The 57,671-nt window shown below is 43.3% G+C and carries 48 protein-coding genes, 1 tRNA gene and 5 pseudogenes (1 of these 54 running past the window's edge); 20 read left to right on the top strand and 34 right to left on the bottom strand.

Annotated elements, in window-relative coordinates:
- The 4 genes and pseudogenes from R7E29_RS21690 to R7E29_RS23115 form a co-directional block, all read right to left on the bottom strand.
- On the bottom strand, positions 1-645 hold the 5' portion of the coding sequence (locus tag R7E29_RS21690; RefSeq protein ID WP_054576788.1) for a DMT family transporter. Its footprint begins 234 nt before the window's first position; 645 of the gene's 879 nt are visible here — the first part of the coding sequence; its start codon is at positions 643-645; its stop codon lies beyond the left edge, outside the window.
- Between the two features lie 391 nt (positions 646-1,036).
- Positions 1,037-1,441 (bottom strand): methyl-accepting chemotaxis protein, encoded by a 405-nt coding sequence (locus R7E29_RS23125; RefSeq protein WP_372082083.1) that lies wholly within the window; start codon positions 1,439-1,441, stop codon positions 1,037-1,039.
- 129 nt (positions 1,442-1,570) lie between these two features.
- Positions 1,571-2,257, bottom strand: a pseudogene (locus R7E29_RS23120) (PAS domain-containing protein); the annotation flags it as partial.
- Between the two features lie 507 nt (positions 2,258-2,764).
- The gene (locus tag R7E29_RS23115) at positions 2,765-2,959 is read right to left on the bottom strand and encodes a hypothetical protein (RefSeq protein ID WP_146106997.1); all 195 of its coding nucleotides are present in this window, start codon (positions 2,957-2,959) and stop codon (positions 2,765-2,767) included.
- A 174-nt stretch (positions 2,960-3,133) separates the two neighbouring features.
- Between R7E29_RS23115 and R7E29_RS21675 the strand changes: the two genes are divergently transcribed.
- Entirely contained in the window at positions 3,134-3,574 is a 441-nt protein-coding gene (locus tag R7E29_RS21675) for a phosphate-starvation-inducible PsiE family protein (protein ID WP_005375731.1), read from the top strand.
- A gap of 420 nt (positions 3,575-3,994) precedes the next feature.
- Here the strand turns inward: R7E29_RS21675 and R7E29_RS21670 are convergent, their stop codons facing one another.
- Both R7E29_RS21670 and R7E29_RS21665 read right to left on the bottom strand, forming a co-directional pair.
- On the bottom strand, positions 3,995-4,603 hold the full coding sequence (locus tag R7E29_RS21670) for a MarC family protein (RefSeq protein WP_054576790.1): 609 nt from the start codon (positions 4,601-4,603) through the stop codon (positions 3,995-3,997).
- Between the two features lie 279 nt (positions 4,604-4,882).
- Positions 4,883-5,308 (bottom strand): TraR/DksA C4-type zinc finger protein, encoded by a 426-nt coding sequence (locus R7E29_RS21665; RefSeq protein WP_017635733.1) that lies wholly within the window; start codon positions 5,306-5,308, stop codon positions 4,883-4,885.
- Positions 5,309-5,498: 190 nt separating this feature from the next.
- Here R7E29_RS21665 and zigA point away from each other — a divergent pair, with 190 nt between their 5' ends.
- The gene (zigA, locus tag R7E29_RS21660) at positions 5,499-6,698 is read left to right on the top strand and encodes a zinc metallochaperone GTPase ZigA (protein ID WP_005375723.1); all 1,200 of its coding nucleotides are present in this window, start codon (positions 5,499-5,501) and stop codon (positions 6,696-6,698) included.
- A gap of 147 nt (positions 6,699-6,845) precedes the next feature.
- Here the strand turns inward: zigA and R7E29_RS21655 are convergent, their stop codons facing one another.
- The gene (locus tag R7E29_RS21655) at positions 6,846-8,060 is read right to left on the bottom strand and encodes a CobW family GTP-binding protein (protein WP_054576791.1); all 1,215 of its coding nucleotides are present in this window, start codon (positions 8,058-8,060) and stop codon (positions 6,846-6,848) included.
- 523 nt (positions 8,061-8,583) lie between these two features.
- Positions 8,584-9,843: a peptidoglycan DD-metalloendopeptidase family protein gene (locus tag R7E29_RS21645; RefSeq protein ID WP_054576792.1), complete on the bottom strand. Its 1,260-nt coding sequence runs from the start codon at positions 9,841-9,843 to the stop codon at positions 8,584-8,586.
- Positions 9,844-9,990: 147 nt separating this feature from the next.
- On the opposite strand from R7E29_RS21645, the gene R7E29_RS21640 reads away from it, so the two are divergent.
- Positions 9,991-10,863, top strand: a complete 873-nt coding sequence (locus R7E29_RS21640) for an aspartoacylase (RefSeq protein WP_213906675.1) — start codon at positions 9,991-9,993, stop codon at positions 10,861-10,863.
- Positions 10,864-11,070: 207 nt separating this feature from the next.
- Here the strand turns inward: R7E29_RS21640 and R7E29_RS21635 are convergent, their stop codons facing one another.
- From R7E29_RS21635 to R7E29_RS21610, 6 genes are all read right to left on the bottom strand, one after another.
- Complete coding sequence (locus R7E29_RS21635; protein WP_021707804.1) at positions 11,071-12,084, bottom strand: CobW family GTP-binding protein; 1,014 nt, start codon at positions 12,082-12,084, stop codon at positions 11,071-11,073.
- The gene (locus R7E29_RS21630) at positions 12,074-12,634 is read right to left on the bottom strand and encodes a carbonate dehydratase (RefSeq protein ID WP_017821071.1); all 561 of its coding nucleotides are present in this window, start codon (positions 12,632-12,634) and stop codon (positions 12,074-12,076) included. Before R7E29_RS21630 ends, R7E29_RS21635 begins: the two co-directional genes overlap by 11 nt.
- A gap of 44 nt (positions 12,635-12,678) precedes the next feature.
- Entirely contained in the window at positions 12,679-14,013 is a 1,335-nt protein-coding gene (locus tag R7E29_RS21625) for a dihydroorotase (RefSeq protein WP_054576793.1), read from the bottom strand.
- Positions 14,014-14,095: 82 nt separating this feature from the next.
- Positions 14,096-14,566: a Fur family transcriptional regulator gene (locus R7E29_RS21620; RefSeq protein ID WP_017821073.1), complete on the bottom strand. Its 471-nt coding sequence runs from the start codon at positions 14,564-14,566 to the stop codon at positions 14,096-14,098.
- Positions 14,567-14,570: 4 nt separating this feature from the next.
- On the bottom strand, positions 14,571-15,239 hold the full coding sequence (locus R7E29_RS21615) for a DUF1826 domain-containing protein (protein WP_054576794.1): 669 nt from the start codon (positions 15,237-15,239) through the stop codon (positions 14,571-14,573).
- Between the two features lie 339 nt (positions 15,240-15,578).
- Positions 15,579-16,373, bottom strand: coding sequence for an AraC family transcriptional regulator (locus R7E29_RS21610; RefSeq protein WP_005375710.1), 795 nt, complete (start codon positions 16,371-16,373; stop codon positions 15,579-15,581).
- Between the two features lie 122 nt (positions 16,374-16,495).
- On the opposite strand from R7E29_RS21610, the gene R7E29_RS21605 reads away from it, so the two are divergent.
- Positions 16,496-17,302, top strand: a complete 807-nt coding sequence (locus tag R7E29_RS21605) for a sulfite exporter TauE/SafE family protein (protein ID WP_054576795.1) — start codon at positions 16,496-16,498, stop codon at positions 17,300-17,302.
- A gap of 119 nt (positions 17,303-17,421) precedes the next feature.
- Here the strand turns inward: R7E29_RS21605 and R7E29_RS21600 are convergent, their stop codons facing one another.
- The 4 genes from R7E29_RS21600 to R7E29_RS21585 all read right to left on the bottom strand — a co-directional run bounded on the left by R7E29_RS21600 (position 17,422) and on the right by R7E29_RS21585 (position 21,279).
- Positions 17,422-18,447, bottom strand: a complete 1,026-nt coding sequence (locus R7E29_RS21600) for an alpha/beta hydrolase family protein (RefSeq protein ID WP_149192209.1) — start codon at positions 18,445-18,447, stop codon at positions 17,422-17,424.
- 398 nt (positions 18,448-18,845) lie between these two features.
- Positions 18,846-19,148: a hypothetical protein gene (locus tag R7E29_RS21595; protein WP_005375707.1), complete on the bottom strand. Its 303-nt coding sequence runs from the start codon at positions 19,146-19,148 to the stop codon at positions 18,846-18,848.
- Between the two features lie 205 nt (positions 19,149-19,353).
- Positions 19,354-20,292 (bottom strand): alpha/beta hydrolase, encoded by a 939-nt coding sequence (locus R7E29_RS21590; RefSeq protein ID WP_213906674.1) that lies wholly within the window; start codon positions 20,290-20,292, stop codon positions 19,354-19,356.
- A gap of 72 nt (positions 20,293-20,364) precedes the next feature.
- Complete coding sequence (locus tag R7E29_RS21585) at positions 20,365-21,279, bottom strand: alpha/beta hydrolase (RefSeq protein WP_017821078.1); 915 nt, start codon at positions 21,277-21,279, stop codon at positions 20,365-20,367.
- A 128-nt stretch (positions 21,280-21,407) separates the two neighbouring features.
- Here R7E29_RS21585 and R7E29_RS21580 point away from each other — a divergent pair, with 128 nt between their 5' ends.
- On the top strand, positions 21,408-22,337 hold the full coding sequence (locus R7E29_RS21580; RefSeq protein ID WP_017821079.1) for a LysR family transcriptional regulator: 930 nt from the start codon (positions 21,408-21,410) through the stop codon (positions 22,335-22,337).
- A gap of 69 nt (positions 22,338-22,406) precedes the next feature.
- On the opposite strand, the gene R7E29_RS21575 is transcribed toward R7E29_RS21580, so the two are convergent.
- Positions 22,407-23,600 (bottom strand): acetate/propionate family kinase, encoded by a 1,194-nt coding sequence (locus R7E29_RS21575; RefSeq protein WP_017821080.1) that lies wholly within the window; start codon positions 23,598-23,600, stop codon positions 22,407-22,409.
- A 468-nt stretch (positions 23,601-24,068) separates the two neighbouring features.
- Between R7E29_RS21575 and R7E29_RS23110 the strand changes: the two genes are divergently transcribed.
- Both R7E29_RS23110 and R7E29_RS23105 read left to right on the top strand, forming a co-directional pair.
- Complete coding sequence (locus tag R7E29_RS23110) at positions 24,069-24,299, top strand: hypothetical protein (RefSeq protein ID WP_224721257.1); 231 nt, start codon at positions 24,069-24,071, stop codon at positions 24,297-24,299.
- Between the two features lie 71 nt (positions 24,300-24,370).
- A pseudogene (locus tag R7E29_RS23105) lies at positions 24,371-24,614 on the top strand (EAL domain-containing protein); the annotation flags it as partial.
- Between the two features lie 72 nt (positions 24,615-24,686).
- Here R7E29_RS23105 and R7E29_RS21565 read toward each other — a convergent pair.
- A complete protein-coding gene (locus R7E29_RS21565; RefSeq protein ID WP_005375680.1) occupies positions 24,687-26,618 on the bottom strand; it encodes a DEAD/DEAH box helicase in 1,932 nt (643 codons plus the stop codon).
- A 413-nt stretch (positions 26,619-27,031) separates the two neighbouring features.
- Between R7E29_RS21565 and rnb the strand changes: the two genes are divergently transcribed.
- Both rnb and R7E29_RS21555 read left to right on the top strand, forming a co-directional pair.
- Positions 27,032-29,035, top strand: a complete 2,004-nt coding sequence (rnb, locus tag R7E29_RS21560; RefSeq protein ID WP_017635749.1) for an exoribonuclease II — start codon at positions 27,032-27,034, stop codon at positions 29,033-29,035.
- A 71-nt stretch (positions 29,036-29,106) separates the two neighbouring features.
- Positions 29,107-29,916: a helix-turn-helix transcriptional regulator gene (locus R7E29_RS21555; protein WP_053307810.1), complete on the top strand. Its 810-nt coding sequence runs from the start codon at positions 29,107-29,109 to the stop codon at positions 29,914-29,916.
- Positions 29,917-29,949: 33 nt separating this feature from the next.
- Here the strand turns inward: R7E29_RS21555 and R7E29_RS21550 are convergent, their stop codons facing one another.
- Positions 29,950-30,303 carry a DUF3024 domain-containing protein gene (locus tag R7E29_RS21550; protein ID WP_017635751.1) on the bottom strand — a complete coding sequence of 118 codons (354 nt, stop codon included), beginning with the start codon at positions 30,301-30,303 and terminating at the stop codon, positions 29,950-29,952.
- Between the two features lie 266 nt (positions 30,304-30,569).
- Here R7E29_RS21550 and R7E29_RS21545 point away from each other — a divergent pair, with 266 nt between their 5' ends.
- Entirely contained in the window at positions 30,570-31,394 is an 825-nt protein-coding gene (locus R7E29_RS21545; protein ID WP_158155297.1) for a phosphate ABC transporter substrate-binding protein, read from the top strand.
- A 63-nt stretch (positions 31,395-31,457) separates the two neighbouring features.
- On the opposite strand, the gene R7E29_RS21540 is transcribed toward R7E29_RS21545, so the two are convergent.
- On the bottom strand, positions 31,458-32,138 hold the full coding sequence (locus tag R7E29_RS21540; RefSeq protein ID WP_005386198.1) for a MaoC family dehydratase: 681 nt from the start codon (positions 32,136-32,138) through the stop codon (positions 31,458-31,460).
- Between the two features lie 329 nt (positions 32,139-32,467).
- On the opposite strand from R7E29_RS21540, the gene R7E29_RS21535 reads away from it, so the two are divergent.
- A tRNA-Ser gene (locus R7E29_RS21535) sits at positions 32,468-32,558 on the top strand.
- A gap of 160 nt (positions 32,559-32,718) precedes the next feature.
- Here the strand turns inward: R7E29_RS21535 and R7E29_RS21530 are convergent.
- A complete protein-coding gene (locus R7E29_RS21530) occupies positions 32,719-34,269 on the bottom strand; it encodes a PAS domain-containing methyl-accepting chemotaxis protein (protein WP_033907145.1) in 1,551 nt (516 codons plus the stop codon).
- A gap of 285 nt (positions 34,270-34,554) precedes the next feature.
- Between R7E29_RS21530 and modF the strand changes: the two genes are divergently transcribed.
- Complete coding sequence (gene modF, locus R7E29_RS21525; RefSeq protein ID WP_054576801.1) at positions 34,555-36,009, top strand: molybdate ABC transporter ATP-binding protein ModF; 1,455 nt, start codon at positions 34,555-34,557, stop codon at positions 36,007-36,009.
- Here the strand turns inward: modF and R7E29_RS21520 are convergent.
- A complete protein-coding gene (locus tag R7E29_RS21520) occupies positions 35,997-37,469 on the bottom strand; it encodes an EAL domain-containing protein (protein WP_053303738.1) in 1,473 nt (490 codons plus the stop codon). The genes modF and R7E29_RS21520 overlap by 13 nt on opposite strands.
- 348 nt (positions 37,470-37,817) lie before the next feature.
- Here R7E29_RS21520 and R7E29_RS21515 point away from each other — a divergent pair, with 348 nt between their 5' ends.
- The 3 genes from R7E29_RS21515 (at position 37,818) to R7E29_RS21505 (ending at position 42,731) form a co-directional block, all read left to right on the top strand.
- Complete coding sequence (locus R7E29_RS21515) at positions 37,818-38,552, top strand: IclR family transcriptional regulator (RefSeq protein ID WP_005386192.1); 735 nt, start codon at positions 37,818-37,820, stop codon at positions 38,550-38,552.
- A 6-nt stretch (positions 38,553-38,558) separates the two neighbouring features.
- The gene (locus R7E29_RS21510) at positions 38,559-39,398 is read left to right on the top strand and encodes an arginase family protein (RefSeq protein ID WP_025768977.1); all 840 of its coding nucleotides are present in this window, start codon (positions 38,559-38,561) and stop codon (positions 39,396-39,398) included.
- 306 nt (positions 39,399-39,704) lie between these two features.
- Positions 39,705-42,731 (top strand): DUF6701 domain-containing protein, encoded by a 3,027-nt coding sequence (locus tag R7E29_RS21505; RefSeq protein WP_053303740.1) that lies wholly within the window; start codon positions 39,705-39,707, stop codon positions 42,729-42,731.
- Between the two features lie 65 nt (positions 42,732-42,796).
- Here the strand turns inward: R7E29_RS21505 and R7E29_RS21500 are convergent, their stop codons facing one another.
- The 4 genes from R7E29_RS21500 to pcp all read right to left on the bottom strand — a co-directional run bounded on the left by R7E29_RS21500 (position 42,797) and on the right by pcp (position 46,410).
- Positions 42,797-44,089, bottom strand: a complete 1,293-nt coding sequence (locus tag R7E29_RS21500) for a DEAD/DEAH box helicase (RefSeq protein ID WP_005375652.1) — start codon at positions 44,087-44,089, stop codon at positions 42,797-42,799.
- 170 nt (positions 44,090-44,259) lie between these two features.
- The gene (locus R7E29_RS21495) at positions 44,260-45,246 is read right to left on the bottom strand and encodes a CobW family GTP-binding protein (RefSeq protein ID WP_054576802.1); all 987 of its coding nucleotides are present in this window, start codon (positions 45,244-45,246) and stop codon (positions 44,260-44,262) included.
- A 63-nt stretch (positions 45,247-45,309) separates the two neighbouring features.
- Positions 45,310-45,573 (bottom strand): hypothetical protein, encoded by a 264-nt coding sequence (locus tag R7E29_RS21490; protein WP_053303741.1) that lies wholly within the window; start codon positions 45,571-45,573, stop codon positions 45,310-45,312.
- A 198-nt stretch (positions 45,574-45,771) separates the two neighbouring features.
- Positions 45,772-46,410: a pyroglutamyl-peptidase I gene (pcp, locus tag R7E29_RS21485; protein ID WP_053303742.1), complete on the bottom strand. Its 639-nt coding sequence runs from the start codon at positions 46,408-46,410 to the stop codon at positions 45,772-45,774.
- 288 nt (positions 46,411-46,698) lie between these two features.
- Between pcp and R7E29_RS21480 the strand changes: the two genes are divergently transcribed.
- From R7E29_RS21480 to trpB, 4 genes and pseudogenes are all read left to right on the top strand, one after another.
- Entirely contained in the window at positions 46,699-46,947 is a 249-nt protein-coding gene (locus R7E29_RS21480) for a hypothetical protein (RefSeq protein WP_005375646.1), read from the top strand.
- A gap of 306 nt (positions 46,948-47,253) precedes the next feature.
- On the top strand, positions 47,254-47,466 hold the full coding sequence (locus R7E29_RS21475) for a cold-shock protein (protein WP_005375644.1): 213 nt from the start codon (positions 47,254-47,256) through the stop codon (positions 47,464-47,466).
- Positions 47,467-47,825: 359 nt separating this feature from the next.
- Positions 47,826-48,079 (top strand): annotated as a pseudogene (locus tag R7E29_RS21470) (S1 RNA-binding domain-containing protein); the annotation flags it as partial.
- Between the two features lie 447 nt (positions 48,080-48,526).
- Complete coding sequence (gene trpB / locus R7E29_RS21465) at positions 48,527-49,750, top strand: tryptophan synthase subunit beta (protein WP_005375643.1); 1,224 nt, start codon at positions 48,527-48,529, stop codon at positions 49,748-49,750.
- A 131-nt stretch (positions 49,751-49,881) separates the two neighbouring features.
- Here the strand turns inward: trpB and R7E29_RS21460 are convergent, their stop codons facing one another.
- Entirely contained in the window at positions 49,882-51,339 is a 1,458-nt protein-coding gene (locus R7E29_RS21460; RefSeq protein ID WP_054576803.1) for a DUF3360 domain-containing protein, read from the bottom strand.
- A gap of 418 nt (positions 51,340-51,757) precedes the next feature.
- Here R7E29_RS21460 and R7E29_RS21455 point away from each other — a divergent pair, with 418 nt between their 5' ends.
- Positions 51,758-52,174, top strand: coding sequence for a VF530 family DNA-binding protein (locus tag R7E29_RS21455; RefSeq protein WP_005375544.1), 417 nt, complete (start codon positions 51,758-51,760; stop codon positions 52,172-52,174).
- Between the two features lie 151 nt (positions 52,175-52,325).
- On the opposite strand, the pseudogene R7E29_RS21450 reads toward R7E29_RS21455, so the two are convergent.
- From R7E29_RS21450 to R7E29_RS21430, 5 genes and pseudogenes are all read right to left on the bottom strand, one after another.
- Positions 52,326-53,576: pseudogene (locus R7E29_RS21450) on the bottom strand (DEAD/DEAH box helicase).
- A gap of 545 nt (positions 53,577-54,121) precedes the next feature.
- On the bottom strand, positions 54,122-54,766 hold the full coding sequence (locus R7E29_RS21445; RefSeq protein ID WP_017635764.1) for a lysophospholipid acyltransferase family protein: 645 nt from the start codon (positions 54,764-54,766) through the stop codon (positions 54,122-54,124).
- A gap of 9 nt (positions 54,767-54,775) precedes the next feature.
- Positions 54,776-55,708 carry a phosphatidate cytidylyltransferase gene (locus R7E29_RS21440; protein ID WP_017635765.1) on the bottom strand — a complete coding sequence of 311 codons (933 nt, stop codon included), beginning with the start codon at positions 55,706-55,708 and terminating at the stop codon, positions 54,776-54,778.
- Entirely contained in the window at positions 55,701-56,468 is a 768-nt protein-coding gene (locus R7E29_RS21435) for a CDP-alcohol phosphatidyltransferase family protein (RefSeq protein WP_080996661.1), read from the bottom strand. Before R7E29_RS21435 ends, R7E29_RS21440 begins: the two co-directional genes overlap by 8 nt.
- 4 nt (positions 56,469-56,472) lie before the next feature.
- A pseudogene (locus R7E29_RS21430) lies at positions 56,473-57,323 on the bottom strand (hypothetical protein).
- Positions 57,324-57,671 lie beyond the last annotated feature (348 nt).

The raw sequence follows: 57,671 nt of genomic DNA, 5'->3' as shown, positions 1-57,671 counted from the left end.
ACTCAACGCAAACCACCACCAAATAGAGGAGTCCACCTCAGCCGGGAAAGATTCCATAAAAAATGAAACCAACAAACCTAAGCAACCTGCTGAAAAAAGTTGCACGCAAGTAAGCAGCAGCACAGGTAGTTTTTGAGAGTATTTGCTGTTCACATTAAAATGAAGCGCCAAAACCAGTGCTGCACCAAGAAACCACAATTGACTGGCCGATTGTTTCCAGCCACCAACTAAAGAAAGACAAGCAAGACCTAATACAGCGATAGGCAAAGAAAGCCAGAAAATTCGTTGTGGTCGTTGACGAAACATAACCCATGCAACAATCGGCACAAACAGCATGGAAAGGCTCATGATAAATGCGCCTTCCCCAAGAGTATCACTGATAGAAATAGCGTAAATCCATGTCATAACGGCACTGCCTAACAGGAGCCCGACACCACCAGCAGAAAGCACATCTTTTAAGTTTGCTTTCAGCAAAGGTCGGTAACATAGAGGCAGTAAGCTGAGCGAAGCGATAGTAAATCGCGCCCCAATAAAGCCAAAAGGTGGTAAACCCTGTATTGTTTCCTTAGAGAATATCCAGCCAAGTGCCGCGATCATCGTCGTCGCAACCAGAATAACCGTCGCTTTGCGTTCTGAGTTAAACATAAGTACTCACAAAATATGGAACACACAATAGCGCAGCAAGAGAGTTTTACTGCACTATTGTGTAAATTTGAAAGGGGTTTGTGTCGAGCGAAAAAGTGAAAGCCCGATCCTCTCCTGTATTGTTGTCACGCAGATTGAAGTTCTGCTGCTAGATACATTAAATGCAGGCAAAGTCTTAAGGCAAGCCTTTTCGCATACTAAATTACTTTAGCATTCTATACAGCAAGCAAACTGGCTAAAACCTGTACCAGGTGTCGAACTACCTCCCCTTCAAAACGCTTAACTTGACTGCGGCAGGAGTAGTATTGCGACTTCAGCGCTCCTCAATACAGGTTGAATAAGGCGAATTGCTTTTTACCCATCGCCCCGACAATGAAAACTTATTGATTAACTACAACGAGCGGTTAAATTGCTCCACGGCCTCTACAACACGGCTAGCGCCATCTTGTATTTCATTCATCACATTGCCTGCTTTTTCAGAGAGCTCTAGCGTATCTAGTGCTTCTTTTTGGCATTTAGCGATCAGCTTAACTGCGTTATCTGTTCGCTGTAGGTTTTCACTGACCATTGTGACAATTTCATCGGTGGTTGCATTGGTTCTTGTAGCAAGCTGTCTGACTTCATCAGCAACAACGGCAAAACCTCTACCATGCTCACCCGCACGAGCCGCTTCTATCGCCGCATTTAACGCCAATAAGTTAGTTTGGTCAGCGATACCACTGATGCTATTTACCAACTCGCTAATACGCGATGAGTGCGCTTTAAGCTCGTCAATCGCGGTGTTCGCTTGCTGCATTTGCTCGGAAAGTATCTGCATCTTTTCTAACGTTGAGCCTATAACCTCTTGCCCTTGCAGGGTTTGTGTTCCAGTTTCTTGCGAGATTTCATTCGCCAATTGCGCAGCCTGGGCCATTTTCTGTTCCTGCATCACCTGCTGGGTAATATCTGTCGCGAACTTAACGACCTTATAGAGCTCTCCTCTGTCGTTATGGATTGGGTTATATGAAGCCTCTAACCACACCTCTTCACCATAACGGTTAACTCGTTTGAATCGCTCTGATGAAAATTGCCCTTTTGCTAAACGTTGCCAAAACTCACGGTAAGCTTGAGAGCTCGACTCTTCCTGATCACAAAACATGCGATGATGCTTCCCTAGAATCTGATCAAGCGTATAACCCATTGTGTTTAGGAAATTATCGTTGGCTTTTAAAACATGGCCATCTAATGTGAACTCAATCACCGCCATAGAACGACTTAATGCATTTAGCATGTCCTCTTGCTCACGAGATGATTTGATCGTTCGCGTAAGTTCAGAAGCAAAAACAAAAAAGCTTTCTACTTCTCTGTGCTCATTTAAAACAGGCTGGATAATCGTTCTTAACCAGGCTTCCTCACCATTACCTTTCTGTACTTGCAATGCCCCATTCCAGAACACTTTATCTTGGACGGCTTTCTTCATTCGATGAAAGTGATCTGTATTGCGCGAATTTGACGGTACCAATTCAGTAATTGATTTCGTTAAGATCTCATCATCATGTAAGAAAAGTTCTTGCTGTAGCTTAGTATTTGCAGAAGTAATGATGCCTTTACTATCCAATGTTAAGCGGATCATCTCTTCATCTAAACTGGTTTGGATTTGCTGCAGGATTTGCAACTCCTGCTTTAATCGTTGATTTTCTTGTTGAAGCGACTTATTAAAAAACATGACTTTCTCTCATTTGACCGACCTTCGGATTAGTCAAAGGTTTATTATTTGTATACCGAATAAACTGCAAGCGGCAAAATCGTTTGGTTGCATATTCAAACGCGATTTCTATTTCTTATCAAAGGACCCCGCAGGGAATACGGCGATTTTTTCTCCAGTGTAACCTAAGCGCAGTATACTGAAATTTCTTCAGCGCCCAAGCTGTTTATATATTTATCAATATTAAAGCTCTTTATCGCCAATTTGAGGTTTGTATTTGTGGATATACTTATATGGAGAAGTGGTGTGTTCAGATCAATAAGCCTTTTCATTTAAAAAAAGGGCCTTGACTTAGTTCCAATAATTTTCGCCATTTTACCGCTTTTCCACCCGACTTTTGAGCGATTACCCACTCCTTATTCGCTTGTATTTCTATTAACAACGCACGGAGGAACCAGCAACAAGCGCATCGATTTGCCCAGTATCAATACGTTGTGGTATCCGCTCATTCAGTTTGCCGTGAAGGTGATGAATCACCACCTCACCAGTCGACTCGTCACGATCAGAAATGAGGCAATGAGGTAATGAGGTAATGAGGTAATGAGGTAATGAGGTAATAACGCATGACACCAGAGATTACATTATGTGTCCAACATTGTGCCCACTCCTAAGTTTCATAACTTCCTTCCCTCGGACGCTTCTATCTCTCACCACAGCAACTATGCTTTAAACGACATGTATTCAATTGTCTAGCTTCAACATATGAAGGTTAAGTGAACATAAACAAGCGAAGGAAACAGGGCCATGGAAGTCGATAAAAATGATAAGTTAACAAAAAAATTACAGATAGTGATTCATTGGTCTGTAAGAGTATTGTCGATAGTTATGTTGTTTGTAATCGTCATGGGTGTGATAGATGTTGCATGGACGATATATCAAAAACTTATCACGCCACCTAAACTCATTCTGACGATTTCAGATATGCTAGCCACTTTTGGTGCTTTTATGGCCGTTTTAATTGCTATTGAAATTTTCATCAATATAACTATTTACCTGAGAGAAAATGTTATTCATGTAAAAATCGTCATGGCCACCGCGCTGATGGCAATCTCCCGAAAGGTCATTATTATAGACTTTGAAACCTTGTCTCCAATGTACCTGATTGGAATTGCGGCTGTAGTTCTTAGTATGAGTCTTGGTTACTGGCTGATCCATAAACTGCCCAATAAGAGCCATACTGAATAAACTTCTCAGCCTCCCGACTTTTCAGATACTCTCACGGCATGAAAAAGTCTTGTCTTGGCACGTTGAAGCTAATAAATTCCTCCATGCTAGGCTCTATATACTGCGAGACTACAAGATTATAGAGTAGTGCCTAAGCGGAGAAATTATCGATATTGTTTTCTAGCAGCTAATCTTTGAGTATTGGCACAGCTCAATGGGGGCAAGTGTTGCTCCAGTTCCCCCATCTGATATATACCCTCAACATCTATGCATTTTACTTTCAACTTTTCCGTGGTCCTCTTAAACAAGGTCGTCACGAGTAGCCTGAAGGATTACATCCGGCTAGAAGTAACAGCCAGAAAAGTGATTGTCAGGTGGTCGGTCATCTCGCCGTAAAATTAGCTCTTAACGTATACCTTCAGCTCAGTTTGCGAAACAGCCTTAAAGGTCAAAGTAACTTTCAATCCCATTCAGAGTGTTGGTCGTGGCCACAGCGGCTAATATCAACCCCATGATCCGACTTACAGCACTAGCTCCTGTATTCCCAATAATCCTGTGTATGCCGCTGGCCATTAATAGCAAGATATAAACAACCAATAGTACCAGCAGCATCATAGCCACGGTCTGGACTTGCTCCCAAATATTAAACCGCACGTTCTCTGTGAGTAAAACGGCGGCTAATATTGCGCCAGGGCTAGCAATTGATGGAATGGCTAGAGGAAAAACTGCTGTATCATGATGACTATTGAGCGTTCTGATTTCTTCTGCTGGTTTACTCTCACCAAATATCATAGTCAAAGCAAACAAGAACAATACGATACCGCCCGAGATTTGAAACGCAGACAAGGGAATACGCATTGCTGTAAGTATGATTTCACCAGCAACAACAAAAAACAGTAGGATAGCAGCGGAGAATAGAGTCGCAAACAGAGCGACCTTACGCTTTGCCACTTCTTCATAGCTTTTTGTGGTTGCGATAAAAACGGGCACAGTACCTATGGGATCGATGACAGCAAAGAAAAAGATAAAAGTTGCCACAAAGTCAATCATGCTACTTCTCCAGTACCAATTTAGCTTTAAGGATAGAAGATCAGCTTGAAGTAGCAGAGAAAATGTTTGACGCTAACATAGCGAGAGCTCATTCAGAAAAACAAAAATGGTGCGTTATTTACAATACAGAACTTACTTCTATCCTATCGATAACTATTAATATCTCAAAGGTAATGACTACCATACCTAACGGTAGTCGCCATCGCTTTAGACTTCTCAGAGAACATCAAAAAAAACAAGTGAACGAGAAGAATATCGACGTCATAAGATAGTGAGGCTTTAGTGTTTATACCAGTGCTCTTTTGACTCCATTTGAGCTTTTACTTCTGCACTATATTCAGCAGTAGGTCGTGCCAATAACCTTGGAATGCCGATAGGTTCTCCGGACTCTAAACAATAGCCATACTCCCCTGTGCGCAAGCGAGCCAACGATTGTTGAATCTTAGGTAACAACTTTTGCTCTCTATCTATGATTCTTAATGCGATTGCAGATTGCTCCTCACTGGACGCCCTATCGCTTTCGTCACTGAATTCCATTGGCGCAATCATCTCTTCTTTCGCGCGTTCAATATGCGCTAACGTCGATTCATAAAGCTCAAATAATCGGTTTTCAAAAAATGCGAGCTGAGCTTCATTCATATAATCCGCCTCGGGCGCTGCAAGAATTTCTTCTTCTGTCATGACATGCTTTTTCTCTTCGTTCATAGAACCTCCACACCGAGATAAGAGTTCGCTCTCTAAATTCCGTACATCTGAATCTGTATAACTTAACGACGAATGAATGCGCCAATAAGGTGCAGTACTCGACACAGTCACAAACTGCTTGATGCCAGAGTTAAGATCACCGACTATATTAATTGTTATATTATAACATTACACTATAAAGAGCATGAGCATGAACACCCAGAAACTCCCTGTTACGGTTTTGTCCGGCTTTCTAGGCGCAGGAAAAACAACCGTTTTAAGTCATATTCTTAACAATAGACAAGGCAGAAAAGTGGCGGTCATCGTCAACGACATGAGCGAAGTCAACATCGACGCAGCGACCGTTCAGAATGAAGTTTCTCTCAACCACAGTGAAGAAAAGTTGGTTGAAATGAGTAACGGCTGCATCTGTTGTACCCTGCGTGAGGATCTACTTGAAGAAGTTACTAAACTCGCGCAAGAAGGCAGATTCGATTACTTAGTTATCGAGTCCACTGGCATCGCCGAGCCACTCCCCGTTGCAGAGACTTTTACTTTTGCCGATGAAAACGGGCTCTCACTTTCAGACGTTGCACGTTTAGACACCATGGTTACAGTAGTTGATGCGATTAACTTTCTGCGTGATTACGATGAAGCTAAGTTCTTAACAGAGACAGCCGAATCCTTAGGTGAAGACGATGAACGCAGCGTCGCCGACTTGCTCGTTGATCAAGTAGAGTTCGCTGACGTTATCTTGATAAGTAAAACCGACCTCGCTGAGAAATCAGAAATCGAAAGGCTTCTTGCTATTCTTAAAACTCTCAATACATCGGCCACTATTCTTCCTATCTCGAATGGTGAAGTAGAACTTGATGCGGTACTCGACACACAAAGCTTCAGTTTTGAAAAGGCACAACAAGCCCCAGGTTGGTTGAAGGAAATGCGAGGCGAGCACATACCTGAAACCGAAGAATACGGCATTTCCAGCTTTGCCTATCATGCGAGACGCCCTTTCCATCCAGAGAAGTTTTACGACTTCCTCCACAATGCGAAAGATTACGGCAAACTGATTCGTTCCAAAGGTTACTTTTGGCTAGCAACCAGACCAGAGTTTGTCGGCCAATGGAGCCAAGCGGGAGGCATCGCACGTTATGGTGTTGCGGGTATGTTTTGGAAAGCGATTCCGAAGGAGGAGTGGCCGACGGATCAAGATTACCTAGATGCTATAAACGACATTTGGCAAGAACCATACGGCGATATGCGACAAGAATTGGTGTTTATTGGTCAGGGATTAGAGCAAGAGAAATTGATTGCTCGTCTTAACGAATGCTTGTTAACAGAAGATGAGATGGAGCAAGGGCTCGACTATTGGTTATCTCTGGAAGACCCTTTCCCTGAATGGGAACAGTAAACGACTGAGATACAAAAAAGCCTCCCACCATTCGGGAGGCTTTTTAGTTACACTGAGCCAATTTTGTTATATAGAACCAACGCAGCAAGTCCGTCTTGGAACAAGCTGAGATTCAAGCATGCAGCGAGGGAATCCTCACCAGCGCATTCAAACCGTCTTCTTCTGGCTCAACTTAGCTATTTTCTTTGGCCAAGGATCTTCAAATGTTGCCCCTTGTTGCCATTGCTCCAATTCCCCTTCCGTTAAAAAGCAGTTTTCCAGCGCATCAATAAACGCATCGACTTCGTTTTCCTGCCCAATCACCGTTAAGCGACAACGACGATCACCAAAGCGGCTTTCAACACTGTCTATCTTATCTTGCAGGATTTGACGATGTTCCTCAGTGAAGTTTTGCGATTCGTCATTGATTACCGAAGCGCGCCAAAAGCCTGTAATTTCAAGCCCCACATTGCCGCTTGCTTGGCTCCAAAGCAGTGAAACATCGTCTCGAGTTGGAAACCAAAAGAACCCTTTACTGCGGAACACACCTTTAGTTAAATACTGGTGGCAGGTATTCCACAAACGCGCAGGATGAAAAGGTCGATCATCTTTGATCACTTTCGCGACAAGGCTTTGTTCGTCTTTATCAGAGAGATTCAACGGCTCATTCACCGTCTCACGAAGTTCTGCGATTAACTGCTCAACAAGGAAGAAATTGTAGTCTTGCTCACCTTTCAACATGCGGATATCCAAGTTTCCCCACGACGTTTTGATTATCTCGGTGTAAACGTTAAGCGGGTGAATCGCCTGCGCGATGTTGCGAACGGTATTGTCGTCCACTTTGTCCGTCTTGGTGAGCATGATACGGTTTGAGAACATGATTTGCTCTACCAACAAGTTTTCAACGCCGCGAACACCCTGCTGCACGTTCTCCTGCCACTTAGGGATTAAGGCAGAACCTTGTCGATAGTCATCTCGCAACCAAGTCGCATCCACCAACGTAATTACGTCTTTGAGTGCGAATTGTGCGTTACTTTTGAAGTACTCGACCAAAGGTAAAGGATGACTACTGCCCGACGTTTCAATCACAACCCATTCTGGCGATTTTTCTGCGCAGAGCTTTTTAAGGGCTTTATCGAGCTGCTTTACACCACTCAGGCTGCTGATGCTGTCTCCACTGATCGTAACAAAGTTGCCCTGCTCTTCACTCACCGCATCGGTATTTAAGATAAGCACGCCATCGACGTCTAACTCACTCATGTCATTAACAATAACGGACAGATCAATACCAGAAGAATCGGCTTGTTGAAGAATGTTGCGTAAAAACGTGGTTTTCCCGGACCCGAGAAACCCATGCAAAATGGTGACTGGAATTGATGGCATACTTTTGACCTACAAACTCTGGATGAACGCATGTTATAACATAACAACTTAGTGAGTTATAGAAAGAATCCAATTGCTGTCTTAGACGCAAAACTTAAGAATCGGTAAAGATCACAGGGGCTGATTTCTCAGAACTCTCCTTCGTTTCTCATCACGTTTCATCACCAGCAAAGGTCTGACTATTGATAAAAATAATAAGTGGTTACAAAACGACCATTGCTTTGTTTATAAAATTGGAGAAAGATGACAATACAGCGATTTATAGGAGGTGGTGTTATGACTTTAGTTCTTACCGTTCTTATTTTCCTAAGTTGTATTGCGATGCTCGCAATTGGTGTGATGTTTTCTCGTAGGCCGATCAAAGGCGGAGGTTGTTGCAAAGCGTCCGATGTTGCGGATGTGGACGCACGTAAAAGAAAAAATCGCAGTCATTATTCTTCTAGGAACACATATTGAGACTCACCTATTGCTCCAACCTCACAACACAAAATAGCATAACTGAGCCCTAACAAATTGTCGGGACTCAGTTTTTCGTTTCTACTAGATAATCAAACTCTGATACTCGCGCCAAAAATGAAGGTTTCTGGATGTTAGGAAGCGACTTCGCGATAGGTAAGTCGGCTTTCATTGCATCAACCGGACGATTACGAACTAAAACTTCAAAATGTAAATGTGGTCCGGTTGAACGACCAGTATTCCCAGAGAGGGCTATTTTTTGCCCACGCTTTATAACTTGACCTTTTTTAACCAAGATTTTATTCAAGTGTAGGTAACGAGTTTTGTACACACTGTTATGTTCAATCACTAAATAATTACCGGCATAAGGGTGCTTGCGGACCGCAATTACTTTTCCATCCCCAGTAGAATAAACTGGCGCACCGATTGGTGTCGCGAAATCCGTTCCGTTATGCGGGGTGACTCTTCCCGTCACTGGGTGTTTACGCTTAGGGTTAAACCCAGAGGTGATTCGGCGGTATGCCCTATCGACAGGATAACGGTTAAACGCTCGCTCCAAACTGTTACCAGCTCTATCATAGAACCGTCCATCCTCGGCTAGAAATGCAGCGACTTCGCCCTTCGCTAAGTTAAAAGAAATAGCCTTAATCTCACTATTGCCAGTTTTGTGTTCACCTAAATATTGCTGTTTCACTAATATATCGAAACGGTCACCGGCTCTAAGAGATCGCGCAAAATCAATCTTATCTTTCATCACCTGCGTAATATTTGCGACGTGGCCTGATGTCAATCCAACTCGATGTGCCGAGACTGAAAAACTCCCTTTGATTTCTCCCGAAAATAAGGTTTCACGCCATTCCCCTGAAATTTCCTGAAATTCGTAAGAGAAGGAGCCATCGTTTTCTCTAGTGTAGATAGCCTTCTCTACAAGGCTCATATGATAAATTAGTTGACTCAATTGCCCCATGTCATCCATCACTAATTCAAGCTCTTCTCCGGGCTGAATCATATCTAGCTGGAGGTGATCAAGATCAACTGAGAGAATTTGCTGCAAAATACCGTAAGGGAGACCCAATTGAGCGAAGATACCACTGAGCGTATCTCCCACTTTAACTATATAGTGTATTTGTTTAGGTTTAGGCAACGGAGTCAAACTGACATCTGAGGGAACCACTATCTTTGATGATGGAGGTGGTGACGAATCACTGCTTTGATTCAGTTGAACGCTGTGACTATCTTGATTTGGCTCATCCTCTGTAGGTAGAAGCAAAGCGACCGAAAAACAAAACACAGCAACGATTAAAGCAATAAATTTAAACTGACTCATGAGAAACTAAGTATCAATAACAATGATTGTTATGTTATAACATATCTAGGATTATTTTTACTCAGTTTAGTAAACGTTTATTCAGTTCACTGGATTGGCTAAGAGAAGACCAGTCATTCACCCCATTCTCTTTGAGAAGGCTCAATAATGAACACATTCAATTCAGCACTTATCGTTGCAGGAACACACGGAAACGAACTTTCTGGTATTTATTTACATAAACTAATCAAAGAAAAACGTTACTCTGTCAATAGATCAACCTTTTCAGCCTGCTCGATCATCGCAAACTCCGAAGCAGTAAAACACAACGTCCGATACATCGATACAGACTTAAATCGCGAGTTCTCAGCAATGAATAGCAATCATTGTCCTGATTTGCATGAAAGCAAGATTGCACATCAATTTATCGAGAAATATGCAAACCAAGAAAAACTGTTGATTGTTGACCTGCACAATACAACAAGCAATATGGGAGCGACGTTGATTTTGCTTTCTAACGATGTGTTTTATCGGAAACTGGGCGCGTACGTCAAACAACGAATGCCATCAGCACATGTCCTTTTCGAAGAGCGAAAAGAATGGCAAGAGCAACCTTACCTTTGTACTGCTGGGCAATATGGAATAATGATTGAGGTCGGGGCGCAAGCACATGGTGCGCTAGAGTACAGTACGTTGGAGTTGATGAAACAGATGCTTACCGCAGTATTGGACTATGTTGAAAAGCACAACCTCAACCAAATAGGCTTACTGAGCGATTATGAGGCGTTTTTTTACACCGAAGAAATCAGGGTTCCACTTGATCAAGAGGGTATGCGGCAAGCACTAGTACACCCTACTATTTGTGGCAGAGATTTTGAGGCGGTCAAACCAGGAGCACCTTTATTAGCGACTTTCGCTGGTTATGATATCCATTGGAATGGCAAAGGGGAAATTTACCCGCACTTTATCAATGAGAGCGCCTACAGTACCGCAAATATAGCAATGGCCCTCGCTAAAAAAAGACGTGTTTCTTCCATGTAACTTAAAGCAAGTAATTAGGCCACGTGTAACGTGGATACCTCACCCCATGAATAAAACTGTGCCTGAACCGCATAGGCAGAAAATACGGGTACTAACCCCACCCTAATACGGCAGCATAAGTGCCCTAAGCGCAGCTTTAAAAGAAACCCCACTAGAATTTTAAGGAGGTAAGACATTATGGTTAAAAGGAGAGTTTTCTCTTTTCTATCATGATGCCTTCTCCAAACATCGAAATAATCTATCTTCAAATTGGTCATCTAGACCGGAAGAGATCAGTTCTAGGCGGCTTTCTGAACACTCGTCTAGTTCAAACTCTGTGAGTCCATCTGATGTTAGATTGTAACCAAAAATACCGCTTCCCGTGATAAAAACCGCTTTCATTCGTTCGACCTTGAGGTCGAGCAGCAATAATCTCAGCTTTTGATGATCGAACACGTTTTCAGCGGATATACGCCAACCGATACTGTAGAAACCTTCCCCCTGATTGGTTGCTTTTAGAATGCCGCTCTCAGGCATAGGCAACTCAGGAACAAGTGACTTTTTCTCTCTTTCACGATAAAGAACAGAGGGCGTTTTTTGCACGTCAATACGAGTCGCTCCCTCACATTCATGAAAAGGGATAGCGCCATGTTCAGCGAAAATCACTTTTGTTTCCCGCAGACCGAGCTTTGCTATATAAGCCGTCAGCTTTTGCTCATCTTCATCTTGATAGAGATCGCGCTTATTACCTACCACTGTATCTGCGATAGTGATTTGCTGGTTAAACGTTTCATGCTCAGTGTACTTAGGATCCGATAGTTTACGTGCATCGACTAAAGTAATGTTTTTTTGCAAAGCGAGAATTTGACGATAATACTCGGTCGATAGCACTTGCAGTACTTCTTTAGGATGACCAAGGCCTGTAGGTTCAATCAACAATCGATCTGGCCTTGCTTCAGACAATAATTGATTTAAGGCGATTTGCATCGGAAGACCTGCTGCACAGCACATACATCCCCCGGGGACCTCTCGAATAAACACTTGGTCTTGTTGTTTTTTTTGGCCTTGTAACAAGCTGCCATCAATACCAACTTCGCCAAATTCATTGACCAATACAGCCCAACGTTCATGACTCGGTTTATGGGTCAATAAGTGCATTATTGCCGATGTTTTCCCCACCCCGAGAAAGCCAGTGATGATGTTAGTCGGCACTCGCGAAATCAGTGGCTTATTAAAGTTCATTGGCAATTCTCCGGTAGCCTTGGACTAGTTCATGGTTGGCAGAAACGACGGATTCGGAAAAAGCTGAATATTCTGGCGGCACTTTAGAGATACTCTCTAAATCAAAACCGACACCAATATTGGTCATCGGTGGTACATGGAAATAAGCGGGTAAATCGAGGCCATCGACGACACAGTTATGACGAATAACACACCTCTCACCGATGACGCTATTGAACACGACGGAGTTGAAGCCAATGAAAACATCATCACAAACCTGGCAAGGACCATGAATAATCGAACGATGAGCAATGGATGAGCGCTCACCAATGGTCACCGCAGCCCCTGCCTTAGAGTGAATTACGACACCATCTTGGATATTGGTGTCACGTTTGATGACGATAGCTTCCATGTCTCCATGGTTATTAACTTCGTCAGCTCGAATAACAGCATAGGGTCCAATAAAAACGTTATCCTCAATAATGACTTTGCCACAGATAATAGCGGTTGGATCGATAAAGGCTGTTGAGGACACCTGTGGCATATGGCCCGTTGGGTTTCTTCTTAACATAATGCTTCCAGTTTGTTTATGGCTCTTTTTTTACGGTCAGCGACTTAACGATTGAAGGATAAACGCATCGCTCCAGCTGGTTTATCGATGACTTTGTTATTGTCATAAACTAGCGCGCCATTGACCCAAGTCTTTTGAATTTGAGCTGAAAATTCATGTCCAGCAAAAGGCGACCAACCACAATGATATAAACTGTTTTCGTTGCTAACTCGTGTTGGGGTATGAGCATCAACCAACACCAAATCGGCGTAGTAACCTTCACGGATAAAACCTCGGCCTTGAATGCCATAGCGAATGGCCGGGTTGTGCGCAGTTTTTTCGACTACTTGAGTCAAACTCATATGACCTAAACGGACATGCTCGAAGAGAGTAAGTAACGCATGCTGAACTAACGGCAGTCCGGCTGGAGCCTGCTCGTAAGGCACTTGTTTTTCTTGCCAAGTGTGAGGAGCGTGGTCTGTTGCAATAATATCTATTTGCCCCGTATTTAACGCTTTTAACAACGCATCGCGGTCACTAGGAAACTTGATTGAAGGATTACATTTGATCAAATTACCAAGAGCGCCATAATCTTTGTTGCTGAACCAAAGATGGTGAACACAAGCCTCCGCGGTGATTGATTTATCTCGAATGTCTCCCTCGTCAAAAAGTGCTAGCTCCTTCGCCGTTGTGATGTGCAGCACATGCAGTTGGCTGTGATACTTTTTGGCAAGTTCTACCGCATAAGAAGATGAAGCGTAACAGGCCTCTTCGTCACGCAAAATGGGATGGTCTTCGATAGTGAAACCTGGCTTCTTAAGCCTTTGCTTTTGCTGGTTTTGTTTAATAACAGTCCCACTTTCACAATGAGTAACAATGAGTACTGGAGAGTCACGAAAAATTGACTCCAACGCTTGCGGATCTTCGACTAACAAATTTCCTGTTGATGCCCCCATAAATACTTTCACACCACAATGTTGTTTGGGGTTAAGTTGTTTAATCTGTTCAAGATTGTCTTCGGTTGCACCGAGGTAGAAAGAATAATTTGCAAACGAGCTTTCTTTAGCGAGAGCGAACTTGCGCTCTAACGAGTCAATAGTCGTTGTAGCCGGACTAACATTGGGCATTTCCATGTAGCTTGTAATACCGCCGGCTACCGCTGCCCGCGACTCGCTTGCAATTGTGCCTTTATGTGTCAGCCCAGGTTCTCGGAAATGCACTTGATCGTCAATCATGCCTGGCAGTAAATAAGCCCCTTTAGCATCAATTACAATATCTCCGTGTTGTACGGATATATTAGTAGCAATCTTGTCAATTCTTTGATCAACAATACGTAAATCTGTTTCGGTAATGGCTCCTTCGTTGACCACCCGAGCGTTTTTAATCAATGTTGCTGACACAATTCATTCTTTTAGATAATTTATAAATGTGGCCAATACTCGGTCACCTTGTGAAGCTATAAGGGGAGATCGTGTGTCTGCCTCATAGGGGGCGGTTTGCGCATTCATCGCAAACACAGGAAATCTCAAATTGTGGGCTAAGAACGGTGAAGCCTTCTTGTATGGCTTTCGCACATACGCTAGAAATAACATTGGCTTCAACCGCTATTTCACTAACCTTTCCACACTGAGAGCAAATCAAAAACTGTGGAACGCCATGCTCCTGATCGCACGCGATTTGAGAACAAACGACGTATTTACTAGATGTATTGAGCTTATGGACAAAGTGCTCTGCTTCAAGGAAATCGAGTATTCGATAAACCGACATCGCTTGAATGTTTTGAGAAAAGTTGTGATTGCAGTAGTCAACTAGTTCGTAGGCAGAAAGCGGCTTCTCCGCATATAGCAGTGAAGTCAGTATCAATTTCCGTTTAGTAGTGAGTTGTTTACCTCGCAGCAGGCAGATTTTCTCTACCTGCTTCATGACGTCATCTACCGTTTTGAGCTTTCTCATATCTCTAGATGAAATCCAATGTGAGTAGTAAGCGACGTTCATTGTCTGCAACATGTGGAGAGCGATGTATAAGTCCAGTGGCTTCATTGCCTTCCCAACCACTTCCTTTGAGCAGGGCAACATCGCCAGGCTGCATTCGTCGTATGGCACTTTCAGAGTCGTATAAGCCCGATAGGTGATCAGGTTGACCAAGACTACCGGCACCGAGTTTAGTGCGATCAATGGTATCGTTGGTTAACCATTCGGTCGCTCGGCCGGTATAAGTTATGACAAGTCTGCAAGGCACACGATCAAAGTGAAATTTCGGGCACATCGGGCTGTCTAGGCGAGTTAGTCTCAAACCTGCTTCTTTAACCTCAAACAAACAGCAGAACATATCGACGATTAAAGCAACATCTTCACTCAGCGCATCAGCACACGCATAGCCCTCTAACTTGCTTCGTACCCATTGTGCAGCATCATCTGGCGTGACACTTTGTACCAGTGCCAATCTAGGCTCCAGAGCCAGCATCAGATTAATGTCCTTCGTCAACTCTTTCGAGAGCGTTCGCTGCCATATGGCAATATTGTGCTCTGGTTTGTAGATGTCGCTAAGTATGTTCGCTGATGTCGATATCGCCAACGATGATGTTGTTTGGACACGAAGCGGGTTCTCAACTACATCAATGCTCATATATCTTCCTCCCAAGCGTTAAAAAGGTCAGGTAAAGGTTTTAATAACGTTGATTTTCTAGGGCTATGAGACCTAGTAATCGTTACGATTTCGCTCTAGTTCACGGACATATTGACACAGTCCCACCCCATGTAGAGTCAAGTCAGACAGCGCTTGTGAAGAAATCAACGTTTACTCTCTCTCAATAGGAGACTACTGGTTGTGAGATCAATTCTTTAAACAACAAATTGTAGAGCCCCAAACAAGGGAATGTTATAACATAACAGTTAATCTTTTCAATATTTACCTTTTTTGATTAAAGATAATTAGGGGAACATCATGAGCATGCGAGCACGGAAATTATATTCCGCGATTAGAAAAGTAACGCGTAGGTGAATCGCCATAGACCCGACGAAACATCGCGATAAAGTTGCTGGGCGTCGAATAACCCAAAGCATGTGCAACCGCTCCTACAGATTCCCCTCGAGCTATCATTTCTAATGAATGTATTAGCAGTACTTGTTGCCGCCATTCATTAAAACTCATGTTTAACTCACTTCGAATCAATCGTCTTAACGTCCGAGATGAGACTGCCCCAATATTGGCCCAATGCTCCACAGAATGTTTGCTGTTTGGGTCTATTAAAATTGCTTGAGTAACTTTTTGCAGTCTCGGATCTCTGGGCAGCGGGATGTGGAGTGACTCATGAGGGCTATTGACGATTTCATCGGATATTACGGCAAGAATACGTAAAGACTGTATGGATAGATCGTCTGTTTTGCTCCATATCGATGCTCTAACCGATAGGGCTTTCAACACATCGCTCATTTGGATAACACAAGGTCTCATTGGAAACCGCTCACAACTCTCTGGAGTAAACAGTAATGAACGACCTTTCAGAGAACCACAAAAATAAACACTGTGCATCGCACCCGGGGGGATCCAACCAGCTCGGTGAGGTGGTAGTATCCACGTTCCTTCATCGGTTTTGACCTGAATTAGCCCTTCATCTATACACAGTAACTGGCCTCGATGATGACTGTGCCAATTATGTGGCCGTTGATCCAAATGGTTGAAGTCGCTCCTTTCATGCTGCCACTCCTTAACGATCAGTGCGGCGCCATTTTTCCATTCGCTGTAATCAGAGTTTGTCACTTTATTTACTCAATTCCATTTTGGCCATTATTCATTATTTTCTGTCCTCTTAACGTTACCATAGCAAGTTAGCGTTCGAGTAACATTTTAGCAACGACCATTTTATCGAAGGCAGAACCATCATGAACGAACCTATCTTTATTATCTATTACATTACGGCAGGCTTGGGCATTGGCTTTCTCGCAGGACTCGTTGGTGTGGGTGGTGGTGGAATGGCCGTCCCTATTTTTGCGTTTCTATTTTCACTACAGGGAATAGCTGATACGGAAGTAGTGCATCTTGCGTTGGGGACATCAATGGCTTCGATGATTGTTACAACATTGGGCAGCATGCGCGCTCACTACAAAAAAGAGAATGTAGACTCGACAATGGTAGTAAAAATGTTGAGCGGAGTTCTAGTCGGAACATTTTGCGCCACATTCGTAGCATCGTATCTACGAGGCGTCTATCTGGCAGGCTTTTTCAGCGTATTCATGTTGTATGTTGCTTATAAGATGTTCCTCAACACTGAAAATGAGTACAACCCTAACCCACATGGGGCTATCGGTAATATCACTGTAGGCTCGGTGATTGGCTCTGTATCAGCACTTGTCTCTATAAGCGGTGCGGGGTTGATCATCCCCTATCTTGTCCAGCAAAATTTTGAGGTAAAACGTGCTATTGGTACCTCTGCTGCGATAGGTTTCCCTATCGCGCTGTCAGGAAGCCTCGGTTACATGTTAAACGGATGGGAAAATACAGATTGGAACAACTTAGTCTTAGGATACATATACCTTCCTGCAATGATCAGCTTCTCCATTAGTAGCTACTTAACTACTAGCCTCGGCGTGCGTTGTGCAGCGTATTTCCCAAATAAAGTTCTTAAGAAAATCGTTGGTATTTTGTGTGTTCTTCTAAGCTTTAAAATGCTGGGACAAGTACTTAATTAAGGCAAATAATACGGTCACTAGTACGTCTTGCAGTATGGTGGAGGGATAAGCCTGCACAAAACTTACTCCTCGCTTTGCTTACTCGAACAGACAATGTGTAAGAAAGTGTCACATTGTTGCTATTCTTGTGGCTTTGTTAGGCTAGTCAGAATTACATCCAAAATTTTCTGGTGATTGTCCTTTCTAGAAACCTCATCACGCTCCTGGCAAAGTGCTTCCTCCCCTTCTGATGCAAGAATTTTAATACCACGCTCAGTACATTCTGCGAACGCACTAAACTGACTCGCACTGGGGATCTCTTGAAATGTCACATTGGGAAGAGCAACAAATGATTCAGCTGGTGTCAGTGCGGGATGTAGCCGATCAGAGAGCGCCACCACGGTGATAGCATTGTTCATCAAGGCCAGAGTTTCAGGGACAAAGGTTTTCGTTAGCTCAGGGTTAATAACGACGACCGATTTCAGTTTGTTTTCAGACTGAAATCGGGGGATTTTTTTATCCGGGATGCTGGTAATATCAACGTTATTTTCACGTAACCAATGACAGTCTACATTGGTGGCGTTGTGACACGATGTTCGATATTTCTCCGGGCTTATTTGCGCTCCGGAGAGCATCAGCATAGATGTGCCGCCCAGAAAAAAGCCGACCCCCTGCACTTCATCAGTATCTACGCCTCCGGACAGTATCCCGGCCGAACTTAATTCGTTCAGTCCAAGCACCAAATCACTGGTTCTGAATGTGATTTCATCAACAGCCATTTCTGCATTGATTTCGTTCGGTGCAGGAGGCTTTGGTACCACAACGACATAACCTTGTTGCGCCAGGCTCGAGGCTATCCAACCACTGTGGGAAAACGCTGACCGTGTTCCGCCCTGCGACAAAAGCACAACGGGAAATTTTCCACTTGCTAAAGGGGCATCTAACTGCGTTTCGACTGATTTAAAAATGTTCCCCCTACCAAACGAGAAGTTGTTTTTTTCGTTCGTTGTGGGATACCAATAATAGACTTCCACAGGCTTGTCTCTGTCTTCACTGAATCCCGTTTTGATTGTTAGCGCAGAATGGTATTTCGGCTCATTCGTACTGGCGCTGGCACTGACACACAATGTAGCGAGTAGAAAAGACATTATTATTTTGGTTTTCATTTTTCCCTCAGCCGGCAAACACATTCTTCTGCACGGAATCTGAAGATAACGAGCAGAAGAATATCCATATATTTTGCGAAACATAGCAATTAAGCTATTCATAGTCGAGGTAACCCAAAGAAAATGATAGACCGCTCCAGCTAGAGCCTTTCTTTTCAATAATTTTCTGCGGATATCCACCATGCAGAAGTTTGTACTTTACTCATTGTAAACGACTAATCATTGCCTCTTAAGGCAACATTAGAAAACCAACCGTATTCACAATCCATAACTCCATAACTCATAGTTACACCGATGTATATCTAAGTGAGCCGAAGCTTCATTGCCCATCCAGTGCCCTTTGCATTTTTATAGCAAGGTAGCCAAGCACCATTTTATTACGGACCATTGCTGCGCGGCTAATGCTTTTGTTTTGTATCGTAACTGATTTGCTTACTGACGTTCTTTAGTTGCACTCCTACCTTATTAAATGCCTTTTGAATAGTTGTGGAAACATGCTGGCGGCCCTCTCCTTCAAAAAAATTAGCTCGATCTTGCTTCGTTTCGAATACGCAGACTATTTCTAAACTTTGTGGAAAAGAAGAGAATTTGACGGTATGAGTCACCCAAAGAAAGCCATCGTAGCCTTTTAGCGTATCTTCACAAACTTCGGTCAACACTTCTCTAATTAGATTCTCGACCTTCTTATCTGATTTGCGCATGAATTAAACTGCCTTCCTATCTAACGCCTTTAATTAGGTTTCAGTGTACATTGTCTTAAACAGTATTTGGCAGTGGTATTTAGTCAATAGCCTGTAGATGAAGTTATTCGCACGAAGATTTACCGACCTACTCGCTTCGAACTACATCTTACGCTGTTAAAAATAAGCGCTTTGCAACTCTACAAAACGCTTCTAACTTATTAGATTATTTTAAGTGTGTTTCAAGGAATGCAGAAACCTTGTCCATTGCAATGCCGACTGCTTCTGGATGGTCATACAGTTCATAGTGAGACCAGTTTTCCAAATTAACCAGCTGTCGGTCTTTTGATTGAACAGAGCGGCCATAAATTTCCTGCCCATCACGATAAGCACCAAACGCCCCGACTTTTTGCCCTACCACGGCCATAACAGGCTGAGTCAATAACGTTTCGGCAAATGCAAAGGCATCCCAGCTCAGTGTTTTCTGTGCATGTGAAAACAGCATACGAGTTGCACCACCTTCGGTTTGTCCACGTGATGTTTTGTAGTATTCAGTAGCTTCGAACACGTCTCGTTCTGTTAATCCATTTTCTTTTGCAAATTCAATATTTGGAGGAAGAAGTTCATCGATTTTCAGCTCTGAGCCGCGAGCTTCGGCTGTTCTCTGTGCAGCCATAGCTTCAAGATTGGCGATAGGGTCGTACATACTAAAGCCTTCACGGAACAAGCGGCCTAAGTTAACAGGCGTAATACCTACGACAGCTTTCAAGCGCTTTTCGGTTAGGGCTGAATTGATCATGTAACCACCACCGCCGCAGATACCGAGTCCACCAATTCTATTCTCATCGACATATGGTAAAGTTACTGCATAGTCGATAACGCGACTGATATCTTCAACACGTTGACTTGGGTCTTCTACGTAGTGAGGCAATCCTCCCGATTCTCCTTGGAAGCTCGCGTCAAATGCGATCACGACGTAACCTAACTCAGCAAGGGCTTTACCATAGACAGCGCTGGATGTTTGTTCTTTACAACTACCAAAAGGATGAACGCTTATCATTGTTGGGTAGCGTTTCGATTCATTGAAGCCTTCTGGAAATAAAATTAATGCAGACATATCCCAAGCCATATCAGCATTTCTAAAAGTGATTTTTTGCATATTCATAATCAATACCTTAAGAGTAAAAAGCCTTGAGAGCAGAAAGGCTCGAAGCAATTGAGCCTTTCATCGGGAATATTAAAGAGTGCGTTGGAAGAAAGATGCGAGTTGGGATACTGCGTCATCGACGTATTCGGCAACATCATAAAGCGACATATGGTTTGCACCATCAATGGCATACAAGGTTTTATCTGAACTCGCTGCACGTTCTATCAGGTCATCACTCATCCATTTGCTGCCTGCGTCACTACCAACGACAGCAAGAATTGGCTGAGTTAGGAATGCTTCCGCTTTGTGGTACGCATCGTAAGTAATGATCTGGTTTAAGTTACGAGTTAGAGCAAAACCCGGCGCATTTGGATGTTCACAACGTGGTGTGTGGTAATACTCCCAAGCTTCGCGTAGCTCTGCATTTGAGGCATCTTCTTCACGCATCGGAGCTAGAGGAATAGTCGCGAATTCTGTACCATTCGTGTCGGTTGTGCGAGCATTCGAACCAAATTCTAAGTAACCAACAGCGTCAGCATCGTTAACCGAATTATCCCAACCATTACGGAACATTTGGCCAATGTTTACGGCACTAACCATACCCAGTGCTTTGATTCGACGATCATTGATCGCTGCATTTGCACTATAGCCCGCACCAGCACAAATCCCCATTGCGCCAATTTTATCGTTATCGACGTACTCTAACGTTGTCAGATAGTCGACGACTGCGCTCACGTCTTCAGTACTCGTGTAAGGGTTTTCCATTTGGCGAGGCTCACCTGTACTTTCACCTTGATACGAACGGTCAAACGCAATGGCAATTATGCCGCTTTTTGCAAGTTTACTCGCATATAGGCCTGCGGTTTGCTCTTTTACGCCACCACCTGGGTGTGAAACAACAACCGCCGCATATTGTTTACTTGCATCAAAATCTGTAGGGAAGTTGATAACCGCTGAAATCTCAATACCTTGACCATTGAGATTTTTGAAAGTGACTTTAGACATAGCGACATTCTCCATTAGAGGTTAACTGTTCATCTCAGGCTGACCTAAGCTTCGATGTAATATTAGTCAACACACTGTTTCGGATAAATATCGTTTTATCTACATGACTGTTTAGTTATACTTAACAAATGAGAATAGAACCTTCTTTAATTTCATCACTGACGTGGTTTGCACATATTGCTCGCCATCGCAGTTTCACTAAAGCAGCCTTAGAAATGGGGGTAACCCGTGCTGCCTTATCACAACACCTAAAAGCGTTAGAACAACAGCTACAAGTTCGGTTAATTAATCGAACCACCAGAAGTATGTCGCTGACGGAAGAAGGCCAACGTCTGCTTGATATTTTGCAACCTTCATTGGTGAACATTGAGCAGGTCGTTAACGAATTGAACGACTCTCATCTTGAGCCTTCGGGATTAATCCGTATCAGTGTATCAAGAACCGCTGCTCGGCTGCTTATTGAGCCCTATCTAGGTGAGTTCCTCTCTCGTTATCCTAAAATACGCCTAGAGCTAATCATGGATGATGGGTTTTCTAACATCGTCGCAGAAGGCGTTGACGCTGGCATTCGCTTAGGATTAAGCTTAGATGAACATATGGTTGCGATCCCTATTACTCCGCCGTTAACAACGGCAATAGTGAGCTCTCCTGAATACTTTAGGCAAAATGGACTACCTCAAACTCCTGAGGATTTAGAAGATCACAATTGCCTTGCTTATCGTTTTACCTCTAGCGGAACAATTGATCATTGGTCGCTAACCTCTCCAGATGTTGCAAAGCGCACCCTCGTTTTCGAGCCTAAAGGCAATGCTATTTTTAATGATGACTATAGTATGTTACAAGCTGCAATACAGGGTGTGGGTTTAGTGAAGCATATTGATTTATGGGTGGAAAAGCACATAAATGAGGGAAGATTGACCCGAGTTCTGACACCTTGGTGCAAAGAGTTTCCAGGGTTTTATTTGTATATACCTTCACGAGAGCATATGCCGAAAAAAATCCGCGTCTTGATGGATTTTTTAATCGAAAAGCGCGAAGCTCTGAAACCCAAAGAGTAATTGTCAAATTGCTTTAAGTAAAAAAAGCGAGCACGAGGCTCGCTTTTAACTTTCTGTTTTCGTTATATATTACAATAGCTCAACCGATTGTTTGGCTATCACAAATTCCTCGTTAGTAGGAATAACAAGAGCTTTGGCACCTAACAACTCAGATGTTGCAATAACACCTGCGTTACCAAATCTTGCATCTTCGTTACCTTTCTGATCTTCAACAAAACCTAACAGTTTTAGGTTTTTCAAGATTTCACGACGAATTGGTAGTGAGTTTTCACCAATACCACCAGTGAAGATGATGCCGTCTAATGAATCCAGAGCCGCGAGGTAGGATGTAATGTATTTCGCAACGCGGTAAGTGAAGATCTCAAATGCCAACTTCGCACGTGAATTCCCCGCTTCCATTGCTTCTAGTACGCCACGAGCATCACTTGTCACACCAGATACACCTAAGAAACCTGACTTCTTGTTCATCATCTCGAACACTTCGTCTTTTTCCCAGCCTTTACGGAAAAGGAACTCGATAACACTTGGATCAAGGTCACCACAGCGAGTGCCCATCATTAGGCCAGCTAACGGCGTCAAACCCATACTTGTATCAACACATTCGCCATTTTTAACCGCACTCACTGATGCACCGTTACCTAAGTGCACAGTGATAAAGCTGCTTTCTTCAACCGGCTTATCTAGCATTTTCGCTGCTTCACGGCTTACGTAGTAGTGGCTTGTGCCATGAGCACCGTAACGACGCACTTTATGCTCTTCGTAAAGCTCGTAAGGAAGTGCGTACATAAAGGCTTTGGCTGGCATTGTTTGGTGGAAAGCAGTGTCGAATACAGCAAATTGAGGCAGTGAAGGGAACGCCGCCATTGCCGCTCTCATGCCTTCAGCGTTCGCTTTGTTATGAAGTGGTGCAAGTTCAGCAAGGCGCTCTACTTCTTGAATAACTGTTTCATCAACTTTCACAGTTCCTTTAAAGGTTTCACCGCCTGCGACAATGCGATGGCCTACAGCGACAAATTTTGAGCTCAAACCTAGAGTTTCGAGTAGTTTTACCACTCGCTCAACAGCGTACTGATGATGGTTACCGCCAGCTGGAATTGCTTCAACGGTTTTTTCTCCCTGATATTTCCAACTGATTTCAGCTTCAGGTAGGCCAAAACACTCACCAATACCTGATACCAAAGCTTCACCGGTTTCAGAATCAATAACAGCAAATTTTAATGAAGAGCTACCAGAGTTGATCACCAGTACAAACGAATTAGACATGAAATAGTTATCCTGTTGTAGAGCAGAGGTTGTAATAGCGCTTGTGCGCTGCGTACTTCTTGTTTGCCCCTCTATTATTCAATAATTTTTTAATCTTTCAACAATCTTTTAGTAAAAGCGATTTGATTGAACAAATTTTGTTGATCTGTAGCAAGTTTTGATTTTATTTGAAGACTAAAAAATATCACTTGTTAAACATAATTTATGAATAGGTCAATTTGTACAAAGTCAGATATATAAGCTACGTTGTTTATTGGGTGAACAAAAATAACAAACCAATCAATAAATCGGGGTAATAATGTGCCCACTATTGCATTTCTATTAGTGATCTTAGGTTTGATTTTGCTCTGCTGGGGATGGCAGATGACAAAAAACATCTGCTCGAAAACTGACGTAACCGGGTGGACTTTCCTATTATTGTTAATCAGCTGTTTCATTTTTGCTTATGCCGTTTTTTTGCACGCTATCATGCAAAAACCTATTACTTCTCTCTTAGAAACGGGGGTTTCTCTTATACTTTTTGGCGGCAGTATCTTTGTCGTGCTGGTGATTAAGTGGAGCAACGATTCGATATTAAAGCTTCATACTGTTGCTGAAAGAGAGAAGCGCAATGCCGTCCATGACGCTCTTACTGGGCTCCCTTATCGTAAATACTACTTTGAGTCTATCGAAGACATGACACAACCTGAAGGCCAATGACTGATTCAAATTATGAGATAACCTCAAAAACGTCGAAAGATTGATAATACGTTTCAAGGTAAGCTGGTTAATTTCTTTTCACAGCAAGCCGCACTGAAGGCTCCCGCTCTATCGTTGAGAACACGATTGCGCTAGCACATGGATTAGGGTATTCGGTCGTAGCAGAAGGCGTTCAAGACATGGACACACTGCATTTTTTGAGAAGTCGAGGCTGTGACATCATTCAGGGTTACTTGTTCTGCCCTGCCCTTAGACGAAGTAATAAGTTGGGTAAACAAACACGATGAAAAGCAAAACCGTATTAGACGCGCATAAAAAAGCCGAGCGCTTTGCTCGGCTTTCAATTCTTTTTGTAGCAACTTAAACCGTCGCTTTAATCACTCGTGATTATGCGTCTGTACGACGGCCACGACCGTGACCACGTTCACCACGATGTGCACCACGGTGATCACCACCACGGTTGCGATCGAAACGACGTTCGCCACCTTCACGATTACCATCGCGGTTGCCGTCACGGTTACCACGGAAACCACCTTCGCGACGACCGCCTTCACGACGATCACCACCACGATTGCCGCCTTCGCGGTTGCCACGGTAACCACCGCCATCACGACGACCACCATCGCGACGACCACCGTCACGGCGACCACCACGAGACTCGCGGAAATCATCGAAGTCACATACTACAGCACCAACATCTTGTTGACGGATACGTAGTTTGCTTAGCTTGTTCGCCGCGTCTGAAGTCATTGCTTTAGGTAGCTGTACGAATGTGTGACCTTGAGCTAGTTTGATCGCACCGATAGAACCTTTACCTAGACCTAGTTCGTTTGCTAGAGCGCCAACGATGTCTTTAACTTGAACGCCTTGCTCACGACCAACTTGAAGCTGGTAAGTATCCCAGTCTTGGTTGTTGAAGTTACGACCGCCGTCGCGACCACCTTCACGGCGCTCTTTACGACGTTGCTTGTCACGCTCAATTGCTTCAACCATTGGGTCTTCGCCAATATAGAACAGAGGACGTTTGCCTTGCTGACGCTTAAGAAGCATAGCAGCAAGTGTTGCAGGGTCGATGTCTAGAGAAGTTTGTAGTTTCTCTACCAACTCAGCAAATTTGTCTAGTGCTTTGTGCTCTTTTTCTGCTTCAAGCTCAGCGCCTAGCTTAGCTAGACGAGCTTCAGCAACTTGGTCACGTAGAGGAAGTTGGATTTCTTCCATAGATGACTTAGTTACACGCTCGATAGTGCGAAGCATACGAATTTGGTTAGTGCGAACTAGAAGGATCGCTTTACCTTTACGTCCAGCACGGCCAGTACGACCGATACGGTGGATGTATGACTCAACATCAAATGGGATGTCGTAGTTAAATACGTGCGTAATACGTGGAACGTCAAGACCACGAGCTACAACATCAGTTGCAACTAGGATGTCAATAACACCTTGTTTGATGTGATCAACAGTACGTTCACGTAGAGACTGAGGAATGTCACCGTGCAGTGCAGCTGCTTTGAAGCCACGTGCAGATAGCCAGTCAGCCAGACGCTCAGTATCTTGACGAGTACGTACGAATACGATTGACGCGTCAGTTTCTTCAGTTTCAAGAAGACGAGACATTGCTTCATCTTTCTCTACACCTTTCACTACCCAGAACTGTTGTTGAACTTTGTCTACAGTGTGGTTTTTACCAGCAACGTCAACCGTTACAGGGTCACGAAGGAAACGTTCAACGATCTTCTTCAGCATTGGAGGCATAGTTGCAGAAAACAGAACGCGTTGTGCTGACTCTGGAGCGTGCTCCATGATCGCAGTTACGTCATCTACGAAACCCATGTTTAGCATTTCGTCTGCTTCATCAAGAACGAAAGTACTAACTTCGTCTAGGTGTAGACGTTCGCGATTGATAAGATCTTGAACACGGCCTGGAGTACCGACAACTACATGAGCGCCACTTTTAAGAGCACGCATTTGGTCGACAATAGATGCGCCACCGTAAATCTCTAGAACTTTCAAACCTTTGATGTTTTTACCAAGGTTTTTCATTTCCGCTGCAACCTGAATTGCCAGCTCACGAGTCGGAGCAAGTACAATCGCTTGCGGTTTGCGTTGGTTTAGATCGAGTTTGTTGAGAAGAGGCAGAGAGAACGCTGCTGTTTTACCTGTACCTGTTTGAGCTTTACCCAGCGCGTCAGCACCTTCCAATAGGTGTGGGATTGCCGCAGCCTGAATTGGAGTTGGTGACACGAAACCCATTCCGTCTAGAGCAGAAAGGATAGAATCATTCAGAGATAAATCACTGAATTGAATAACAGAATCTTGCATTGGGATCCTACTTAATTAAACAAAAAAACAGTCCCATATGCTCTTCCAATTCGATACTGATCCATCCAGATACTGATTCCATTCAGACGGGAACACAGCACAGTACACAACCGCGATAAGCCATTAGGGACGACTAAGGGAGGCGGATTATTCCTTAAAAGCATAAAAAAATCCAGAAAAAATTGAATTACATCACAATTTATTCTCAACAATGGTATTTTTAGCATATTTTTCCACCAACCCTACCATTCCCCGTAGATTCGCGTAACTCACAGATGAGAATTTCATCAATATTTAAGCCAATTTCTCGTGGTTAAATTGGCAAAATTCACGGCGAAATTACGCTCCACAGGTAGTAATAATAGCTCGCAATGATTATAGTGTGCCCAACTCCATAGGTAATTTAAGAAAAGATGTTTCAAGATAACCCACTACTCGCTCAGCTTAAGCAGCAAATCCAAGAAAACCTGCCTAAAAAAGAAGGCTCAATAAAAGCCACAGATAAAGGCTTTGGCTTTTTGGAAGTGGACAGTAAGACGAGCTTCTTCATCCCGCCTGCGTACATGAAAAAGTGCATGCACGGTGACAAAGTCATCGCCATTATCCGCACCGAAAATGAACGCGAAGTTGCAGAGCCACAAGAGCTGCTAGAACAAGCCGTGACTCGCTTTATTGGTCGAGTAAAAATGTTCAAAGGCAAGCTCAACGTAGCACCTGATCACCCACAGCTTAAAAAGCTATCTCTTAAAGCGAAACTAAAGAAAGGTCTAAAACCTGACGAGTTCGCCGAAGGTGATTGGGTTGTCGCACATCTTATTCGCCACCCTCTAAAAGGCGATAACTCTTTCTTCGTAGAAATTTCTGAAAAAATCACTGACGCGAATGATAAAATTGCGCCTTGGTGGGTAACGCTTGCTCAAAACGATCTACCAAACTCTGAGCCAGCAGGCATCGATAACTGGGAACTGAAAGACGACGCGGAGCTAGAACGCGTAGACATGACTCATGTTCCATTCGTCACTATCGACGGTGAATCGACTAAAGATATGGACGATGCGCTGTACGCGAAGAAAACCGTATCTGGCGATTTCGAACTCACCATCGCTATTGCGGACCCAACCGCTTACATCACACCTGAAGATGAAATGGATAAAGTAGCGCGTGAGCGTGGCTATACTATCTATCTTCCAGGACGCAACATCCCGATGCTACCTCGCGATTTAGCGGACAACCTATGTTCTCTGATTGAAGGTGAAACCCGCCCTGCTATTTGCTGTACCGTAACGGTAAGTAAAGATGGTGTGATTGGCGACGATATTAAATTCTTCGCGGCAAACATCAAATCACATGCACGCCTAGCATACGATCACGTGTCTGATTGGTTAGAAAACGGCAGCTCTGAAGCATGGACGCCATCTGAAGAGATCGCGACCATCGTTCGTGATCTTTATGAGTTCTCTCTTGCTCGCGCTGAATGGCGTGAGAAAAACGCAGTGGTCTTCCCTGATCGTCCTGACTACCGTTTTGAGCTCAGTGAAGATAACGATGTAATCGCTATCCACGCAGACATGCGCCGCAGTGCAAACCGTCTTGTTGAAGAATCCATGATTACCGCAAACATCTGTGCAGGTCGTACATTACGCGATAAATTTGAAACAGGTGTCTTCAATACGCATGCAGGTATCAAGAACGAGAAGATTGAAGAAGTGGTTCAACTTGTCAATCCAGAAGGCCAGTTGGAGTTCACAGCGGAGTCTATTGCTACGCTAGAAGGCTTTGCTGCGTTGCGCCGCTGGTTGGCAGCTCAAGAAACGTCTTATCTAGATAACCGTATTCGTAAGTTCCAAGCATACAGTGAAGTGGGTAATCAGCCTCTGCCTCATTACGCAATGGGTTTAGACATCTATGCAACTTGGACATCACCAATTCGTAAATACGGTGATATGATCAACCACCGTATGTTGAAGGCCGTCATCCTTGGTAAAGAACCCGTACAAAAACCAGATGACCAAGTAGGCGAAGAGCTAGCTCTACATCGTAAACATCATAAAATCGCTGAGCGAAATGTCTCAGATTGGCTATATGCACGCACGCTTGCTGATGAGCCGAGCAAGAAAACTTGTTTCACAGGTGAGATTTTCGATATTAATCGTGCAGGCGCACGTGTCCGACTTCTCGAAAATGGCGCAGCAGCCTTTATTCCTGGTGCACTAATTCTTGATAATAAAGAAAGAATTGAGTGCAATGGCGACAACGGTACCATCTCTATCGATAAAGAGGTCGTATACAAACTTGGGGATACATTGGAAATTGTCCTTACGGACGTAAACCAAGAAAACCGCAGTTTAGTTGCAAAGCCAACCCAGGTATTCGCTGAACAACCAGCAGCACAAACAGAACAGACTGTAAGTGAATAATACCGAATGAAGTTAAAAGGCGCTCTATTGAGCGCCTTTTTTATTTGTTATGTAAAACGATAAGAAAGAGTATGCCGAACATTGAGATCATTCGCTTTAATCACTTCACTGCGCGCAAAAGTGAGCGTTACACTGCAACACATAATGGGTTATATATTGTTGAAGAAGGTGCCCTATTAGTTCATCAACCTAATGGTGAGCAATTTGAACTTAAAGCCGGAGATTTCACACTCTATAACTCCGCAGATCTGAGCAGTGCAGAAGCCGTCTCTAGTGACGGAGGCTTTAAAGCATTGGCTTTAGTCTTCAACCCAAATATATTCTGTGACTTTAAGAAAGCGCACCCGATGCTACGTTCCAAAACGGAAGAAAGGCGCTTCTATCCTTTTTCAACGCAATCCAGTAGCGAAGTAGCACAATTGAAGGACATGTTGGTTAAGTTAGCGAGTCGCAACGCTCCAGACTACACACAAAGCCATATCGCAATGGCATTGCTGTCGTTGATGGTTGAGGTAGAGCCAAACATCCTATCTATCATAGATGATGCAAGTAGCCTGAGCGACTCTCAAAAAGCCATTAAGTACATTGAGGGTAATATTGAAAAAGACATCACGCTAGAAGGCTTAGCGGCTCATATGAGCATGTCCATCGCGACCTTAAAACGTCGCCTCGCCGCAGATGATCTTTCGTTTTCTCAGATATTAAAGGTGAAACGGATAAACTTCGCAGCAACCCAACTGCGCAAGTCAGAAAAATCAATAACAGAAATAGCGTTTGAGTCTGGTTTTAAAAGTGCAGCGCATTTTAGTACAGCATTTAAATCCGTTTACAACATGACCCCCAAAGACTTTAGAAACCAAGTCGTTAAGCCTAAAGTATAAATCATGTCGGCATTCGCATCCGTTGGGCTCGCCCTATTCCCAAAAACACGCTTGAGGATCGCGCTCCAACTCGTTGAGTAAGTCCTCAAGCATTCGGCTAAATGGAAGTGGCTTATAAGGCACCCACCTTAACAGCTCGTTGTGATATGTGGGAACATAGAAATACCAAAGTTGGTTGTCCTCATCAAACATGATCTTCGCGACGGGAGAAGTATACTCGCTATGCTGGGAGTCGAGGAGAAAATGCGCCCGATGAAGCTCAACGCCATTTTCTACTAGCTCATAGAGGCACTTGCCCTGTTCGACAGGCAAGTTAGCATTACGCGCAGAGCAGAGCGATTGAACTGATTTGTATAAACGACTTGTCGCCATTTGGGACACTGACATCAACGTTCTCCCGATGGATGATAGTTAGAGCTGTCGATCCTAGTATATAGCCTTTACATCATCACCGATGGTAGTTATCTACCTAACTCAAGTATAAGATAGCTATATTATCATTTGCCCAGATTATCATCTCAATCCACTTGGAAACGCTAGCTCCATCACCTCTTGACTAGAAACAATTCCCCTGTTTAGCGCTAACAGTTCACAAAAGTGTAACCTGAACGCAATATCATAAACTCTGCTTTATCCCGTATATGGAGTTTAATATGTTACGTTTTACTGTGGCGACGTTATTGGCCATAGCAGTCTCCCTCCCTACCATTGCAAAAGAAATCAACATCTCGGGTTCAACTTCGGTTGCTCGTGTGATGGATGTACTTGCTGAGGAATACAACAAAACACACCCAGACGATTACGTTGCTGTTCAGGGCATTGGTTCGAGTGCTGGTATCACCATGGTCAATAAAGGAGTAGCCGAAATAGGCATGAGCTCTCGCTATCTGACTGAAAGCGAAAAAGGTGAAGATCTCAATGTATACCCTATCGCTTATGATGGCCTCGCTGTTGTTGTAAACCGTACCAACTCTGTAGAAAACCTTTCTCAGCAACAGCTGTTTGATATTTACAAAGGTAAGATTAAGAATTGGAAAGAGGTCGGGGGCACAGATCAGCCTATCGCGGTGGTTACTAGAGAAGCGTCTTCAGGTTCACGTTACAGCTTCGAAAGCTTGCTGGGACTGACCAAAATCGTTAATGATCGCCTTGTCTCGGATATCAGCCCAAACAACTTGGTTGTAAACAGCAACAGCATGGTAAAAACCATTGTTAACCATAACACTCGCGCCATTGGTTTTATCTCTGTAGGGTCAGTAGATCGCTCGATCAAGGCGATTCAGTTAGATGGTATTGACCCAACGTCGACAAACATTAGCAATCATAAGTACAAGTTGGCGCGACCATTCCTAGTGCTATACAAAGTAGATAAGATTAGCGATGCAGGTAAAGGTTTTATCGCTTTCCTTCGTTCAGAGCAGGGACAAAAAGCGATTGCAGATTACGGTTATACGCCAGTAAAAAACTTTAATCAGTAAAAATAAAAAAGAGAGCACCTTGATGCTCTCTTTTCCTATGTAGTGTTCTCTCCGGTTTCGGAATTAGAAATGCAGTTGAATTACAGAGACCACAACCGCACCAGGTCGACGAATACCTTCAATTTCCACTTTAATTTCGCGCTCAATCTCCAAACCTTTTTTGATTGGCGTTACTTTTGTTAACGTGCTGACTGCACGAACATTATTGCCTGCTTTGACAGGGTAAGGGAAACGAACTTGGTTTAAACCCAAATTAACTACCATTTTAGCTGTTGGGAACATTGGCTTTTCTGGATCGACTGAATCCGTCAGTTTAGGCAGCAATGCTAATGTTAAAAAGCCATGAGCGATAGTTGTCTTAAATGGAGATTCAGTTGAAGCACGCTCTGGATCAGTATGAATCCATTGCATGTCTTCCGTTACCGCACCAAATTGGTTAATACGTTCTTGAGACACATGAACCCAATCACCAGTGTGAATAACTTCGCCAATTTTTTCACTTAACTCGTCATAAAGCTTTTGAGCCTCAGGTGCCATTACGATCGGTGCAGGTTGAGGTGCAACTTCTTCGTTGACGGCTGGCTGCTGGTGATCACGAACTTTTGAGAAAAGAAAGCTATTTTGAGCTTTCCCCAAAAAGTCACTCCAATAATCGCGTAACGTTGGAGACATCCAATTCATAAACTCGGATTGATGAGCAGAAATCGCATCAACTTTGTCTTTAAATAGATTTGTGACCTTCATAAACACCCTTAAGAATTCTAAGCACAACTGGCTATACCAGTTAATTTTGAATTAGTTCACAAAGTCTTGCAAATACTTTCGGGCGAACACATGTACCCTAAAAGCATGTTATGTCTTATATATCAGCAAGATAACAATAAAACACCATTTTATTGACGTGCGCCAATATAAAGTAAAAACTCTACAAATTGGTACTTTTTGTCCCTTTTTCACTCCGTTTTCAAACTGTCCAACATCACATCAGTGATCATAAAACAAGCAAACAGTACTTCTATTATAATTCAGCACTTTACAAGTTGGACTATGCTCCTTATTATACCGCCCACAACGGAGAGATGGCTGAGTGGTTGAAAGCACCGGTCTTGAAAACCGGCATACGTTAATAGCGTATCTAGGGTTCAAATCCCTATCTCTCCGCCACTTATTTAGAGAGCTCGCATTTATTGCGAGCTTTCGTCATTTTAGCTCTTAAAAAACGAGATTTAGAAATCCTCGCTCGTAAACGAATCCGGCACTTCACTATATTCCAGTTAAAAGCCCGCTAATGTTTAGCGGGCTTTTAACTTCGATTTTCTAAAGTTTAAGCAAACTTCTTAATCATTTCAGACAGGTCATTGGTGCAATTTTGCACTTTGGTGTTCATATGATTCGTTTCAGTCATCAGTTCATACGATTCACTGTACTTTAAATTAAGCGACTGGATGTTTTCATTTATTTCATCCGTTACATAAACCTGCTCTTCTATCGCGACCGCAATTTGTTGGTTTCGTTCGACGACGTCCTGAACAAGGGATTCCAATTGTTGAATGCTATCCAAAGCAGTACCTAACAATGTTACCGTTCCGGTCGACATTTCGTTACCTTTCTCTAACGCAGAAACCGCTGATTTGCTCCCATTTTGAATCCCTTCAATGGCCGATTTAATCTCTGTTGTCGATTCCTGAGTTCTTTTAGCTAAGGTTCTCACTTCATCTGCTACAACGGCAAACCCTCTGCCTTGTTCGCCTGCCCTCGCGGCTTCAATAGCAGCGTTCAACGCTAATAAATTAGTTTGTTCGGCAATACCATTGATGACTTCAACAACAGTTCCAATTTGCTCGGTTTGTTGGTTCAAACGTATGACCACTTTAGATATTTCGCCGAGCTCACCCACCAACTCTAAAACCGATTGGTTAACATTATCGATAACGCTACGGCTGTCTATCATCGTATTTTGCGCTTCTAACGTAGCCTCGGCGGTCGCTTGAGCATTATTTGATATCTCAGATGAAGAGGCTTGCATCTCGTTGACCGCTGTTGCGACCGAGTCAATCTCCACTTTCTGTGCGCTTAAGTTCTCCGTCACTTGCTGGCTATTTGTCGCAGCACTGTTAGCACTTGCGCGCGTTTCTTCGCAAGAGTCTTTTACAGACACGCCAACGCGCCCCAATAGCGCATTTGCAAATTGCTTACGCATCTTCATACCCAGCTCAATCTCAGCCAGATCGTTGATTCTTCCGCAATAAATATATTCCATGAGTGGATTATTGAAGTCTTGCCTAGCCTGTTTAGCGAGCTTCTCAACTGGTCTGGTTAATACATAAATAGAGAAAACGGAAAGTAACGCAACAACGCCAAACGCTATCACTGGTGATTGATTCATTTGTAGAATGAGTAAGCCAAGAAGGTTTGAAATTAAAAGGAAGAAGGCCGATCTCATCCACAAACGTGTACGAGGAAGATACATTTTCCACGGCTTACGATTATTTCGAAGCTTCGAATACGCTTTTTCCGCTCGCTGGATGTGTATACGCTCAGGTTTAAATCTCACTGATTGGTATTCCACAACTTCACCATTAGATTTTATAGGAGAAGCAAACGCGTCAACCCAATAATAGCCGCCGTTTTTACGTCGATTTTTGACCATTCCCATCCAGTGTTTGCCAGTTTTCAGGTGAGTCCATAAATCTTTAAAAGCCTGTTTTGGCATATCAGGATGACGCACAACATTGTGGGGTTTACCAATAAGCTCCCCTTCATCAAACCCCGCTACTTCATTAAAGTTTTCACTGGCATATTTGATGTAACTGGAGGTATCGGTAATGGAAACTAGGCTGTAACTCGAGGGGTAATCGTATTCCGTTTCACTCATAAACATGTGTCCTTACATTGATTAATTAACAAACGGCAAATATGAACTTATCGGCATAACATTCACATGCATAATGATAGGTTGATTCAAAAATAAAACAAAATTATTGACAAGCTTACTTGTTACTTAATGACTCTAGTCGCATTTTTATCCTCTAATACAAGGCTTCGTTAATATGTACAAGACTGAGCACTGTTCAAAATTAATACACAAAAGCGCTTCCGTACTGAGTTCGTAAATTGTTATAAGTAATCCACTAAAGCGAAAACAAGGAAGACAAACACAATGACTATTCACTTTCGTCAGCTTGCAGCTAAGAGAAACACGACACACTTGTTTATTGACGATTGGAAAATTAACACTCAGCAGTCTTGGGGGATATTCAGCGCGGATGGAGATATTGGCTCTCTGCTTGGAGACCTTATTTGTGATGAAATATCACCAAATAGTGGGGAAATTGAGCTAAATGGGCTGTCCGTTGCGCAAGTGTCGTTATCAGAGCAACAGCGATTACTGGAAAGAGAATTAGAAAAAGATGATACGGATTTTCTTGATCGTATCGACCAAGGAAGCACTGTTTATTCATTAATCCTAGAACAGAGCCAAGACACTAACTTAACTGAACAGCTAGTTAATGATCTCGACCTAAGTCATCTTAGAGATAGTGGCTTCCGTGTTCTCTCTACCGGAGAAACCAGAAGAGTAATGCTCGCCCGAGCTTTAGCCACACAACCTGACTTAGTATTACTCGATAATCCATTTACTGGCTTAGATATTGCGCACCGAGCTGCTCTCGCTCGCTATTTACACTCGCTTTCTAAAAATGTGCAACTACTCATAACCTTCTCTCGCGAATCTGACATGCCTGAGTGGATCAATAGCATCGCGCTTTTCAGTGCAGGAAAGCTTGATAGTACAATGGATAAGTCCAGTTGGGATAATCATCCAATCATTGGACAAATAAAATCTCAGTCAGAGCAACAGAGTGAAGAAATGATAAGCTTGATACGTCAGCATCAGCACTCGACGCCATTCAACAACCCAATATTTGAACTAAAGAATGGGGCTGTCGAATACACCGATAAGAAGATTTTTACTGACTTGAACTGGCGCATAGACAAGGGCCAACATTGGCAGGTCAAAGGTCCAAATGGTTGTGGAAAGAGTACCTTACTTGGATTGATCTTTGGCGATCATCCGCAATGCTACAGCAATGACATTGATATTTTTGGTAAAAAGCGTGGTACTGGCGAGACAATCTGGGAAATTAAGCAGCATATCGGCATGGTGTCTTCAGCGCTACACCTCCAATATCGAGTCAATTGCAGCGCATTAGAAGTCATTTTGTCAGGATTTTACGATTCGATTGGGTTGTATAACCAGCCAACTCGCAAAGAGATGAATATTGCAAACGAGTGGCTCGATATCTTACATATGAGCCAGTACAAAAAAACCTCATTCAAGCAATTAGAGTACGGTCAGCAGCGACTATTACTGATTGCAAGAGCCATCGTGAAACAACCCACATTATTGATTTTGGACGAGCCGTATCAAGGGTTAGATTTTTTGGGTAGACGGTTAGTTAAGAACACACTTGAACTCATCGCTAGAGAGAATTTAAGCCAACTATTGTATGTGTCTCACTACCAAGAAGACCGCTTAGATAGCATCAAAAATGAGTTGGAGTTTGTGTTTGATGAAAATGCTCAGTGTTATAGAGCTAACGTCTACCAATCATAATGATTTCGCTGCGCAAGCTGCTCATAAGGTAATGGTTTGGAGTACAGGTATCCCTGATGATATCTCACTCCCATCTGCTTTAAGTGTTCAGCTTGCGCTATGGTTTCCACGCCTTCAGCGATCAATTGTACTTGTAACTCTTCCGCGAAATGAACCATCGCTTTTAAGACAGAAGCACTAAGGCTAGGAATACCAATGGTTTCGACAAAGCACTTATCGATTTTTAAGTAATCTATGCGCATGTGCTGTAAAAATGCTAACGAGGTTTGGCCAGTTCCAAAATCATCGATCAGCACATCAATACCATGCACTCGCAGTGCTGCAATGCATTTTCTCGCCTCTGAATCAATGAGCTGACGCTCCGTTATCTCTACCCCTAATGAGACTTTGTTTCGGCTCAACTGTCTGTCGAGCAATTGAATTTTTCTGATCGCGTTTGGTCCGACTAAATAACCAGGCGGCACGTTAATACCAAGGTGGACAGGCTGATCAAAGCCTAATTTACTGAAGTCCTCTGCCGCTTTATCCAGAACGAAATCAGTAAGTAAAAAAACCAATCCACTTTGCTCTGCCGCAGGGACAAACTCATCCGGAGAAATGAACCCCTTACTTTGATGCTCCCATCGCACTAGCGCTTCAAACCCGAATAACTGGCCGGTATCAACGTTAACTTGCGGTTGGTAATACAGGGTCAACTCTCCTCTTTTTATCGCTCTTTTAAGATCCAGTATCAAATTGCGATGAGGATCAATAAACTTATTCAACGCATACAAGCAAAGGTAGATCACGAAAATAATTGGAATTGAGTACAAAAAATAGGAAAGTGTTCTCTGTTTGACGAAAAGATCGCTGGCTTCGCTCAAAGCTTCATACTCAAACATTTGCGACGATTTGATACCGATAGGATTACTTCCCGCTCTTAATGCTCCTTCAGGTGAAACTTGCTCATGAATAAACAGCGCAGAACGTTTTAGGCGTAAATCGTTGTTAAACCCTATTGTCGCATTAAAGTAGTCATGATCGATAATCGTTACGGCTTGATAACCGCGCTCTCCTTCCGTTACCACTAGCAAAAACTGATCGTACAAGCTATCAACACTACCAAGCGCTAGCGTTTGTCCCTTGGGAAAGGTGATGTGCTCAGCTAACGGTTTAGAGATACTTCCCAATTTCGAAGAACAAGTAATGACTCCCTCTTTCACAATGAGCATTTCTTCAATATCTCGTTCAAACATTAAGCTTTGCTGGAGCTCTTCACATCGCTCAGGGTGTAGCAGCGCCGTGCGGTTTTCTGTCTCTATTTGGAATAAAATTTCATCTGCAATTTGCACATTTTTTTCTAATAAATGATTGAGATTGTTTTGCACGCTTTCACGAGCTAAATACAAAACCTCTCCAATAACCAAGGGAATAGGCAGAAGAAAAATGATGGCTTTTTTAAAAATCGCCTTATTCAGCATATAAAAGTAACCTTTTATAAAACCGATTTACTGAGATGGTACCTCGATTCCGATACCCGCTAGCAACTCACGTTTTTTAACATTATTTGTTTGGATTAACTCAGTATGCGAAACGCTGAGTAATACCGCAAACTAAACAATGTCTTATTCACTCCTGTTCCAATTTAGTATCAAGCGCCTCAAACCTGAGACTTTAATTCGACACCATGTTATGTCTATCGGTACTTGCGAAAGTCTTTACCTGTCTGTTTCTCATCATGTAAGAATTACCCATTAAAATTATTTTTCTTTTCTCAGTGATTAAGAATTATATTTGTCGTAACTCCTACAACACGTTACAACACTCTCATGACGACAAACAAAGCTAATGCTAACCAGGTAAACGAAAAATCACTGCAGTTGTTAATGCAAGTTGCAGTTAGTCCGTTCCCAGTTTCTGCGAAAACGCTAAGCGAGCAATTGAACGTTCCTTTAAGCAGCCTTTACCGACACTTAAAACTGCTTAAAGAGTGGAACTTGATCGAAGAAAGCGTTCACGACAAGACATTTGTAGTTGGTCCGGCGGCATTATTACTCATGCACAGCTATGAGACCGCGCAACATGGGCTCGACATGGTCGAAACCATACTGGCTAGGTTGGTACAACAAACCGGGGAAATGGCCGCTTATATGGTACCAGCGGGTTATCGTGCGCTTTGTGTCAGACAGAAAGAAAGTATGCAGGCGCTGCGTTGCAGCTTCGTCCAGGGTCAAAGTCAACCTCTGCTGCGCGGTGCCTCATCTAAAGTGATGCTTGCTTTTATGCCTCAAAGTCGATGCGAGAAAATCTTGAGATATTTTAATCAAGATCACCGACGTGACGAGTGGGAAAAAGAGCTCACAACCATCCGTAAACACGGATATGCCGTCAGTACTTCTGAGATTGACCCTGGTGTTTCAGGTATTAGCGCACCGGTAATGAAAGGAAGCAAACTGATTGGCGCAGTCTCGGTGATGGCTCCGGCCCACCGAGTCGAAAAGGATAAGCAGCGCATTATTTTACATGTACTGCAAGCGGCAAGGGCACTACCACCAGAAAGGTAATTCATCATGTTAAGCTTTTTCAAACGCTATAAACTCCACCACACCGTGAAACAGCCGCAGCATTACCCTTTTTCTTTTATGACAGTGTGTGAGTATTTGCCACCCATGTCTAAGGGCGCGTTTGAATTAGCTGATCAAAGTTTGGAAAATGCTAGCGATTGGCTATACCAACAGCATGATCATGAAACCGCTGAAAACTTTGGTCACTTCAACCACGACAAGCTGGAAAATGGCGAGTTTCAGGAAGCATTAAGCCTTTCGCTTTCTCGCCACTCAATTCCTGTTTTAGTAACTAACTGTACCGAGGCAATCTTGTCCATGTTACCTGTGGTCGTGTCCTATCGAGACGAAGTGGGTGTGGTAAATATTGGACATGACATGAACTTGAAACCAACACTTGAACCACGTTTAGGCTCGGCATTCCATTTTGCTCTTTCTCGCTATCAAAACGTGCGATTATTTTTTGCTGGTGTTAGCGAACAAGATACAAAGCAAGAAACGTGGGAATACGCGGAGGATCAAGGTTGTGACTGGGTAACCGATAAAGAGTTTTCTTTTCGTCATCGCAATAATGTTAAGCAACAGATCGGCAATTACCTAGACCACTGCGACCAAATAATCATTAGTATCGACCTTGGATCTCTAAAAACCAAAAACAGCCTTGATGGCGCGTCAGAAATTGATATCCAAATGGTTCTACGCACGATTAGGCAATGTTTGGTTGCAGGTAAAGTGAGAGCAATTCAGCTCGTTGGCGATCGAGATTGCCTGGTCTATTCGAGACAAACGAAAGCCATACTAGAAGAGTTATATCAGATGGCTCCACTCATCGTTCACGCTGCCTAGCGTTATAAACATTCAGAATCAGGATCGCGTCCTTCCTGATTCTGAACCAACATGCTTACTTATTATCCTTAACTAACAAATAGTTACACATATAAATCGACACACATCACACTTGCCTCTTGAACTAACCTGACACTTACGTTGTAATAAGGCCGCTAAACTTTGGTATGACATACGAAATAAAAAACAACCAAAGTTCAATAACTAAGCGGCTTCAAAACAAAAAGTACCGCAGCTATTCCAATTTCAGTGAGCATTTGCTCACGCTCGCTTGATGCCATCTTGTTCCACTCATTAGGACATTTGATGATGCGTCTTTGCAGTATTTTCACTGCGGTTCTTTTTTTACCGCTAACCTCACACGCCACCACTTATGACGTAAAAGATCTATCTGAGTTAGGTCAACTTTGCTCACACAAGAGTTTTAGTATCGAAAGCGATGGCACGACTTATCGCTGTACAGGGAAACTAGTCCTACCCGCTGGTGATAAAATTGTCTCCTCATTACCGGACAAAGAGATAACGTTAAAAGCAGATTATGGAATTGTGTTAGAGGGGAACAATACGATTGGTGAACCCAATAAGCGTATCTCTCTCCACGCACTCGCTACCGGATTAACGGTTAACAATGAGAAAGCATCAAGCATTGACGATTACCAAAACAAGCACACTGTTATCTATGGTGATCTTCTATCGGCTTATCCAACAAAGCTGCATAACGTTCTCATCGATGGGGATATAGAGCTAACAGGTGAGGCCCTTCATATTAATGGTGAGTACAACACCATTATTGGTGACATTTTGACTCACAGCACGACCAATATATTTAATACAAACATCTGTGGTAAGGTCGAATCACAAGGCGAAACACTACACCTAAAAACAAACCATCCTTTACAAGACCATTTTGTCGTCGGTGATGTTTCTGCGCACAAATCTGTGATTATAAAAGATATGTCGATCTATGGTACGGCTGAATCTGTAGGATCGTCAGCTACATTAAGTGGCTCATTCTATAGTTCCACCGCAGCAATTAAATACTTCCAAACATTGAACTTCAACAACGCTCCAAATCAGCCTAGTCAAGTTTGTGGTGAAATCCAACAAACGCCAGGAAGTGCACAAACGAAAGCACAAGACAACAAATACACGCAATACTGTGGATTGGGCGAGGCTGATTGTCACTACTCTTCCCAAGTCTGTCGAATCACCCCTCAAGATGTTCCGAATTGCAGCATGCAGCCTCCATCGGAGAACGACTTAAACCTCAGCGTCACACCATCGGACGACATGGCACTGATGTGCGGCGACGATCTTCCGCAATTTACAGCAACAACAACCAATAATGGAGAAGTTGTAAGCGCAGAAGTCAGTGCAGCCCTATCACACCCTGACTTGTTCACTTTAGAGGTGGTTAAAGGTCAGCAGACATTAGGAGCCAACCAATTTATATCTGACGAGAATGGTGAACTTGTTGTTCGAGTGGTCCCGAACGATATTGATACCATCGCGTTAGGTACTAACTACACGCTGACTTTCACTATGGCAGAAGACACCAGCAAGCATCAAACTATTCGCTTTATGTTTACGCCATTTATGTTTGAGGCCTACTCAAAGACGAAAAGCGCCACTTTAAATGAAATACGCGTTATTGCAGGTAAACCAGAAAACGTGCATACGCGATTGCTTGCTTGTGCTTCCACCGGCGAACCTGTAGTGGCAAGCAACTACAATGGTACTCCTAAGGTTTTTCATCCATTGGTTCAACCATTAGGAGGAAGTGAAGGAAGCTTTAGCTATTCAGCGGAATTTAAAGACGGCTTGTCTGAACATGGTCTTATCACGAACGAGTCCGGCATATTTGAAGTGACATTGTCCGATCATTTTGAATGTGAGGGATTTGAAGAGTGCCCAGAAGAAGGCAAAGTGGAAGTGAGAGGAACATTTAATGTGTACTCGCGACCATGGACACTCGCTATTTGTGACAACCAACGTGCTTTGCCTTCTGGTACCTCTGAACAAGGAGATGGGTTTATCGCTGCTGGAGAACTTTTCTCTCTAACAGTGAAACCAATCATTTGGCAACCTGACGGCTCTGTAAGTGGGTCTGTTGAATCAGCACGCTATTGTGATGCTTCTATCACCCGTAATTTTATGCTTGATGACTCTCCAGCAGCATCGGTTGTCTTGTCGAGTGAACAACATACGCCATCAGAGACAGCGAACCAAACCTCGAAATTGCTAAAAAGTAGTTACTCACTGGCTCAGGCGCATAATTCAGCCAAGAATGATCAATTCGTCTTTAATGGATTATATTGGGAAGAAGTCGGGAGCTTGAGAGTAAAAACAAACCTAGAAAGTAAATATCTAGGTATGACTGTTAACGAAGGCTATCGTTACGTTGGTCGTTTTTACCCAAAATATTTTCAAGTGCAAGACCAAGAATGGCACTACCCACATGGCCAAACTTTTGCTTACATGAATCAACCTTTTGAGAAAGTCACTTACGATGTTGTCGCACTCAATGCGAATAAGGAAAACGTGAAGAATTACGTCCACTTTTCGTCTAACCTTCAACAACATTTCGATTTAGGCGAGCTAAGCTCATACTCCGATCGGTTTTTGCCGCCTAAGCCTAAGAAGGTAGACTGGAAACTACTGGGTAGCGCGAGTGTTGGAACGTTTGTTATAGAGAAGCCCTCGACCAATGCGACTTGTAACAATAGCCCATGCTGGAAAAAGAACACGACAGATAAGCAATATCCTGATGGTCCATTCAATACCGAGACTAATAGTGACAGCAGCCAAATAGGTATAGTCACGACTAAAGCCGTTGATGAGGTAAATTTCTTTGATAACAGCGAAATGCTCACTCAACAACCGGACATTCGATTCGGTCGTTTGAACTTTCAAGATGTAGGTGGCAACCAAGGCATGGTGATCAAAGTGCCACTTGATGTGGAAATTTGGCAAAACGGTCGATTTACGACTAACTTCGATGACAGCTCAACAACGGCGAATGGTGAATATTACTTCAGCACGCCAATTTGGTCGCATGCGCCTGCAAACAACGCCCTGCTTTCTGGCGTTGGAACGATGAGTATTGGCAGAATGACCGATATCGTTGCAAGCCAAATTGACTCAGCGCGCGAGCAAATACAATTCCACCTAGATTTAGACAGCTCAGGCAATCGCATCCCTTGGCTGAAATACGACTGGGATAGCTCTACAAGTGAAGAGGAAAATCCACCTGTTACAGTTACGTTTGGTATTCACCGAGGAAACGATCGCATTATTTATCGTGGTGAACCCAATATGCTTGGCCTAAATTAACGCGAAACGGCAAACAAAAAGAGCCCCTCAATTGAGGGGCTCTTTTCATCACAAACTGATGTAATTTACTTTGCGCCACGACGCGCTTTCAGGCGCTTCACCATAGCAAGACGACGCTCTGCCGACCCTTGGTCTGTTGCCGACTGGTTCGGATTATTACGACGACCTTGACGATTCTTGAATGCTGGTTTTGAGTGCAGCTTTTCAATGTAAGATTCACGCTGTTTTGGTTCATAGCCAGCAAGCTCAATACGCCGAATTCGCTGCTGGATTAAATTTTCAACCTGAACAACCGTGAGTTCTTCATCTCGATTTACAAATGAAACGGCATGACCTTGTTTACCTGCACGGCCTGTACGACCAATTCGGTGAACGTAATCTTCCGCTAGGAAAGGCATGTCATAGTTCACAACGTGAGGTAAATCTTCAATATCTAGACCTCGAGCAGCGACATCGGTAGCCACCATGACACGTGCTTTACCGGACTTGAACTCTTCTAACGCACGACGACGAGCACTTTGAGCACGGTCACCATGACAAACCACCGCTTTGATACCATCAAGTTTCAGCTCTTTTACTACTTCGTTTGCGGTCTCTTTGTAGTTCACAAATACCAACACTTGTTTCCAGTTCTTACGACCAATCAGCTCCGAAAGCAGTTCCGTTTTTCGCTCTTGATCAACTGGATATAACACGTGAGCAACTGTCTGTGCTGTCGTATTCGCTCGCTCAACTTCAATACGCTTAGGCTTACGCAGGATATCTTTTGCTAACAGATTTAGTTGGCTCGAAGTCGTTGCTGAAAACATCATAATTTGCGGATCAGTATCCACATCTAGCATGATCTTACGTACTGCGTGAATAAAGCCCATGTCCAAGATACGGTCTGCTTCATCAAACACTAAAAACTCTAAGTGTGCGACCGAGACATTACCTTGTTCAATGTGCTCTTCCAATCGACCTGGTGTAGCCACTAGGATATCTACACCGTTTTCTAATGCCGTTACTTGAGAAGACATTTTACGGCCACCGAAAATCGCAGCCACCGACAGGTTCGTGTACTTCGTGTAAGCTTTGATGTTGTCAGCAATTTGTTCAGCAAGCTCACGAGTTGGAGCCAAGATAAGTGCGCGAGCAGTCTTACGAGAAGCGCTACGGTTACTGTCTAGCAGCTGCTGAATCATAGGCAGAGAAAACGCAGCCGTTTTACCAGTACCTGTTTGTGCTGTAGCGAAAATATCATGGCCTTTGCGAGCCATTGGAATCGCCTTCTGTTGAATTGGCGTTAACTTTTCATAACCGCATTCTGCCAGTGCTTTAACCACTTCTGGCGCAAAACCTTGAGATGAAAATGACATTGAGCGTATTCCTTAAACAAACCACTAAAAATAGCTTTAAAAATTTAGCCGTGCACTATACCCGAATTTGAGTGATTTATCTCACTTTTCTCATTGAAATCCTACAAAAGAAAAAACGGTGAGCACAGATATATCAGTGGTTCACCGTTTTCGTTTAACCTTTGCGCAATTTAATGTTTGATGCCAGATAACTGAAGGAGAATTCGCTCAAGCTCATCCCATGGCAACAGCTGAGAATCTATCACTTCTAATCGTGATTCAAACCCTTCTAAGCTGATTTCATTCACCGACACGACTCGGTTGGCAACATTAAACGCGTAACAACCTTGATCCGTATTGACCACTGCTTTAACACGCTCTGCGGTCAAGTCCGAAAGCATAGAGAAAAGCTTTTCAAAATCAAACTTATACTCTGCCCCAAACAACCACCCACAACTAAAATAACCCTGCCCTTTGTTCTCTTTGCGCACAAAGGCTTCACCAAGCGCCAACTGGAATTGAGGCTCTTGATGAGCGTGGTCATGATGATGTGACTCGATATGGGAAGAAGCGCTGCCGTAAACCCGCTCGATATCCAAGACTTCTATCGGTAACTCACCGTCATGAATAAGCTTACTGAATACTTTTGAAGGGGATTGGTCCGTCACCCAGTCATTAAACACATCAAGATCGTGGCTGGAACATAGGTCAACCTTACTACCAATAACCACATCTGCACTGTCTAACTGGTCCACGAAGTTTTGGTTAGAAAGATACTTTTCATCACTTAAGTTACGCGGATCAACCAAGGCAATCGTCGCTTTAAGATCAACGTAAGGTTCATACTGCTGTGAGGTAAGCGTCGCGATAACCTGTTTTGGATGACCAAGGCCTGTTGGCTCAATCAATAAACGGTCCGGTTTTTGACGCAATAATGCGGTGATACCTACCGACATCGGCACACCCGCAGTGCAGCACATACAACCACCTGGCACTTCTTTAATCAGCGCGCCTTGGTCGGTCATCAATGCACCGTCGATGCCAATCTCACCAAATTCATTGACCAAAACCGCCCAGTTTTCTTTTTCCGGTTTGTTCTTCAGTAGATTTAAAATCGTGGTCGTTTTACCGACACCCAAAAATCCGGTCAGTATGTTGGTTGGTACTCGATTTGACATGCTTATCTCCGACACGTTAGTGCATTAATGCTCCAGCAAAGTATACGGAGAATGTGACTCGCTTCAACGCTTTTTATCGCACTCATCAAGCTCATTGCGTGATGCGTTGGCACACATTTTTCGAGCTTGTTTGGGTTGACTTATCAACTCTGAACGCTTCATATCGGACAAGTACCTACCGGTATAAATAACGCAGGTAAAAAACGCGATAATAGCTACTACGATGGGAAGAACTCCGAGCGTGTTTTCGAATTTAAGCGCAGCAATAGCCAACGCGAAAACAACGACAGAGATAAGTGCGATTGACTTACTTTTGTTGCTTTTCATAATAACTCGCCTTTCGTAAAGTTAGCCCCCTAACACCTCCTGTACTAGAGGAATGTCAGTTTGAACAACATCCAACCTGACTATTCAATGCTACTCCTTTCGCTACTTGTGAAATTTGACAAAGCTAACATTTACTACAACATCAAACGACGAGCTTATTATTATCTTTCATATACTTACTGGATTTTAAAACACTTACTAGCAAATCGACCCGCCGCTGACCAATATGTCGTTTTCATTGGCAATACAAACTTGCGCCACCAGCCTTAGCCCTTCGACTATCATCTCCAGAGACATAGAAGGCTGACTGCCACCTGCTGCTTGTTCTGGCAATAATGGAATATGAACAAACCCGTGACGAATCGGATTGTCTTTCAAGTAATGTTGGATGCCATAAAAAAGGTGGTTACATACAAATGTTCCAGCACTGTTGGAAATCTGGCTAGGTATACCCTGCGTTTGCAATGTTTGCACAACACGCTTTATCGGTAGTGTCGAGAAGTAAGCATCAGGACCATCAGCCACCACGGGTTCATCAATCGGCTGATGACCAGCGTTATCTGGAATACGAAAATCATCGACATTAATTGCGACACGCTCTGGGGTTATCGCGCTACGCCCGGCCGCTTGACCTACAGTAATTACACAGTCTGGCTGGTGCGCTTCTATTGCTTCAATAACGACTTTCACCGAGTCATATCGAACTACGGGGACTGGGCAAGTAACTATCACACCGCCTTTTATGGCCGCAGCCTCTAATTGCTTGACCGCTTCTAAGGCGGGGTTAATGGCGTCACCACCAAAAGGTTCAAAACCGGTAATCAGGACTTTCTTCATAACAGCCTTTAGGAAAAGAGTTTTACAAATTATTGCACTCCCCTTCCCCCCATCCAATAGCAAAAGTATTGATGAGATAAACCAGACAACATTATGTGACTCATGTCTAACCAGAGAGTGTTTTCAGACTTATTAAATCTAGGCAAGTTCCGGACTATCGAGACTAACTATCGATGATTAATGGCAGGGCGAAGCTCTCTTATTACATGACTCACGCAGAAACTTGGTTTCCACGCTTAACTTAGGTAGAGTACACGACCGCAATGCAATTCGAAGAGATTGAATACAATGAATATTGATAACCATGTAATCGAAACGATTGAAGAGTTAGAGGCATTTCTGCATTTAGTAGAAAGCGGCGCTCTGGGCCTTGAAGGTGTCACTGGCGTTGCGCTAGCCACCTCTAATACCGATGGTCGTCCATTTGTTGCCGTATTAGGAGAAAAGCACCAATTACTCCTCGGTCGCTGGGTTTCGCAGCACGTATATGACAATGGTAAAGACATCGTTCGTAACGGCCCAACCAGAAAACACTAAGCGCTCGACACCACCTATAACATCACGCCGTCTTATACACCAAGCGTATGCTTTGAAAGCAATGCGCTTGGTGTACTCAAAAAATAAAAAAGAAAAGGCTAGCCTTTATTAATTTTGTCGGTATACTGCACATCAGCTCTTACGGAAAGAGCTATTAATGTAATTAAAGATCAAAGTTTCTCTCAGTTCCACATCGAATTCCTCGTTTACGTTCCTGCGACAAAATAGTTATCTCTAAAATCATATAGTAGCACTTGATATTAGCTAAAAATTCAATATTTAAAACAATCAAATATAGAGGTATCTATGTCTAATAAATTAACTGGTTCAGTAAAATGGTTCAACGAAACTAAAGGTTTTGGTTTTATTTCTCAAGACAATGGCGGTGATGACGTATTCGTTCACTTCCGTTCTATTGTTTCTGAAGGCTTCAAAACTCTTACTGAAGGCCAAAAAGTATCGTTCGTTGTTGAACAAGGTAACAAAGGTTTACAAGCAGCTGAAGTAACTGCACTGTAATTCTTTGTGTGGCATCAATGTTGTTGGTGCCACAACCCCCTTCCACTTGTTACTGCCCTTACTATTCTCTATCTAAGTTTATATAGCCAAATCACTTACCTCTCCCACACCATCATTAATCACTTTCAATAAAGTCACTTTGGTATACATCTTTAGGTAATCACACAACCTACCTTGCAATTCCAGTTTGGAATTAAATTAATCTCATTCATATCTGAATCACTTCGCCTCATGCTTTGCTCATAAAAATAAAGTTTATAAAATAAAAGCGATTGGCGAATATAAGAGAAAAAATGAAATTAAATATATCTGCTCAATCAATAAATTCTAATAACTACGAGCACATAATCCCTAGCTGAGAGATTGAGTTTGCACTGAAATGTCATTACATGAAGCCATTTATCGGACAACACTTCATAGGGACAGCGTGTGGAGTCACACACTTCGGGGTATTTGTTGAGTTAGAGGAACCGAAGGTCTCATTCCTTTATCAACTTTCCAAAATGGTGAGTTCGAATTTGATGCAGTCAAACAAAAAATTTCTAGCCAGAGCACCACGTTTACTCTAGGAGCTAAAGTGCACGTGTTGGTTAAAGACGTCGATTCGAAATAAAGAAAGATCATGTTCAACTTAAAAGATGCGGAACACGCGGTAGGTTAGCCTGTTTTAGGTTACTTTCTAATCCATTAATCAAAAATAAAAAATAAGCTTTTAATACCGCAATTAACTTGTGACATTTCGCTGACATCGACTCATTCTAAAACCCTAACATCTGACAAAGGAAACGAATCTAATTTTTGTTTCCAGACACCATCGCAGAGTGTATTTCCAGCACTCTGTTTGCCTCGAGAGGTTCTTATGACAGCCTAGGATCTCTCGGGGCTTTTTTGCACCTATTCAAACCACCTGATTCTACATCCCAACTATTATCCCCTACCCAAGCTGTACTTTTTAACTAGTTCACTAGATCGACAATTGTTATTTAAGCAACTGATCACACAACCTCTTCCAAATTTTGGGTATAAAGTATCAATACTTTCGTTAACTAGGATGTAAATAATGAAAAACTCGTTTGATCTCACTATGCCCAACGAAGAAGGATACTTTGGTGAATACGGTGGTAGCTTTGTTCCACCTGAGCTTGAACAAATCATGCATGACATCAACGCAGCTTATGAGGAATGCAGCAAAGATCCTGAATTTAAAGCGGAACTCGCTCGCCTGTATAAGCACTTTGTTGGACGACCTAGCCCAATCTTCCATGCGGAAAACTTGTCTAAAAAATACGGAGCAGACATCTACCTAAAGCGCGAAGACTTAAACCATACAGGCGCACATAAAATTAACCACTGCTTAGGAGAAGCCATTCTCGCTAAAAAGATGGGTAAGAAGAAACTGATTGCTGAAACTGGCGCAGGACAACACGGTGTTGCGCTTGCTACAGCCGCGGCATTGGTTGGCTTGAAATGCGATATTTACATGGGTGAAGTTGATATCGCCAAAGAACATCCGAATGTCGTCCGCATGAGAATCCTTGGTGCTAATGTCATTCCTGCCACTCATGGGCGCAAAACCCTCAAAGAAGCGGTAGATTCTGCATTCGAAGCTTATCTGAAAGATCCTGATACACAACTTTATGCGATAGGCTCTGTCGTTGGCCCTCACCCATTCCCTAAAATGGTGAGAGATTTCCAATCAATTATCGGTAACGAAGCACGAGTTCAATTCAAAGAAATGACCGGCAAGTTACCCAATAATCTCGTCGCATGCGTTGGAGGTGGTTCTAACGCGATGGGGCTATTTACTGCTTTCTTAGAGGATGAACAAGTCGCCATTCACGGCGTTGAACCAGCGGGCCGCTCTTTGCAAAAGGTTGGCGAGCATGCTGCAACACTCACACTCGGTGAGCCAGGTATCATGCACGGATTTAAGTCTTACATGCTTAAAGATGCACAAGGTGAACCTCAGGAAGTGTACTCTGTAGCAAGTGGCTTGGATTACCCATCGGTTGGACCTCAGCATAGTTACTTAAAAGACATTGGCCGTGTCAATTACGGCTCAATCAGTGATGACGAAGCGATTGATGCCTTCTTTGAGCTGTCTCGTGAAGAGGGAATAATTCCTGCTATTGAATCCTCACACGCTGTCGCTTACGCAATTAAACTCGCGCAGCAAGGAGAAACCGGCTCGATTTTGATCAACTTATCAGGCCGTGGTGACAAAGACATTGATTTTGTCGTTGAACACTACGGCGCAAAATACGGCATTGAATCACTCATATAGCCTAACTCCGTAGCCTAACCCTACATGCAAAAAGCTACCTGGTACTAGGTAGCTTTTTGTTTTTGTCTACTATTTTAAGAAGCAAGTCCCTTTACTCACTGTTCTCACTATACCTTTAGAGCATAATTCGATTAACCGATAAGAGCTGGAATGCCTGGAAGCTGACCAACAACAGCAAGGGAGCCTGCACAAACGATAAACGCAGTGCCAGGAATCAGATATTTATCTTTGCGCGATAGTTCGTTAGCACGCTCATGGTCGCCGATAAGCCCGAGGTTATCCAACAGCATCGTGATTGCCCAACCGAAGACAGGATTAACGAATGCACAGGCAAAAATACAGATACCTGCACTGAGTGAATCTTTATGTTTATGGATCATCTGCATACCGGCTTCAAGAAGTGGTAAGAATACACCCACAATCAAAGCAACGCGCAGAACAGGTTCCCACATTGCTAGATCCATTGGGTAGCCAATTACCGCCGCCGCAATACACATGAAACCCGTTAACAGTGCGCCACCTGGAATAGGACGTTTGGCAATTGCGGCAGGAATCATGTACGTTCCCCAAGAAGAAGCTAGGTTTCCGCCCCCTAAGAGTGAGCCAACCCCCTGACGAACAGATGCTCCGACCATCGTGTCGTCGACATCCATGAGTACACCTTTCGCTTCTTTTGGGTAGTTAAGTTCTTGAAACACACGATGGCCGAGATAATCAGGGGACCACATAGCGACTGCCAGTAGAGCAAATGGAGTCACGGCAATAAAGTGCTCTAGGGTTGGCCAGCCTAGCTGCCAGCCTGTATCTTCCCCCCACCAGTAGAATGGACTGAAATTAGGTAGGCCCGGTTCTGTGGTAAAAGCAAACTCAGCGCCCATCAAATAAGCAACAATACCCGCGAGTGCAGAGCACAATGGGATAGCGAGCCAACGTTTATTGATCTTGGCTAAGTAAGCGTAAACCATAACGGTTAGGCCTATGACCACAAACGAAATGTAACCTTGGTCCGTACTTGCAGCCCACGCTTCCGTCTTATTAATTTGCCCGAGCAACCCAACGGCACCAAGGTAGATCAACAACCCTCCTCGAACCCCGATACCAGTCAGAGTCATGAGTTTAGAGCCACCTTTGGTTAAGGCGAGAATTAACCCAAAAACACATACCATCAAACCTAGCGCGAGAGGGTGCCCTCCTGCAGCTGCAATCATAGGAATCAGCGGTATCATTGGGCCATGGGTTCCCGCTAAGTTTGCATTCGGGTTTAGGATGGCAGAAAACAGGATGACGAACAGGGCTCCAGCGATAAGTAATTCGTAACGCACGTTTTCTGCAATGAATTCCGGAGATAAACCAAACTGAGCAGCAAAAGCGGAAACCATGGCAGTGACCATAACCACTTTACCAATGGTTGCTGCTAATGCCGGTACCCAGTCTTCGATTTCAATACTGTAATCACGTGAGGGCAAATGAATTCCCCAGCGACGGAAACTCATGACGGTTAAATCATGATTTAGAAAGTCTTCTCGGTTTTCAAATTCATGCGGTTTTTTGCGCACATCCCTGTAAAAAGTCTTACTTTTGTCAGACATTGAGTCATCCTTTTATGTTTCAACGTTGAACTACGTCAACTAGAGTTTCGCTTGGTAGACAGGCCTTCGACCAATACGAGACAACACCCACATCAAACTTCTAGGCCATACTAAGAAAGCGGCATGAACCAATTTTGATTTTGAGCTTATTAAGCATGTGTTGCTATGGGTAGGAATATTAGACATTAGTAAAAGAACAACAAAAATCTCACTCATTACACAATAATTTAACATCGAGCTGGGGCGCTTGAACTTTTAAGAGTCATTTTTGAGCAGAGAGCCAAGTAGAGCGGCCAATTCCGATTTATACTTTCAAGGTAGAGAGCACTGTGCTCGCATCCATCGCAAAGTAACTATCGATATCTCTGCATTGTATACTTTGTTAAACTCCGCCCTTTAATGAGTAAGGCCCTTAAAAATGATGACTGACGAAGAGAGAATCGAGCTGCAACAGAACAATCCACTGCACGGATTAAAGCTAGAGACTATGTTGCAAGAGTTAGTGGATTTTTACGGCTGGGACATTCTAGATACAGCAATGCGTTTTAATTGCTTTAACACTAAGCCTTCGATTGCAAGTAGCGTGAAGTATTTAAAGAAAACCGAATGGGCGAGAGAAAAATTAGAAAACTTTTACCTTTATCGCTTTAAGCGCATGCCACGCGCGAGCGAAGAAGAATACAACTTACCACCAAGAGCTCGTACCTTCCCTCATGGCCTTGAACCTAAAGAGCCAATGCCGCTAACCGTTGACTCTATTCTTAAGTCACAAGCCAAAGCAGCGTCTGCATTTAAAAAGCGTTCACCTCGCGGACGCCCTGCTCGTCGCCAATAACACTATCTTGAAAAGCAATAGAGCCCTACTGGTAGCTCCAGCAGGGCTCTATTGTTCTTTAAAGGAATGGCTAGAAGCGAAGACTCAAGCTAGTGAGCATTCCTTTTCTCTAACAACTCCCGTAAGTAAACTCACATGTAGTTTACGTTTTCTATTGATTACGCTTTTTCTTCTTTTTACCCGTACCTGCTGGCTTCGCTCGCGGCTTCATTGGTAAAAAGTAGGCTTCACTCTGATCGTCTTCCACTTCAAAACCGACTACGTGCTCGCGTTCAAGTTGGAACTTATTTTTCTTTTCTATCACTTTGAAATGGTGGTAGTCGTCGTAATCGATAAGAGATAATCCTAAACCTACTTCACCAGCACGACCACTACGACCGATTCGATGCATATAATCAGCAGGGCTACGCGGAAGATCGAAGTTAATCACCACTGGAAGTTTTTCAATATCAAGGCCGCGTGCTGCGATATCGGTGGCAATAAGAACTTGAATCTCGCCAGACTTAAAACCGTCAAGGACACGAGTACGAGCGCCCTGCCCTTTATCACCATGGAAAACTTCAGCGGTAATACCGCGTTTTTACAGCTTTTGAGCTAAATGGTTACAGGCATTCTTAGCATTCACAAAAATCAAAGTCTGTCGCCACTGATGCTGTTTGATTAAGTGCGCGAGTACCGCCGTCTTCTCACCTTTATTTACACTAAACACGCGCTGCACCAAAGTGCTGGCTTCTGCGCTCTGCAACTGAACTTCAACAGGGTCGCGGAGCAACTGCTGAGCCAGCGTCGTGACTTTATCAGGGAAAGTAGCAGAAAATAACAGCGTCTGTTTCTTCTCTGGTAGTAACGCAAGAATCTTATTCAGTTCTTCGGTAAATCCGAGGCTCAACATTCGGTCGGCTTCGTCAAGAACAAGCGTTTTTACTTGGTCCAACTTAATCGCGTTACTGGATACCAGATCAAGTAATCGACCCGGCGTTGCAACAATGATGTCACAGCCACCACGAAGCGCCAGCATTTGTGGGTTCACCGATACACCACCAAATACGGCAACCGTTTTGATCTTATCTCTGAGATGGTATGAGTAAGATTTGACGTTATATGCCACCTGTGATGCCAACTCACGAGTTGGTACTAAAATCAGGTGGGAAACGAAGTTGCCACGGCGATTGTTTGATTCGTCTTGCTGAACAATTTTTTGCAAGATTGGCAGCGAAAAAGCAGCGGTTTTACCAGACCCCGTATTGGCACCACCAATAATATCTTTCCCTTCAAGGATATCAGGAATAGAACGGGATTGAATGGGCGTCGGTTGGCTGTATTCTAACGCTTCTAGTCGCTCGACTAAGGTTGGAATCAGGCCAAGATCGGCAAATGTCGCTTGCTGTGTTTTATCTGTCATTACGATGAGTGGCTCAGTGCTAGTAAAGGCCGTGTATCTTATGCTATTTCGCGTCTGGATGTTAGAGATAATGGCCCAAACAGAAGATTGGTGAAAGAAGCACTATAGGGTTCAGGAACTTCCTTTCACTAACATGAGTTAATGATTTCGATAACCAATACTCTACGACCAAGATGGTAGAGCTCACGACAAGCAAAGGGAAAAGGAGTCAGGCATTCTGACTCCTGTAAAACAAAACACATTGTATTTTGGGGAAAGAGATTACAAAGGCAGGCCACATCCGAATCAAAGGCTTAACCACACTATTTAAGCTCTGCGGTTTTAAGAACTTAATATAGCTTGAGAAAATACTATAGCTTGCAGGTGGGCAAAGTTACTTAGAACTTCTACTTAAATTAGTAATGTACGAGTAACTTCAAGTATAGAAAATTACTTAATTCAGTGTCCAAAATTGCTGGTTCGGATCTAGTAAGACAAACGGATTCCCTAAGTTTTTGGGGCTCTTGCTTTAAACGATAATGGAGTACTGTCGAGCTAGAACGTATCTACTCTTCGTGGTTAGTCACAATACATGCTTGTGCAAGCTGTTGATATTCAACTTGCATGGTTATTAGAAAGTCATCTGCATTTTCAAACCTCGCGATTGGCACTCCCAATACAACATCACAGTTAAAAGGAACAAGCATCGCTGTTCCTTTAGGGAGCGCTCGACCTAATCCGCGCATCACCACCGGAATGACAGGACAAGTTTTATGTTCATTAACTAAGTGATAAATCCCTTTCTTTAACCCGCTCATAGTTTCAGGTTCACCGCGACTACCTTCAGGAAAGATAATCAAGATATCTCCTTGATTAAGTGCCTTATGGCACTCATCAAATACAGTATGCCGCTCGCTTTTACTCGGTGAACGATGGATGGGAATAATGCCCAAAATATTGAGTGATAACCATGCTGATACTTTGTTTTTGAGAAAGTAATCGGCTGCTGCCACAGGACGCACCTTATGTACCATACTGATAGGAAAGAGTGCCAGTAATACCAAAGTATCGAGATGACTATTGTGGTTAGCCGCGACCACCATAGGACCATTGCTTGGCAGATTTTGCCGATTAATGATGTTGAGCCCCAAACCAACAAACACCAGTGGTTTCACAAACAGCAAGACGAACAAAACTTTTAAAATTTTCATATCGTCTTCTTAGTAGTAGAGGTAATAAATATAGTGGAAGAATAAGGGGGCGGTGAACATCAGGCTATCAATACGATCTAAAATGCCGCCATGGCCGGGGATAAACTGGCTGGTATCCTTAATTTGTAAGTCACGTTTAACCGATGAAATTACCAAATCGCCAATAAAGCCACTCAAGGCGATAATCATCCCTGCAACTAAACCTTGAACTGAAGTTAATGGTGTCAGGTAAGGTGCCACAAAATAGCTAGTGATGATGATGGTTGCCGCACCACCAATAAAGCCTTCCCATGTTTTGTTTGGACTGACTTTCGGTACGATTTTGTGTTTACCGAAGCTCTTACCCCATACGTATTGACAAACATCACTAAACTGAGTGAATACCAATAAGAACAGTAGCATTCCCATTGAACCGGTCTCTGGATTCTTGCTGGGCAATACCAATAAATATGCCATATGACTAACACAAAATACCGTCAGCATTAGCGCCCAGTGAATGATACCTGCTGAGCGAATGAAACCTTTGGTATCACCAATCAGCACCGCGACCATTGGAAGATAGAGGAAGGTGAAGACAGGAATAAAGATGATATACATGCCATACCAACCGATTGATAACCAGTAGTATTGAAACGGGATCGAAAGGTAAGCCCAGAAGATCACACGTCGATCTGTCATGCGCGTTGGTACTACAGAGAGAAACTCTTTCAGCGCCATAAAACTCAAAAAGGCGACAGAAATCAGCGTGTATTGAGTGGGCAGATAGAGCACAACAAAGACGATTCCGATCATCCACCACCAAGAACGAATGCGAAGTTTAAGCTCGTGGTAATCCTTATTAAGATTATGGCGTGACAAATACAGGTAAACCAAAGTGCCAATCACTAGTACGAGTGTGATGGCGGCCATCATGTATAACGAATGCGTAGGGATATTAATCATGGTTAGTTTCACCTACCGCCTTATCGATTGTCTCGTTGGCTGTTAGAGACTTAGAATGCTTGGCCTGATGATTTTTTTCATGGTTCAATAATAAGTTAGCGAGTTCTTTTTTAGCATTAAAAATACATACCAAACGACGCCAACAAGTTACAGCACAGCCAATTACCATGATTGCAAGCGATATGTCCATCAAATAAATGCCAAGTGATAACGTAAACCAATGGTTAATCGCCATTACTAAAAGAGTTACTGTGAGTAGGGCCATTCGATGCTGCTTAGCCATTGGTCCTCGAAAGTCGGCCGAGCAGTCCATGCTAACACCCAAAACGCGAATGTAAGCTGAGAGTACCGCTAATAGTGCCGCAATCCAAGCTAGAGGCATAGAAAATGCTGAATGAGCAACGAAACCAGCAGCGATAATCAACAGCGGATCGGCAATACGGTCTGGAACATCGTTAAACAACTCACCAGCAGGGGTTTTCTTCCCACCTTCTACAGCGACCATTCCGTCAAATAGATTGCACAATAACCGCATTTGAACCATCAGAGCGAACAGCACTAACCAAATTGGCGTAGGCCAGAAGCGATAACTAGCTGCAAAAGCAAGGCCAATAGCGGCAAAGAGGATGCTCATCAGTGAGATTTGGTTAGGGGTAATGTTTTTTTGGCTCAGCCAAATAGCAATTCGTTTGATAACTGAGATTTTACGCACTGCAAGAGGGCGTCGATTAGACTCGTTTTTGGATTCCATGCAGTCCATGTCCTTAAATAAGTTTTGTCGCTGTTACAGCAATTGCACATATAATTATCGGTTGACCTAAGAAAGCAGCAGCAAACAACGCGGCCTCACCATGTGCGCTCTGGAGTATAAATTTGAACATGTCAGAGCGAACATTCCCAAACCAATACACTAGGTGGTAATCATCTTTAAACACTAGGTCACTGGCAGCAATACTCGCCGATACAACAAACGTTAAAGCTCCTGCACCTTTAAAGTTTGCAACCCTAGATTTCGGGCTAAAACCCGGTTGCATTGCTTTAAATGAGTTAAGCGAGTATTTTTTCCGTTCATGTTGATACGAGCGCCATTCACAAACGCATGTTTGAGTGCTTTCCCGTTCTGATCTGTCCCATTGAATGCGACAATGATTTTTCCTCTGCTCTCAACAAGATCCGCCTTAATGTTCATATCCCCGAATTGCTTAGCAATAGACGCGGCGTCAAACATCGGCTCTGTGTGGTTGAACCATGATTTTGCTGCATTAATACTCGCAACCAGAATCGAGCCAAACGTTATGCAATATCTTGTGCGCATCTTCTAAATCAGTAATAAGTATATGTTGATGATTTTTAGTCATTTCATCTTCAAGTGAACACTGTTGCCCGGTAGAATCGCTCAGAATTTGAGGCGTTTTTAAACCTTGAGAGATTTGACCTAATCCAGCCTCTTGTCTATCTCTAAGAACCCTCTCTCTAATTTCTGTCCTTCGCTTTTCATCGCTCGCGGTATACCTCAACTCTTCCCTCTTCCTGCGCTCTCGACGTTGGCGAGCTACTCGTTCTCTAGTTGTTTCTTGTCTTTCTTTTTGGGCTACGGAGCGGATTCATATCTCATGGGAGTCGGTTTTACTGATAAATAAAAAGGATAATAACAATATTTTCAGTTATTTATCATCCTCAAAAAGATTACCTGATGATTTAACCAGTTAAATAGACAATTTGACAGACCAAACAGGCACAATGAAGGCTCAATAGTGTTGGGTTACATTCTATCGGATAACTTTTCGTAGGGTAAAATGAACGACACAGATCTTCTAGAGTGTTTGGTCTAGCGAGTTTTGGGGCACTTTTGCGTTAGAAGTTGCCCACGGTAAAATTTCTGGACAAAATGTATGGTACGCCCCGTTTTGCAAGTGAAAAATCCAAATAACGGCGTTGGTTTGCGCTAATGTATTCAGAGTCT

The sequence above is a fragment of the Vibrio sp. Vb1729 genome (assembly GCF_033338655.1).
Taxonomy (GTDB): domain Bacteria; phylum Pseudomonadota; class Gammaproteobacteria; order Enterobacterales; family Vibrionaceae; genus Vibrio; species Vibrio alginolyticus.
The sequence above is the reverse complement of the archived record's forward strand: the minus strand, read 5'-3'. Positions and strand labels throughout refer to the sequence as shown.

Coding starts and splice junctions, on each gene's coding strand:
- R7E29_RS23110 (WP_224721257.1), top strand. CDS start 24,069: ATGCAAAAACCTATTACTTCTCTCTTAGAAACGGGGGTTTCTCTTATA.
- R7E29_RS21490 (WP_053303741.1), bottom strand. CDS start 45,573: ATGAAAAGCAACAAAAGTAAGTCAATCGCACTTATCTCTGTCGTTGTT.
- rnb (WP_017635749.1), top strand. CDS start 27,032: ATGTTTCAAGATAACCCACTACTCGCTCAGCTTAAGCAGCAAATCCAA.
- R7E29_RS21455 (WP_005375544.1), top strand. CDS start 51,758: ATGATGACTGACGAAGAGAGAATCGAGCTGCAACAGAACAATCCACTG.
- R7E29_RS21445 (WP_017635764.1), bottom strand. CDS start 54,766: ATGAAAATTTTAAAAGTTTTGTTCGTCTTGCTGTTTGTGAAACCACTG.
- R7E29_RS21665 (WP_017635733.1), bottom strand. CDS start 5,308: ATGAACGAAGAGAAAAAGCATGTCATGACAGAAGAAGAAATTCTTGCA.
- R7E29_RS21530 (WP_033907145.1), bottom strand. CDS start 34,269: ATGAGTGAAACGGAATACGATTACCCCTCGAGTTACAGCCTAGTTTCC.
- R7E29_RS21475 (WP_005375644.1), top strand. CDS start 47,254: ATGTCTAATAAATTAACTGGTTCAGTAAAATGGTTCAACGAAACTAAA.
- R7E29_RS21590 (WP_213906674.1), bottom strand. CDS start 20,292: ATGAATATGCAAAAAATCACTTTTAGAAATGCTGATATGGCTTGGGAT.
- R7E29_RS21550 (WP_017635751.1), bottom strand. CDS start 30,303: ATGTCAGTGTCCCAAATGGCGACAAGTCGTTTATACAAATCAGTTCAA.
- R7E29_RS21520 (WP_053303738.1), bottom strand. CDS start 37,469: ATGCTGAATAAGGCGATTTTTAAAAAAGCCATCATTTTTCTTCTGCCT.
- R7E29_RS21510 (WP_025768977.1), top strand. CDS start 38,559: ATGTTAAGCTTTTTCAAACGCTATAAACTCCACCACACCGTGAAACAG.
- R7E29_RS23125 (WP_372082083.1), bottom strand. CDS start 1,441: ATGCAGCAAGCGAACACCGCGATTGACGAGCTTAAAGCGCACTCATCG.
- R7E29_RS21545 (WP_158155297.1), top strand. CDS start 30,570: ATGTTACGTTTTACTGTGGCGACGTTATTGGCCATAGCAGTCTCCCTC.
- R7E29_RS21640 (WP_213906675.1), top strand. CDS start 9,991: ATGAACACATTCAATTCAGCACTTATCGTTGCAGGAACACACGGAAAC.
- pcp (WP_053303742.1), bottom strand. CDS start 46,410: ATGAAGAAAGTCCTGATTACCGGTTTTGAACCTTTTGGTGGTGACGCC.
- modF (WP_054576801.1), top strand. CDS start 34,555: ATGACTATTCACTTTCGTCAGCTTGCAGCTAAGAGAAACACGACACAC.
- R7E29_RS21505 (WP_053303740.1), top strand. CDS start 39,705: ATGATGCGTCTTTGCAGTATTTTCACTGCGGTTCTTTTTTTACCGCTA.
- R7E29_RS21500 (WP_005375652.1), bottom strand. CDS start 44,089: ATGTCATTTTCATCTCAAGGTTTTGCGCCAGAAGTGGTTAAAGCACTG.
- zigA (WP_005375723.1), top strand. CDS start 5,499: ATGAACACCCAGAAACTCCCTGTTACGGTTTTGTCCGGCTTTCTAGGC.
- R7E29_RS21580 (WP_017821079.1), top strand. CDS start 21,408: ATGAGAATAGAACCTTCTTTAATTTCATCACTGACGTGGTTTGCACAT.
- R7E29_RS21635 (WP_021707804.1), bottom strand. CDS start 12,084: ATGAACTTTAATAAGCCACTGATTTCGCGAGTGCCGACTAACATCATC.
- R7E29_RS21540 (WP_005386198.1), bottom strand. CDS start 32,138: ATGAAGGTCACAAATCTATTTAAAGACAAAGTTGATGCGATTTCTGCT.
- R7E29_RS21565 (WP_005375680.1), bottom strand. CDS start 26,618: ATGCAAGATTCTGTTATTCAATTCAGTGATTTATCTCTGAATGATTCT.
- R7E29_RS21600 (WP_149192209.1), bottom strand. CDS start 18,447: ATGAAAACCAAAATAATAATGTCTTTTCTACTCGCTACATTGTGTGTC.
- R7E29_RS21655 (WP_054576791.1), bottom strand. CDS start 8,060: ATGCCATCAATTCCAGTCACCATTTTGCATGGGTTTCTCGGGTCCGGG.
- R7E29_RS21480 (WP_005375646.1), top strand. CDS start 46,699: ATGAATATTGATAACCATGTAATCGAAACGATTGAAGAGTTAGAGGCA.
- R7E29_RS21435 (WP_080996661.1), bottom strand. CDS start 56,468: ATGGACTGCATGGAATCCAAAAACGAGTCTAATCGACGCCCTCTTGCA.
- trpB (WP_005375643.1), top strand. CDS start 48,527: ATGAAAAACTCGTTTGATCTCACTATGCCCAACGAAGAAGGATACTTT.
- R7E29_RS21645 (WP_054576792.1), bottom strand. CDS start 9,843: ATGAGTCAGTTTAAATTTATTGCTTTAATCGTTGCTGTGTTTTGTTTT.
- R7E29_RS21595 (WP_005375707.1), bottom strand. CDS start 19,148: ATGCGCAAATCAGATAAGAAGGTCGAGAATCTAATTAGAGAAGTGTTG.
- R7E29_RS21440 (WP_017635765.1), bottom strand. CDS start 55,708: ATGATTAATATCCCTACGCATTCGTTATACATGATGGCCGCCATCACA.
- R7E29_RS21605 (WP_054576795.1), top strand. CDS start 16,496: ATGAACGAACCTATCTTTATTATCTATTACATTACGGCAGGCTTGGGC.
- R7E29_RS21495 (WP_054576802.1), bottom strand. CDS start 45,246: ATGTCAAATCGAGTACCAACCAACATACTGACCGGATTTTTGGGTGTC.
- R7E29_RS21460 (WP_054576803.1), bottom strand. CDS start 51,339: ATGTCTGACAAAAGTAAGACTTTTTACAGGGATGTGCGCAAAAAACCG.
- R7E29_RS21620 (WP_017821073.1), bottom strand. CDS start 14,566: ATGAGAAAGCTCAAAACGGTAGATGACGTCATGAAGCAGGTAGAGAAA.
- R7E29_RS21575 (WP_017821080.1), bottom strand. CDS start 23,600: ATGTCTAATTCGTTTGTACTGGTGATCAACTCTGGTAGCTCTTCATTA.
- R7E29_RS21675 (WP_005375731.1), top strand. CDS start 3,134: ATGGAAGTCGATAAAAATGATAAGTTAACAAAAAAATTACAGATAGTG.
- R7E29_RS21630 (WP_017821071.1), bottom strand. CDS start 12,634: ATGTTAAGAAGAAACCCAACGGGCCATATGCCACAGGTGTCCTCAACA.
- R7E29_RS21670 (WP_054576790.1), bottom strand. CDS start 4,603: ATGATTGACTTTGTGGCAACTTTTATCTTTTTCTTTGCTGTCATCGAT.
- R7E29_RS21615 (WP_054576794.1), bottom strand. CDS start 15,239: ATGAGCATTGATGTAGTTGAGAACCCGCTTCGTGTCCAAACAACATCA.
- R7E29_RS21515 (WP_005386192.1), top strand. CDS start 37,818: ATGACGACAAACAAAGCTAATGCTAACCAGGTAAACGAAAAATCACTG.
- R7E29_RS21555 (WP_053307810.1), top strand. CDS start 29,107: ATGCCGAACATTGAGATCATTCGCTTTAATCACTTCACTGCGCGCAAA.
- R7E29_RS21585 (WP_017821078.1), bottom strand. CDS start 21,279: ATGTCTAAAGTCACTTTCAAAAATCTCAATGGTCAAGGTATTGAGATT.